At 63.5% G+C, this 56,682-nt stretch carries 55 protein-coding genes and 2 tRNA genes (2 of these 57 only partly in view); 36 read left to right on the top strand and 21 right to left on the bottom strand.

Annotation, left to right across the window (positions count from 1 at the left end):
- The 3 genes in view from prpB to QMG25_RS08655 are tightly spaced (at most 1 nt apart) and all read right to left on the bottom strand, a layout consistent with a single transcriptional unit that may run on beyond the window.
- On the bottom strand, positions 1–902 hold the 5' portion of the coding sequence (gene prpB, locus QMG25_RS08665) for a methylisocitrate lyase (RefSeq protein WP_283459295.1). The gene continues 28 nt to the left of window position 1, outside the view; the window shows 902 of its 930 coding nt (coding positions 1–902); it begins with the start codon at positions 900–902; the stop codon falls past the left edge of the window.
- A 1-nt stretch (position 903) separates the two neighbouring features.
- Complete coding sequence (locus QMG25_RS08660) at positions 904–2,424, bottom strand: MmgE/PrpD family protein (protein WP_283459293.1); 1,521 nt, start codon at positions 2,422–2,424, stop codon at positions 904–906.
- Complete coding sequence (locus QMG25_RS08655; RefSeq protein WP_283459291.1) at positions 2,421–3,101, bottom strand: GntR family transcriptional regulator; 681 nt, start codon at positions 3,099–3,101, stop codon at positions 2,421–2,423. The genes QMG25_RS08660 and QMG25_RS08655 overlap by 4 nt, the downstream gene beginning before the upstream one ends.
- A gap of 201 nt (positions 3,102–3,302) precedes the next feature.
- Between QMG25_RS08655 and QMG25_RS08650 the strand changes: the two genes are divergently transcribed.
- Positions 3,303–5,201, top strand: a complete 1,899-nt coding sequence (locus tag QMG25_RS08650; RefSeq protein ID WP_283459288.1) for an AMP-binding protein — start codon at positions 3,303–3,305, stop codon at positions 5,199–5,201.
- 141 nt (positions 5,202–5,342) lie between these two features.
- Here QMG25_RS08650 and QMG25_RS08645 read toward each other — a convergent pair whose 3' ends face one another.
- The 3 genes from QMG25_RS08645 to QMG25_RS08635 all read right to left on the bottom strand — a co-directional run bounded on the left by QMG25_RS08645 (position 5,343) and on the right by QMG25_RS08635 (position 9,376).
- The gene (locus QMG25_RS08645) at positions 5,343–6,626 is read right to left on the bottom strand and encodes a dicarboxylate/amino acid:cation symporter (RefSeq protein ID WP_283459286.1); all 1,284 of its coding nucleotides are present in this window, start codon (positions 6,624–6,626) and stop codon (positions 5,343–5,345) included.
- A 334-nt stretch (positions 6,627–6,960) separates the two neighbouring features.
- Positions 6,961–8,634, bottom strand: a complete 1,674-nt coding sequence (locus QMG25_RS08640) for a DUF6297 family protein (RefSeq protein WP_283459284.1) — start codon at positions 8,632–8,634, stop codon at positions 6,961–6,963.
- A 7-nt stretch (positions 8,635–8,641) separates the two neighbouring features.
- Positions 8,642–9,376 (bottom strand): ABC transporter ATP-binding protein, encoded by a 735-nt coding sequence (locus tag QMG25_RS08635; RefSeq protein ID WP_283459282.1) that lies wholly within the window; start codon positions 9,374–9,376, stop codon positions 8,642–8,644.
- Between the two features lie 177 nt (positions 9,377–9,553).
- Between QMG25_RS08635 and QMG25_RS08630 the strand changes: the two genes are divergently transcribed.
- The 10 genes from QMG25_RS08630 to QMG25_RS08585 all read left to right on the top strand — a co-directional run bounded on the left by QMG25_RS08630 (position 9,554) and on the right by QMG25_RS08585 (position 18,910).
- On the top strand, positions 9,554–10,435 hold the full coding sequence (locus QMG25_RS08630; protein ID WP_283459280.1) for a ParA family protein: 882 nt from the start codon (positions 9,554–9,556) through the stop codon (positions 10,433–10,435).
- A gap of 28 nt (positions 10,436–10,463) precedes the next feature.
- On the top strand, positions 10,464–11,420 hold the full coding sequence (locus QMG25_RS08625) for a segregation and condensation protein A (protein WP_283459355.1): 957 nt from the start codon (positions 10,464–10,466) through the stop codon (positions 11,418–11,420).
- A complete protein-coding gene (scpB, locus tag QMG25_RS08620; RefSeq protein WP_283459278.1) occupies positions 11,413–12,015 on the top strand; it encodes an SMC-Scp complex subunit ScpB in 603 nt (200 codons plus the stop codon). The genes QMG25_RS08625 and scpB overlap by 8 nt, the downstream gene beginning before the upstream one ends.
- A gap of 36 nt (positions 12,016–12,051) precedes the next feature.
- A complete protein-coding gene (locus tag QMG25_RS08615; RefSeq protein ID WP_283459276.1) occupies positions 12,052–13,143 on the top strand; it encodes a pseudouridine synthase in 1,092 nt (363 codons plus the stop codon).
- Positions 13,144–13,150: 7 nt separating this feature from the next.
- Positions 13,151–14,269, top strand: a complete 1,119-nt coding sequence (locus tag QMG25_RS08610) for a prephenate dehydrogenase (RefSeq protein ID WP_283459274.1) — start codon at positions 13,151–13,153, stop codon at positions 14,267–14,269.
- Positions 14,270–14,280: 11 nt separating this feature from the next.
- Positions 14,281–15,039, top strand: coding sequence for a (d)CMP kinase (cmk, locus tag QMG25_RS08605; RefSeq protein WP_283459271.1), 759 nt, complete (start codon positions 14,281–14,283; stop codon positions 15,037–15,039).
- On the top strand, positions 15,036–15,758 hold the full coding sequence (locus QMG25_RS08600) for a lysophospholipid acyltransferase family protein (RefSeq protein WP_283459269.1): 723 nt from the start codon (positions 15,036–15,038) through the stop codon (positions 15,756–15,758). Before cmk ends, QMG25_RS08600 begins: the two co-directional genes overlap by 4 nt.
- Positions 15,755–17,311 carry a ribosome biogenesis GTPase Der gene (der, locus tag QMG25_RS08595; RefSeq protein WP_283459267.1) on the top strand — a complete coding sequence of 519 codons (1,557 nt, stop codon included), beginning with the start codon at positions 15,755–15,757 and terminating at the stop codon, positions 17,309–17,311. The genes QMG25_RS08600 and der overlap by 4 nt, the downstream gene beginning before the upstream one ends.
- Before the next feature lie 98 nt (positions 17,312–17,409).
- A tRNA-Pro gene (locus QMG25_RS08590) sits at positions 17,410–17,483 on the top strand.
- Positions 17,484–17,860: 377 nt separating this feature from the next.
- A complete protein-coding gene (locus QMG25_RS08585) occupies positions 17,861–18,910 on the top strand; it encodes a hypothetical protein (protein WP_283459265.1) in 1,050 nt (349 codons plus the stop codon).
- Positions 18,911–18,938: 28 nt separating this feature from the next.
- Here the strand turns inward: QMG25_RS08585 and QMG25_RS08580 are convergent, their stop codons facing one another.
- On the bottom strand, positions 18,939–19,655 hold the full coding sequence (locus tag QMG25_RS08580) for a lysoplasmalogenase family protein (protein ID WP_283459263.1): 717 nt from the start codon (positions 19,653–19,655) through the stop codon (positions 18,939–18,941).
- Positions 19,656–19,856: 201 nt separating this feature from the next.
- Between QMG25_RS08580 and QMG25_RS08575 the strand changes: the two genes are divergently transcribed.
- Positions 19,857–21,008: a D-alanyl-D-alanine carboxypeptidase family protein gene (locus QMG25_RS08575; protein WP_283459262.1), complete on the top strand. Its 1,152-nt coding sequence runs from the start codon at positions 19,857–19,859 to the stop codon at positions 21,006–21,008.
- 161 nt (positions 21,009–21,169) lie between these two features.
- Positions 21,170–22,423, top strand: a complete 1,254-nt coding sequence (locus tag QMG25_RS08570; protein ID WP_283459260.1) for an APC family permease — start codon at positions 21,170–21,172, stop codon at positions 22,421–22,423.
- Between the two features lie 108 nt (positions 22,424–22,531).
- On the opposite strand, the gene QMG25_RS08565 is transcribed toward QMG25_RS08570, so the two are convergent.
- The gene (locus QMG25_RS08565; protein ID WP_283459259.1) at positions 22,532–22,774 is read right to left on the bottom strand and encodes a hypothetical protein; all 243 of its coding nucleotides are present in this window, start codon (positions 22,772–22,774) and stop codon (positions 22,532–22,534) included.
- 30 nt (positions 22,775–22,804) lie between these two features.
- Here QMG25_RS08565 and QMG25_RS08560 point away from each other — a divergent pair, with 30 nt between their 5' ends.
- The 3 genes from QMG25_RS08560 to QMG25_RS08550 all read left to right on the top strand — a co-directional run bounded on the left by QMG25_RS08560 (position 22,805) and on the right by QMG25_RS08550 (position 23,846).
- On the top strand, positions 22,805–22,951 hold the full coding sequence (locus QMG25_RS08560; RefSeq protein ID WP_283459257.1) for a hypothetical protein: 147 nt from the start codon (positions 22,805–22,807) through the stop codon (positions 22,949–22,951).
- 258 nt (positions 22,952–23,209) lie between these two features.
- The gene (locus tag QMG25_RS08555; RefSeq protein WP_283459255.1) at positions 23,210–23,392 is read left to right on the top strand and encodes a hypothetical protein; all 183 of its coding nucleotides are present in this window, start codon (positions 23,210–23,212) and stop codon (positions 23,390–23,392) included.
- A 37-nt stretch (positions 23,393–23,429) separates the two neighbouring features.
- Entirely contained in the window at positions 23,430–23,846 is a 417-nt protein-coding gene (locus QMG25_RS08550; protein WP_283459253.1) for a response regulator, read from the top strand.
- A gap of 187 nt (positions 23,847–24,033) precedes the next feature.
- On the opposite strand, the gene QMG25_RS08545 is transcribed toward QMG25_RS08550, so the two are convergent.
- Positions 24,034–25,830 (bottom strand): acyl-CoA dehydrogenase, encoded by a 1,797-nt coding sequence (locus QMG25_RS08545; RefSeq protein WP_283459251.1) that lies wholly within the window; start codon positions 25,828–25,830, stop codon positions 24,034–24,036.
- A 510-nt stretch (positions 25,831–26,340) separates the two neighbouring features.
- Between QMG25_RS08545 and QMG25_RS08540 the strand changes: the two genes are divergently transcribed.
- From QMG25_RS08540 to QMG25_RS08510, 7 genes are all read left to right on the top strand, one after another.
- Positions 26,341–26,694: a PadR family transcriptional regulator gene (locus QMG25_RS08540; protein ID WP_283459249.1), complete on the top strand. Its 354-nt coding sequence runs from the start codon at positions 26,341–26,343 to the stop codon at positions 26,692–26,694.
- Entirely contained in the window at positions 26,684–27,229 is a 546-nt protein-coding gene (locus tag QMG25_RS08535) for a hypothetical protein (protein ID WP_283459247.1), read from the top strand. The genes QMG25_RS08540 and QMG25_RS08535 overlap by 11 nt, the downstream gene beginning before the upstream one ends.
- Before the next feature lie 349 nt (positions 27,230–27,578).
- Positions 27,579–28,136: a GNAT family N-acetyltransferase gene (locus tag QMG25_RS08530; RefSeq protein WP_283459245.1), complete on the top strand. Its 558-nt coding sequence runs from the start codon at positions 27,579–27,581 to the stop codon at positions 28,134–28,136.
- Positions 28,137–28,418: 282 nt separating this feature from the next.
- Positions 28,419–28,901, top strand: a complete 483-nt coding sequence (locus QMG25_RS08525) for a hypothetical protein (RefSeq protein WP_283459244.1) — start codon at positions 28,419–28,421, stop codon at positions 28,899–28,901.
- 580 nt (positions 28,902–29,481) lie between these two features.
- Positions 29,482–30,231: a sulfite exporter TauE/SafE family protein gene (locus QMG25_RS08520; RefSeq protein ID WP_283459242.1), complete on the top strand. Its 750-nt coding sequence runs from the start codon at positions 29,482–29,484 to the stop codon at positions 30,229–30,231.
- Between the two features lie 518 nt (positions 30,232–30,749).
- Positions 30,750–31,562, top strand: coding sequence for an SMP-30/gluconolactonase/LRE family protein (locus QMG25_RS08515; protein ID WP_283459240.1), 813 nt, complete (start codon positions 30,750–30,752; stop codon positions 31,560–31,562).
- 143 nt (positions 31,563–31,705) lie between these two features.
- Positions 31,706–31,781, top strand: a tRNA-Lys gene (locus QMG25_RS08510).
- Positions 31,782–31,860: 79 nt separating this feature from the next.
- Here QMG25_RS08510 and QMG25_RS08505 read toward each other — a convergent pair.
- Positions 31,861–32,052, bottom strand: coding sequence for a hypothetical protein (locus QMG25_RS08505; RefSeq protein ID WP_283459237.1), 192 nt, complete (start codon positions 32,050–32,052; stop codon positions 31,861–31,863).
- A gap of 66 nt (positions 32,053–32,118) precedes the next feature.
- Positions 32,119–32,586: a hypothetical protein gene (locus QMG25_RS08500; protein ID WP_283459236.1), complete on the bottom strand. Its 468-nt coding sequence runs from the start codon at positions 32,584–32,586 to the stop codon at positions 32,119–32,121.
- Positions 32,587–32,700: 114 nt separating this feature from the next.
- On the opposite strand from QMG25_RS08500, the gene QMG25_RS08495 reads away from it, so the two are divergent.
- The 3 genes from QMG25_RS08495 to QMG25_RS08485 all read left to right on the top strand — a co-directional run bounded on the left by QMG25_RS08495 (position 32,701) and on the right by QMG25_RS08485 (position 33,876).
- A complete protein-coding gene (locus QMG25_RS08495; RefSeq protein WP_283459234.1) occupies positions 32,701–32,889 on the top strand; it encodes a hypothetical protein in 189 nt (62 codons plus the stop codon).
- Complete coding sequence (locus QMG25_RS08490; RefSeq protein WP_283459232.1) at positions 32,877–33,131, top strand: LuxR C-terminal-related transcriptional regulator; 255 nt, start codon at positions 32,877–32,879, stop codon at positions 33,129–33,131. The genes QMG25_RS08495 and QMG25_RS08490 overlap by 13 nt, the downstream gene beginning before the upstream one ends.
- Before the next feature lie 115 nt (positions 33,132–33,246).
- Positions 33,247–33,876, top strand: coding sequence for a GNAT family N-acetyltransferase (locus tag QMG25_RS08485; protein WP_283459230.1), 630 nt, complete (start codon positions 33,247–33,249; stop codon positions 33,874–33,876).
- Here the strand turns inward: QMG25_RS08485 and crcB are convergent.
- Genes crcB through QMG25_RS08465 form a run of 4 tightly spaced genes read right to left on the bottom strand, consistent with a single transcriptional unit; the run spans position 33,796 to position 35,860 of the window.
- Positions 33,796–34,173 (bottom strand): fluoride efflux transporter CrcB, encoded by a 378-nt coding sequence (gene crcB / locus QMG25_RS08480; protein WP_283459228.1) that lies wholly within the window; start codon positions 34,171–34,173, stop codon positions 33,796–33,798. The genes QMG25_RS08485 and crcB overlap by 81 nt on opposite strands.
- Positions 34,170–34,697 carry a fluoride efflux transporter FluC gene (locus QMG25_RS08475; protein WP_283459226.1) on the bottom strand — a complete coding sequence of 176 codons (528 nt, stop codon included), beginning with the start codon at positions 34,695–34,697 and terminating at the stop codon, positions 34,170–34,172. Before QMG25_RS08475 ends, crcB begins: the two co-directional genes overlap by 4 nt.
- The gene (locus QMG25_RS08470; protein ID WP_283459224.1) at positions 34,694–35,185 is read right to left on the bottom strand and encodes a universal stress protein; all 492 of its coding nucleotides are present in this window, start codon (positions 35,183–35,185) and stop codon (positions 34,694–34,696) included. The genes QMG25_RS08475 and QMG25_RS08470 overlap by 4 nt, the downstream gene beginning before the upstream one ends.
- Positions 35,186–35,860: a hypothetical protein gene (locus QMG25_RS08465; RefSeq protein WP_283459222.1), complete on the bottom strand. Its 675-nt coding sequence runs from the start codon at positions 35,858–35,860 to the stop codon at positions 35,186–35,188.
- A gap of 200 nt (positions 35,861–36,060) precedes the next feature.
- On the opposite strand from QMG25_RS08465, the gene gcvH reads away from it, so the two are divergent.
- The 5 genes from gcvH to QMG25_RS08440 all read left to right on the top strand — a co-directional run bounded on the left by gcvH (position 36,061) and on the right by QMG25_RS08440 (position 39,182).
- Positions 36,061–36,447 carry a glycine cleavage system protein GcvH gene (gcvH, locus tag QMG25_RS08460; RefSeq protein WP_283459220.1) on the top strand — a complete coding sequence of 129 codons (387 nt, stop codon included), beginning with the start codon at positions 36,061–36,063 and terminating at the stop codon, positions 36,445–36,447.
- 112 nt (positions 36,448–36,559) lie between these two features.
- Positions 36,560–37,042: an FHA domain-containing protein gene (locus QMG25_RS08455; protein WP_283459218.1), complete on the top strand. Its 483-nt coding sequence runs from the start codon at positions 36,560–36,562 to the stop codon at positions 37,040–37,042.
- A 48-nt stretch (positions 37,043–37,090) separates the two neighbouring features.
- Positions 37,091–37,816, top strand: coding sequence for a transcriptional regulator FtsR (gene ftsR / locus QMG25_RS08450; protein WP_283459352.1), 726 nt, complete (start codon positions 37,091–37,093; stop codon positions 37,814–37,816).
- The gene (locus tag QMG25_RS08445) at positions 37,813–38,325 is read left to right on the top strand and encodes a bifunctional nuclease family protein (protein ID WP_283459216.1); all 513 of its coding nucleotides are present in this window, start codon (positions 37,813–37,815) and stop codon (positions 38,323–38,325) included. The genes ftsR and QMG25_RS08445 overlap by 4 nt, the downstream gene beginning before the upstream one ends.
- 263 nt (positions 38,326–38,588) lie before the next feature.
- A complete protein-coding gene (locus QMG25_RS08440; protein ID WP_283459213.1) occupies positions 38,589–39,182 on the top strand; it encodes a MerR family transcriptional regulator in 594 nt (197 codons plus the stop codon).
- A gap of 132 nt (positions 39,183–39,314) precedes the next feature.
- On the opposite strand, the gene QMG25_RS08435 is transcribed toward QMG25_RS08440, so the two are convergent.
- Positions 39,315–40,151: a ParA family protein gene (locus tag QMG25_RS08435; RefSeq protein WP_283459211.1), complete on the bottom strand. Its 837-nt coding sequence runs from the start codon at positions 40,149–40,151 to the stop codon at positions 39,315–39,317.
- A gap of 153 nt (positions 40,152–40,304) precedes the next feature.
- Between QMG25_RS08435 and gcvP the strand changes: the two genes are divergently transcribed.
- Positions 40,305–43,196, top strand: a complete 2,892-nt coding sequence (gene gcvP, locus QMG25_RS08430) for an aminomethyl-transferring glycine dehydrogenase (RefSeq protein ID WP_283459350.1) — start codon at positions 40,305–40,307, stop codon at positions 43,194–43,196.
- A 241-nt stretch (positions 43,197–43,437) separates the two neighbouring features.
- Complete coding sequence (locus tag QMG25_RS08425) at positions 43,438–46,833, top strand: pyruvate carboxylase (protein WP_283459209.1); 3,396 nt, start codon at positions 43,438–43,440, stop codon at positions 46,831–46,833.
- A 182-nt stretch (positions 46,834–47,015) separates the two neighbouring features.
- Here QMG25_RS08425 and QMG25_RS08420 read toward each other — a convergent pair whose 3' ends face one another.
- Positions 47,016–48,830 carry an AMP-dependent synthetase/ligase gene (locus QMG25_RS08420; RefSeq protein ID WP_283459207.1) on the bottom strand — a complete coding sequence of 605 codons (1,815 nt, stop codon included), beginning with the start codon at positions 48,828–48,830 and terminating at the stop codon, positions 47,016–47,018.
- A gap of 185 nt (positions 48,831–49,015) precedes the next feature.
- Between QMG25_RS08420 and QMG25_RS08415 the strand changes: the two genes are divergently transcribed.
- Positions 49,016–50,038, top strand: coding sequence for an ROK family glucokinase (locus QMG25_RS08415; protein ID WP_283459205.1), 1,023 nt, complete (start codon positions 49,016–49,018; stop codon positions 50,036–50,038).
- A 50-nt stretch (positions 50,039–50,088) separates the two neighbouring features.
- On the opposite strand, the gene QMG25_RS08410 is transcribed toward QMG25_RS08415, so the two are convergent.
- Together QMG25_RS08410 and QMG25_RS08405 are read right to left on the bottom strand one after the other, a co-directional pair.
- A complete protein-coding gene (locus QMG25_RS08410) occupies positions 50,089–50,661 on the bottom strand; it encodes a hypothetical protein (protein ID WP_283459203.1) in 573 nt (190 codons plus the stop codon).
- Positions 50,651–51,394: an alpha/beta hydrolase gene (locus QMG25_RS08405; protein ID WP_283459201.1), complete on the bottom strand. Its 744-nt coding sequence runs from the start codon at positions 51,392–51,394 to the stop codon at positions 50,651–50,653. Before QMG25_RS08405 ends, QMG25_RS08410 begins: the two co-directional genes overlap by 11 nt.
- 180 nt (positions 51,395–51,574) lie before the next feature.
- Between QMG25_RS08405 and QMG25_RS08400 the strand changes: the two genes are divergently transcribed.
- Together QMG25_RS08400 and QMG25_RS08395 are read left to right on the top strand one after the other, a co-directional pair.
- On the top strand, positions 51,575–52,492 hold the full coding sequence (locus tag QMG25_RS08400) for a lysophospholipid acyltransferase family protein (protein WP_283459199.1): 918 nt from the start codon (positions 51,575–51,577) through the stop codon (positions 52,490–52,492).
- An 85-nt stretch (positions 52,493–52,577) separates the two neighbouring features.
- Complete coding sequence (locus QMG25_RS08395; protein ID WP_283459197.1) at positions 52,578–53,975, top strand: class II 3-deoxy-7-phosphoheptulonate synthase; 1,398 nt, start codon at positions 52,578–52,580, stop codon at positions 53,973–53,975.
- 119 nt (positions 53,976–54,094) lie between these two features.
- Here QMG25_RS08395 and pknB read toward each other — a convergent pair whose 3' ends face one another.
- The gene (pknB, locus tag QMG25_RS08390) at positions 54,095–56,197 is read right to left on the bottom strand and encodes a Stk1 family PASTA domain-containing Ser/Thr kinase (RefSeq protein ID WP_283459195.1); all 2,103 of its coding nucleotides are present in this window, start codon (positions 56,195–56,197) and stop codon (positions 54,095–54,097) included.
- A gap of 97 nt (positions 56,198–56,294) precedes the next feature.
- On the bottom strand, positions 56,295–56,682 hold the 3' end of the coding sequence (locus QMG25_RS08385) for a LysM peptidoglycan-binding domain-containing protein (protein ID WP_283459193.1). 1,052 nt of this gene lie beyond the right edge of the window; only the last 388 of its 1,440 coding nucleotides appear in the window; its start codon lies off the right edge, out of view; it ends in the stop codon at positions 56,295–56,297.

Raw genomic sequence — 56,682 nt, 5'->3', positions numbered from 1 at the left:
TCCAAGCTGGGGACCTGAAAATTGAAGATACCTGTATCAAATTGGTTGTACGCCTCATAGTCAACCAGATCGTAGAGGCGCGCACGTGTGAGCATGTCCGGCACGGCAGCTTTCTGGGTGCCGTGGGCGTTGATCGCTTCAAGAACCCGCTCGGCGGCACCCATGGCGCTGCGCAGCAAGGTGACGGGGTAAATCACCATGGCGACCCCCGCCGCAGCGAGCTCGTCGCGGGTGAACAGCTCACTTTTGCCAAACTCCGTCATATTTGCCAACACCGGGACATCGACGGCCTTGCACACGGCCTCAAACTCGGCCACGTTCTTCATGGCTTCCGGGAAGATGGCGTCTGCCCCGGCGTCGACCAGGGCCTTCGCCCGCTCTATCGCGGCATCCAGACCCTCCACCGCTCGGATGTCGGTGCGGGCCATGATGAGGAAGTTCGCATCCCGCCGGGCATCGGCGGCAGCGGCAACGCGCTTGACTGCCGTGTCGAGGTCCACCATGTTCTTGCCGTCCAGGTGGCCGCAGCGCTTGGGGTTGAACTGGTCTTCGATGTGGCAGCCGGCCAGCCCTGCATTCTCCAGCTCGGCGATGGTGCGGGCCACGTTCATTGGCTCCCCAAACCCGGTGTCGGCGTCGATCAGGCACGGTAGATCCGTCATGCGCGCAATCTGTGCGCCACGGGCGGCCACCTCGGTCAGCGTGGTCATGCCTATGTCCGGCAGGCCCAGTTCGTTGGCGAGCACGGCACCGGAGATGTACACGCCGTCGAACTTCTTTTCCTCGATGAGGCGCGCCGAGAGCGGGTTGAAGGCACCCGGGAACTGCACGGCAGCCCCGGGAACCAGCATCCCGCGCAGGTCCAAGCGCTTTTGCTCGGGGGTTTTCTTGGAGTACAGCATCCTAGAACAGTCCCTTGGGTGCTGCCGCCAGATCGACGACGCCGGGCGCCGCCTGAATGTTCAACTGGTCCAGTTCCCCGGCGGCCAGGTTGGGCAGGTTCTCCGCTGCCGCGAGGAAGCGGTTGATCTCTGCTTCCTCCACGAGCCCGGCAGCCAAGGTGCGGAACTTGTTGATGTACTGGGCGCGGGCGAAGGGCCGGGCACCGAGCGGGTGCGCATCGGCGAGGGCGATCGATTCCTCGATGACGGTGCCATCCTTGAGCGTGATGACCACGGTGCCGCCAAAAGCCTTCTCGGCAATGTCGAGGGAGTGGTAGCGGCGCGTCCATTCGGCATCCTCCGCCGTGGTGACCTTGTGCCACAGCTCCACCGTGTCGGGGCGGCCGGCACGCTCGGGGGAGTACGAGTCCACGTGGTGCCAGGAACCGTCCTGCAATGCCACCGTGAAGATGTACGGGATGGAGTGGTCAAGGGTCTCGCGCGAGGCGGTGGGATCGTACTTCTGCGGGTCGTTGGCGCCGGAGCCGATCACGTAGTGGGTGTGGTGGCTGGACTTGATCAGCACGCTCTCCACGTTCGCCGGATCGGTGGCTTCCGGGTGCTCCTTGTGCAGTTTGCGGGCCAAATCGATCCACGCCTGCGCCTGGTATTCGGCCGAGTGTTCCTTGGTGTAGGTGTCGAGGATGGCGCGCTTGGCTTCTCCCTCGGCAGGCAGCGGCACGGTGTATTTGGCGTCGGGACCGTCAAGCATCCAGGCGATGACTCCGTCTTCGCCTTCGTAGATCGGCACGGGGGACGTCTGTCCTCGCATGGCCCTGTCCGCTGCCTCGACGGCCATCTTGCCGGCGAACGCGGGGGCGTGCGCCTTCCAGGTGGAAATCTCGCCCTTGCGCGACTGGCGGGTGGCGGTGGTGGTGTGCAGGCCCTGGCCGACGGCCTGGAAGATGGTCTCCACGTCAAGGCCCAGCAGGGTGCCGATGCCGGCGGCGGCGGACGGGCCGAGGTGGGCCACATGGTCAATCTTGTGCTCGTGCAGGCAGATGGACTTCACCAGGTCCACCTGGATTTCGTAGCCGGTGGCAATGCCGCGCAAAAGGTCCGCGCCGGAGGCCCCGGTGTGCTGGGCAACGGCGAGGATCGGCGGGATGTTGTCGCCCGGGTGGGAGTACTCGGCGGAGAGGAAAGTGTCATGGTAGTCCAGCTCGCGCACGGCCACGCCATTGGCCCAGGCCGCCCACTCGGGGGAAACCTTTTCCGTGATGCCAAAGACGTTGGCGCCGCTGCCGCCGGTGGAGGGCGCGTGTGCCAGGGCCTGGGCACGAGCTGCCACGATGGGGCCGCGGTTCAGGGAGGCGACGGCCACCGAGGCGTTGTCGATGACGCGGTTGATGATCATGTCCGTCGCCTCGGCGTTGACGGCGACGGGGTCGGTGGCAACCTTGGCGATCTTGTAGGCGAGCTGGTCCTCGTGGGCCAGGTTTTCCTCGCTCTTGTAGACGCGAACTGTGTGGTCGATGGTCATGATGATCCTTTCGCAGGGGGAAAACGGAGTTGTGGAAGTTCTTTGGCAGCGGTGCCCAGCAGGTGGCGCAGGCTGTAGTCCAGGTGGACGGTGGTCGCGGCGCTGGCCACGGCGGAGTTTCCGTTGGCGATGGCCAGCGCAATTGCCGCATGTTCGCGGGCCGCGTCGCGCAGTCGGGCGGGATTGTCCTGGGACAGCCGGCGCACCCGGACAAGATGGACGCGCAGGTTCTTCAGCGCTTGGTTCAGGTAGTGATTTCCGACGGCGGCGTCAACGGCCGTATCCAGCTCGGCCACCAGTTGGTAGTAGTCGTGGCGGGTGGGGTCTTCGCTGGTGAGCAGCTCCCCGGCGTTGGCCAGTTGTTCGTGCAGGACCCTGAAGACGGCGGGGTCCCCACGCTGGGCGGCCAGTTCGGCGGCCCTGCATTCCAACGCGGAGCGCAGTTCGAAAAGCTCGTCCAGGTGGTCAAGGGAAATTTCGCTGACCACCACCCCGCGCCCGCTTTGTGGTTGTGCCAGGCCTTCGGCGCTAAGCTTGGCCAACGCCTCACGAATGGGTGTCCGCGAAACTCCCAGTCGCTCGGAGAGTTCCACCTCGCCCAGCACGGTTCCGGGAGTCAGTCGCCATTCGATAATGTCGCTGCGCAAGGCCGCATAGGCGCGTTCGCTGGCTCGCATGGATCCTTTCCGCTGCTCTGGTGCCCCGTTGCGATGCGTGGAATGCAACGTGCCATCAGTGTATACAAAGAACGCAGGCATTGGGCAATAATTCGAGAAATATGGATAGATATTTGATTTATGTATACATGGACCCTTGTTGAGGTTCGGTAGTCACGGCTAGTATGGCACTCATCACATCACCGTGGATGGAGAACCGGAATGCCCCTGCACAACAGCAGTTTCAGCGAGGAATACCAACGCAGCCTCAGTGATCCGGAAGGGTTCTGGCTTGAGGCCGCCAACGCGGTTGACTGGGCGGCCAAGCCAAGCCGCGCCCACAGCGACGAAGATGCGCCGTTGAGCCGCTGGTTCCCGGACGGTGAAATGAACACCTGCCACAACGCCCTTGACAGGCATGTTGCCGCCGGGAGGGGGGACCAGACGGCGCTGATCCACGACTCGGCCATGCGCGGGGAAGTCACCACGTACACGTACAGCGAACTCACCGCCGCAGTGGCCACATTCGCCGGTGTGCTGCGCAGTCTAGGCGTGGGCAGGGGCGACCGCGTCGTCATCTACCTGCCCATGATCCCCGAGGCCGCCATCGCCATGCTCGCCACCGCCCGCCTGGGTGCCATCCACTCGGTGGTGTTTGGCGGGTTTGCGGCCAGCGAGTTGTCCGTCAGGATCCTCGACGCCGCACCCAAGGCCATTGTCACGACCTCGGGCGGGCTCGAACCCAACAAGCAGATCAACTACCTGCCCACCGTCCATGAGGCACTTGCCAAGGCAGGCGTCCCGGAGCTGCCCGTCATCATCAAGCGGCGGGAAGGCTTCGCCGAGAGCGCCGTCGAACATGAGCTCACGGCGGTGGACTGGGACGCGGCCATGGCCGGCGCGCAGCCCGCCGACCCCGTCATGGTGAAGTCAACCGACCCGCTCTACGTGCTCTACACCTCCGGCACCACCGGCGTGCCCAAGGGGGTGGTGCGCGACAACGGGGGACACGCCGTCGCACTTCTGTGGACCATGGACAAGCTGTACAACGTCCAGGCCGGCGACGTGTGGTGGACGGCGTCGGACGTGGGCTGGGTGGTGGGGCACTCGTACATTGTTTACGGGCCGCTGCTGGCCGGCGCCACCACGCTGATGTACGAGGGCAAGCCGGTGGGCACGCCCGACGCCGGCGCATTTTGGCGTGTCATTGCCCAGCATGGGGTCAAGGCGCTGTTCACCGCTCCGACGGCTCTGCGCGCCATTAGGAAGATGGATCCGGAGGCGGAGCTGCTGAAGAAGTACGACGTCGGCACCCTCCAAACGCTGTTCACTGCCGGTGAGCGGCTGGACACCGACACGTTCCACTGGGCCTCGAAGGTGCTCGGCGTGCCCGTGGTGGACCACTGGTGGCAGACCGAGACAGGCTGGGGAATTGTGGGCAATCCGCAGGGGATGGGCGGGCTGCCGATCAAGGCAGGGTCGCCGTCGCTGCCGCTGCCCGGCTACGACCTGCGCGTTGTGGATGCCGTCGGGGCCGAGGTGGCGCCGGGGGAGGAGGGCAACATTGTGCTTGCCCTGCCGCTGCCCCCTGGCACGCTGACCACCTTGTGGAACAACGACCAGCGCTATGTGGATTCATACTTGTCCGTGTTTGAGGGTTACTACACGACGGGGGATTCCGGCTACCGCGACCAGGACGGCTACGTGTTTGTCATGGGCCGCACCGATGACATCATCAACGTCGCCGGGCACCGGCTCTCCACCGGAAGCATGGAGCAGGTGCTGGGCACCCACCCGGCCGTGGCTGAATGCGCCGTCATTGGTGTTGCCGATGCGCTCAAGGGCCAAAAGGCCGTGGGTTTTGTGGTGCTCAAGGCCGGGGTGTCGATCCAAGCCGCGGACTTGGAGCGTGAATTGGTGGCCCTGGTGCGGAAGGAGATCGGGCCCGTGGCCGACTTCAAGAGCGCCGTGGTGGTCGAGGCACTGCCGAAGACCCGCTCGGGGAAGATTCTGCGCAAGACCATGCGCCAAATTGCCGACGGCGACGATTGCAAGGTGCCCTCCACCATCGAGGACAGCTCCGTCATCGAGTACCTGCGTCCAATCCTGCGCCCCAGCTAGGCTGGGCTGGTTTTTGCGGCCGTGCCCTGTTCATGTTGCAGCTGATGCGGGTGTTCAGCGCGCGGACTCGTTCATGTTGCAGCTGATGCGGGTGTTTGTCCCCGGAACCCGCATCAGCTGCTGAACGGATGCTGTGACTGCCTATTGGGCCAGAGCGTGCGATTCGGTCTCGCTGCCCGTTGCCGCTTCCATATTTTCGTCGTCCGGATCCTGTGCCTGCGTGCCGAGGTGTCCGCGCGTGAGCTTGTTCATGATCAGGGCGATGGCACCATCGCCTGTCACGTTCGCGGCCGTGCCGAAGCTGTCGAGTGCAATGTACGCTGCAAACATGAGGCCAACTTCGACTTCGCCGAACCCGAGCATCTGCGCGAGCAGGCCCGCGGCGGCGGCGATTGCGCCGCCGGGAACGCCCGGGGCGGCGATCATCATGATGCCCAGCATCAGGATGAACGGCAGGTACGCCGCGAACGCAACGTCACCGCCGGTCAGCAGCAGCACAGCGATCGAGAAGCAAACGATCTTCACCATCGAGCCGGACAAGTGGATCGTGGCACACAACGGCACGACGAATCCTGCCACCGAGCCGGAGACGCGGTTTTTCTTTGTTGAGGCAAGTGTTACCGGAATTGTTGCGGCCGAGGATGAGGTGCCGAGTGCCGTGAAGTACGCATCGCGCATGTTCCACAGTGCCTTCAGCGGGTTCAGCCCCGTCATAGTTCCCGCCACCGAGTATTGTGCCAGCAGCACCACAAACGTCAACGCGAGGGACACGACGGCAACGAGCAAGAACTTCGTGACGACCAACATGGCCGAACCGCTCGCCGAGAGGTCCATGAAGATACCGAAGATGAACAGCGGCAGTGCGGGCACGATGATGCGTCGGATCACGGCCTCGATGATTGTACGGAACTCGATGGCACCGCGAAAGAGCACCTTGCTGTGGAACGTGGTGAGGCCGATGCCGATCACGAAGGCGAGCACAAGCGCACTCATGACACCAATCACCGGAGGAAGCACGATCTCAGTCGCGGATTCGCCTGCGCTGCTCACGATCGTCAGGAAGGGGGTAAAGCCCGATCCGGATTCTGCTCCGAACGCTTCGAGGCCACCGCCCTCCAGTGCCGGGGTGAACAGCCACCGGCTCACGAAGTAGGCGAGCAATCCCGCGAGGATCGTGGAGCCGTATGAGATCACGGCAGTGATCCCGAGCCACTTTCCGGCACCCTTGCCGAGCTCGGCAACTGCAGGCATGATGAGCCCCAGGATGATCAGCGGCACAACAAAGCCGAGGAATCCCGAGAAGATTGAGTTGTAGGTCAGAAACACGCTGCCAAGCCACACGGGCATGATGGGGCCGGTCAAAATGCCTAGGATGATGGCCAGGACTATCCACCCGAGCAGGGGGATCGATTTCAGCTTCTTCAAGGGGTGTCCTCGGGTCTACGGGGTCGGCACGCGCGGGTTGCGCGACGTGGTTGTGGCGCGAGACACGCCTCAGCAATAGTAAACGGTGTGGGCCCTGCCACGTAATCCTGGGTTGTGTCCGCCCCGACCCTGAGCCGACGACGGGCCGGTCGCATCCGTACTGCAGCTCCTGCGGGTTGCCAAGATTTAAACTGCAGCTGATGTGGGTTGCCAAGATTTATACTGCAGCTCCTGCGGGTGTCCGGCGCTGGGACCCACATCAGCTGCAGTATTGATTGCTGGCTATTGATTGCCCGGTGCCGGGCCGTGGGTGTTGTTGGCTACTTCCGCGCTGCTACTTCTGCACGGGTGCGGCCGGTATTCCGAACAGGCCGCCGTCCTTGGCGGACTTGGGCTTGCGCACGTGCGTGCCCCACTTGTACGCCAGGAACGTCAGGGTCAGCTGGATCGGAAAGGCAATGGCCGGGACGCCTCCGGCAATCAGCGCGATCAGCACCGGCAGCAGCACAATCAGCGTCAGGTCGGGGCCAATCAGGAAGGCCTTGATGGCACCCATGGGGATGGGGCCCGTGGGCGAGGCAACCGCCGGCATGTTCCAGTCCGGGGTTGGCCTGAACGCAGCCCGCAACGTGGCGGCTCCCAGTCCCGGCCCGGCCAAGACGGCAAGAACCAGCAGGGACGGGGAGCCCACTCCCAGCGCCAGCAGCAACCCAAAGCACACGGGCGCCCACAAAGTCATCACGGCAGCCGGCACCGCGTAGTGCACCAGCCGAACGGTCTTGGCCGGCAGCGGCATGAGCATGTCCACGGCAGGGTTGCCTGCCGAAAACCGGGCCGTTGCCCCCAGCGTGGTGGCGGCAAAATGTGCGCACAGGTACAACGCCACGGCGATCAGGATCGCGTTGCCCAGGAACTCCACCGACGCCAGCGAGGCGGGAATGGCGGCCAGTACCAGCACGCGCAACAAGGTCGCAGGGGAGCGCAGGGCCATGGTGGCGTGGGTGCTGATCAAGGTCTTGACGCTGCGGGAGAAGGCCGTGCCGCGTTTGAAGATCAGCGGCAGGCGGATTCTGCTGGTGCCGGCCGATGTCTCGCCGCCCAGCGAACGGGACAGCTCCGTGGCGTCCATCGAAAGCAGTGAGCTGGCGGCGTAGGCGCCTGCCGCGGCACTGGATTTCAGCTGCCCCGTGGAGATGCGTTCAAGGTTCAGGAACACCAGGACCAGCAGTCCCAGCGCAAGGGCCACCAGCAGCAGCGGCCAGGTGGCGCCGTCGGCCACCAGCAGCGGCCAGCTCGTGGGCAGGTACTCCATCCAAGCCGTGTTGGCGGCCGTGATGGCGCCACCGCCGGCAACGTTGTTGAACAGTGCCGTGGCCACGAGTGTCAGCGGGGCAATCAACGTGATGGCGCCCATCGTTTTCTTCAGCCATGCGCCCGAATCGGTGATCTGGCACCAGCTGGCAATGCCGTACAGCAGCCAGGCCAAGCCCAGTCCGCACAAGACCGAGAGTGCCAGCCGTCCCGGCGTGGGGTTCACTTCCATGCCCAGTGCCATGGGGAGCACCACCGCCAATGCCGCTGCCGATGGCCAGATGAGCGACTTCAAAAAGCCTGGTTGAATGAAACCGCGACGGCGGACGGGAAGTCCCAGCCACCAAGCAGTTTGCGGCAGCGTCATGGCCACGGGGCCCATGGTCATCTCCACCGACAGCAGGGCGGCCGCCAGGGTCAGCAGCACGGTGGCACTGGCCTGGAGAAGGGTGACGGAGTGGAAGCCGGGAGAGATGGCCGATGCCAGCAGCGCCGACTCGTCTCCCACGCCCAAGCTGTGGCGCAGGGCCACAATGAGGGCCCCTGCCATGGTGAGCAGGGTCAGGGCGCCCAAAATGGAGGTGTAGACCTCCGAGACGAGCTCCATGAGCCCGCCCTCGGTGCGGCTGAGCCCGGCACGGAAAGTGTATTGGCGAATGTCCTTGGCGCTGAAGCGCTCGCTGATTTTCATGCTCATGGGGCGCCTAGTCCGCGTGCGGGTTTTCGGAGGCGATGGCGGTTGCCGCCTGCGTCGGGGTCATGGTGTGGATGGTGTCGGCAATGAACAATGCCTTGGTCGCCACCGTGGCGAGAAAATCGGGGTCGTGCGTGACAAGCAGCAACGCGAGCCCGGCGTCGACTTCGGCGCGCAGGCGTGTGGCGAGCCTGTGCCGCATGGCCGTGTCCAGGCGCTGCTCCGGTTCGTCGAGGACCAGCAGGGAGCGCGGGCGCACAAACGCCGAAGCCAACAGCATCCTGCGCCGCTGGCCCGAGGACAGGTTGTAGGGCCGCGACTTGCCCAGTGCCGAAAGCCCGAAGAACTCCAGCTCGGCGGCGATGGTTTCCTCCACGTCCTCCACGCCGTGCCCGGCCGAGACAATGGCCAAGTGCTCCTCCACCGTCAACGCCGGGAAGAAGGCGTCGTCGTCAAAAACCACGGCCACTTCGCGGCGGAAGTCAAGGGTGCGGTCGTCAACCTTGGCGCCGTTGATCAATGTGCTCCCGGAAACCGCCTCGAGCTGGCCCACCACGGTTTTTACAACAGTTGACTTGCCGGCACCGTTGGGCCCCACCAGGGCCAGCGCTTGGGCCGCATGCAGGCTGAAACTCACGACACCGCACACGCCTTGGCCGCCATAGCCGGCCTGGAGCTTCTCGGCACGCACCACATCTTGGCGCGGAGGGGCACTCTTTCGGGAGGGACTGGTAGCTTTGCTCATCACTTGGAAGTATAGGCGCGAGACCTGCTTTGGCCCCTCCCGGAAACATTCAGCTTCAACTTGAAGTTCAAGGCTCAAAACCCGTCCGCGGCAAATGTCCAAAAGTTCTCCGCTGCAACCGGTAACCTAGGTGATGGCAGTGGTGAATAAATTAGCAGCGAAAGTGTGGACTGACAGGTGAGCAACGAGCAGGGTGCAACGGCACTTGCCGGCGAGGACGTACTAGGCCCCACAGGGCGTCCGCTGACGGAATTCCCAGAACCACCGGTCCTTTCTTCCCACGGCCCGGCCCGCGTCATCGCGATGGTGAATCAAAAAGGCGGCGTGGGAAAAACGACGTCGACCATCAACTTGGGTGCCGCGCTCGCCGAAGCGGGGCGCAAGGTGCTGCTCGTCGACTTTGATCCACAGGGCGCCCTTTCTGCCGGTTTGGGCACCAATCCGCATGAACTCGACATCACGGTCTACAACGTTTTGATGGACCGGAAGGTGGACATCCGCGATGCCATCATCCACACCGACATCGAGAACATCGACATCCTGCCGGCCAACATCGACCTGTCCGCCGCGGAGGTTCAGCTCGTCAACGAGGTGGCCCGCGAGCAGGTCCTGGCCAGCGCCCTGCGCAAGGTTGAGGACGACTACGACGTGGTCCTCATTGACTGCCAGCCCTCGCTTGGCCTGCTGACCGTCAACGCGCTCACGGCCGCCCACGGCGTCATCATCCCGCTGATCTGCGAATTCTTTTCGCTGCGTGCAGTGGCCCTGTTGGTGGAAACCATTGACAAGGTCCAGGACCGGCTGAACCCGCGGCTGCAGGTCGACGGTGTGCTGGCCACCATGTACGACGCACGCACGCTCCATGCCCGCGAGGTCCTGGCCCGCTTGATGGAAGCCTTCGGCGACAAGGTTTTCGAAACCGTCATCAAGCGCACCATCAAGTTTGCCGACGCATCCGTCGCGGCCGAACCCATCACCTCCTATGCGGCAAACCACCAGGGCGCCGAGTCCTACCGTCGCCTGGCGAAAGAACTGATCGCCCGCGGAGGCGCTCCGTAAGTTGGCGCAAACACCACAAGTCGCGGGGATCGCGGCAGGCACGCAGGCACGGACCGCCACGCGTTTTGAAGTCCGGCTGGACAACTTCACGGGCCCCTTTGACCTGCTTTTGGGCTTGATTTCCAAGCATGAGATGGACATCACCGACGTGGCAATTGCCACAGTCACCGATGAATTCATCAGCTACCTCAAGGCACTGCAGGAGCTGGGCCAGGAATGGGCGTTGGATGAAGCCAGCGAATTTCTGGTGCTGGCGGCAACCCTTTTGGACCTGAAGGCCGCCCGCCTCCTGCCCGCCGGGGAAGTGGAGAGCGATGAGGACCTGGCCCTTCTGGAAGCCCGCGACCTCTTGTTCGCCCGGCTCCTGCAATACAAGGCCTTCAAGGAAGTCGCCACCCTCATGGGCGCCGAGCTTGTTCGTGAAGCGCAGCGTTTCCCCCGGCAGGTGGGACTGGAAGCGCACTTTGCCGCCCTATTGCCCGAACTTGTGTGGCGGCACACGCCGGAACAATTCGCCGCCCTGGCCGCCAAGGCCATGGAGGCCAAGGAAGCACCAAGCACCGAAGTGGGTGTGGCGCACCTGCACGTGCAGCCTGTCAGCGTCAGCGACCAGGCCGCCATCATTGCGGCACTGCTGACAGCTGGCATGCCCGACGGCGGGCCCGCCCTTGCCAGCTGGAACTCACCCTCGCTGTCCTTTGCCACCTTGACTGCGGACGCAACATCGTCCATGGTGGTCATTGCCCGCTTTCTTGCCCTGCTTGAACTGTTCAGTGACCAAATGGTGGCCTTTGACCAACCGAACCCGCTGGGCACATTGCTGGTGCGCTGGGGAGCCGGCGTCGCCCACCCGGTGCGGACGGACAGCGACTTTGACCATCAGGCCGTTGATCACAGCGAAGGTGAGCCCAGCGGCCTTGAACCCGGTGACGGTGAGCCCCATGACCGTGACCTTGATCAGGAGGTGGCAGGCAGTCATGCTTGACAACCCTGAACTGCTGGAAAGCAGAAACAGCGTCAAAGCCGCCATGGAAGCCGTCTTGATGGTCGTCGATGAACCCGTTTCCGAGGAGCAATTGGCCGACGTGGTGGGATTGCCCACAGCCACGGTACGTGAGCTATTGCACGAACTGGCGCGGGAATACGACGGTTATACTGGAGAAGGTGACACCATACCGGTTCGCGGGTTTGAACTTCGGCAATTGGCCGGGGGATGGCGTGTTTATTCACGTCCTGCTTACGCCGAGATAGTGTCCCAGTTTGTTGTGGACGGCCAAACGGCCCGGCTCACGCAGGCAGCCTTGGAGACTTTGGCGGTGATTGCCTACCGCCAGCCAGTTTCACGGGCCCGCGTTTCCGCGATTCGCGGAGTCAACGTGGACTCGGTGGTGAGGACGCTAGCGCAGCGCGGGCTGATTGAGGAAGTGGGCACCGATCCAGTGTCCGGGGCATTCTTGTACCGCACCACGGCGTATTTTTTGGAACGGTTGGGGTTGGGCAGCGTGGAAGAACTTCCGCAGATTGCGCCACACCTGCCCGGTCTGGAAAACCTCCAGGATTTCGATGATTCACACTTTTAGCACGAGAACAACTTTTAACACCCTAAGGATTTTCTAATGACACCGTCACCCCGTTCCGGAAGCTCGTCCGGACAGAACCAACCCCGTGGCGGCAAGCCCGGCTCGGGCGCACCGCGGTCGGGAGCGCCCCGGTCGGGTGCACCCCGCTCGGGAGCCCCCAAATCGGGCGGGTTCAAGTCCGGTGGACCCAAAACGGGAGCGCCCAAGTCGGGTGCCCCGAAGTCGGGCGGCTACAAGGGAGCCGGTTCAAAGCCCGGCGCCCGCAAGCCGAGCCAAACAGGTGCCCGTCCGTTCAAGAATGAACAGTACGGGCGCACTGTTGCCTCCAGCAAGGCCCGCCCCACCGAGCAAAACCGCCGCCCGGAACGCACCACCGACGACATTGACATTCACAATGCCGAAGGCGTGCGCCTGCAAAAGGTCATGGCCATGGCGGGGGTCGCATCGCGCCGCCTGTGCGAAGACATGATTATTGAAGGCCGCGTCCAGGTCGACGGCGTCACGGTGAACCAGCTGGGCCTGCGCGTGGATCCGGAAACCGTCGAAATTGCTGTTGACGGCATGACCATCCAGACGAATGACTCCCTGGTGTACATGGTGTTCAACAAGCCCAAGGGCGTTGTTTCCACCATGGACGACCCCGAAGGCCGCCCATGCATCAGCGACTTCCTGAAGAAGCGCCAGACCAGTGAGCGTCTCTTCCATGTGGGACGTCTGGACACAAGCACCGAGGGCTTGTTGCTGTTGACCAACGACGGCGAACTCTCCAACCGTCTCAGCCACCCCAAATACGGCATCCCCAAGACCTACCTTGTCCAGGTGCGCGGGCCGATGGCCCACGGCATTGGCGCCAAGCTCAAGGACGGTGTGGAGCTTGAAGACGGCTGGCAAAAGGTGGACTCTTTCCGCCTCGTCGATTCCACGCCCGGCCACGTGCTGGCGGAAGTGGTGCTCCACTCCGGCAAGAACCGCATTGTACGGCGCATGTTCGACGCGGTGGGCTACCCCGTCGAGCGCCTGGTCAGGGTCAAGTTCGGCCCCATTGCCTTGGGCGACCAGCGCCAGGGAAGCGTGCGAGTTTTGGGTCGCCACGAAGTAGGCTTCCTGCTCGCAGACGTGGGGATGTAAACAGCGGATGAATCCTTCGCACTTGTTGGGCCCGGTGCTGGTTGTCGGCACCGGGCTGCTGGGAGCCAGCATTGGTTTGGGCCTGCGTGCGCACGGCCTTGAGGTTGTCCTGAGCGACCCCTCGCCCTCGGCCCAGGCCGTGGCGGTGGACATCGGCGCCGGGCGGGCCTTTGACGCGGCCCAGCAGCTGAACCCCGAGCTGGTTGTCGTGGCGGCCCCGCCGGACGTCACGGCCAACGTGGTGGCGTCCTCGCTCATCCGGTACCCGTCCGCCGTCGTGGTTGACATTGCCAGCGTCAAGGGATCGGTATTGGCTGAACTCCAGGCCACTGCGGCGCTGGAATCAACTGCATTGGATGCGGCTGCGCTGGAACGCTACGTGGGCACGCACCCCATGGCCGGGCGGGAACGTTCGGGTCCGGTTGCCGCCCGCGGGGAGCTTTTCAACTCCATGCCATGGGTGCTGTGCCCATCAGAGGCAAGCTCGGCGCACGCCGTCAGGTTGGCGCATTCACTGGCGATCGACCTTGACGCCGTCGTGTTCCGCTTCACGCCCGACGAGCACGACGGAGCCGTGGCACTTGTCTCGCACCTGCCCCAGATTATGGCATCGCTGGTGGCAAGTCGGTTGCAGGAAACACCGTCGCACGCGCTCTCGCTCTCCGGCAACGGCCTGCGCGATGTGACCCGCATTGCCGCCAGCGACCCTTCGCTGTGGGTGCAGATCCTGGGCGCCAACGCCCCGAAGCTGCTGGAGATCATGGAAGGTGTCCGCACCGACCTGGACCGGCTGATCAACACGCTGAGTGCGCCCACGGCACCCGGGGCGCGTCTGGACATGGCGCAGCTCATGGCCGAAGGAAATGCAGGGCAGAGCCGCATCCCGGGCAAACACGGCGGGCCGGCGCAACAATACTCGTGGCTGACAGTGCTGGTGGACGACAAGCCGGGACAGATCGCCCAGCTGCTCACCGAAATTGGTGAGATTGGCGTCAACGTTGAAGACCTGCGCCTGGATCACTCCGCGGGCCAACAGGTGGGCATGGTGGAACTTTCAGTGCTGCCGTCGCGACGTGCGGCGCTGGTGGAGGAATTGACGGAACGCAGTTGGAAGGTCATTCAATGAACAATTCAGCAATGAACAACGCAGAACCAAATAATGCTGAACTAAAAAGTACTGAACTAAAAAGTACTGAAGTGCAGCAGCTGCGCGTCGGCAAGCCCCTTGTCATTGCCGTGGACGGCCCCTCCGGCTCGGGCAAGTCAAGTGTCAGCAAGGCCGTGGCCAAGCGGCTCGGCCTGGCGTTCCTGGACACCGGGGCCATGTACCGCAGCGTGACGTGGCACTGCCTCAACGCCGCCCTGGACCTGAACAATGCCGCCGCCGTTGAGGCCGCAGCCAAGACCATCAAGATCGAACAAAGCCTGGACCCGGACTCCGAGCGGGTGGTGGTCAACGGCATCAACGTCACCGCCGCCATCCGCGACCCCAAAATTTCCGCTTCCGTCAGCACCATCGCCACGAACCTGGGCGCACGCGCCGCCTTGGTGCGCCGCCAACAAGACATCATTGCCCAGTGCAGGAACCGCATAGTGGTTGAAGGCAGGGACATCACCACGGTGGTGGCTCCCGAGGCCGAAGCCCGGCTGATCCTGACCGCCAGCGAGGAGGCCCGCCTCCGGCGCCGGGGCCTGCAGCTCGGTGGCACCCAGAGCGCTGCGCAGCTGGCGGAACAGGTGCTGGTCCGCGACGCGAAGGACTCCACGGTGGTTGACTTCCAACGCGCTGCCGACGGCGTCTACACCGTGGACTCCTCGGACCTTGATTTCGAACAGACCGTGAGCGCCGTCATCAACGTGGTGCGCCAAAGCGTGAATGCAGGCCCGACTGAATGAAAACGAGGCAAAAGCCGCTGCGCACGCTGACATCGGCGCCGCCGCGGTGGAAGACCCGCTGGAGCCGGCCGCTGGGCCGGGTGCTTGACCACGTCATCTACAGAACAACTGTCACGGGGAAGGAAAACATCCCCCACGACGGGCCCGTGGTGTTCGCTGCCAACCACTTGAGCTACCTCGACGGCCCCGTCATGGTGGGCGCCAGCAGCCGGTACATGCACGTCATGGTCCGCCACGACATGTTCAAGGGCTTCCTTGGCCGGGTGCTGCACGCCTCGGGACAAATCCCCGTCAACCGTGCCGGCGACCGGGCCGCCCTGCAATACGCCAAAGCCGTCCTGGACCGCGGCGACTGCATCGGGATACTGCCGGAAGGCACCCGGGGGAGCGGGGACGCCTCCGCCATGAACAGCGGGGTGGCGTGGCTGGCACTGAACTCGGGGGCCGCCGTCGTGCCCGTTGCCATCCTGGGCACCAGGCTCCCCGGGGAACATCGCGACAAGATTCCAGCACCGCGGCGCAAACTGCACGTGGTGTTGGGCGAACCCCTTTCCATCACGCGCGATCCGGGAGTTTCCGGCCGTGTTTCAATGGACAGGGCAACTGAACTAATCCGCCAGCGGCTGGCGGCCCATATTTCCGCATCCCAAGCCGCAACAGGGCAGGCATTGCCTGCGGATGACCACCTTTCTTCAATGCACAAAGGACAGCAACCATGAGCGACTCCAAGTCAGCCACCCCCGTCGGCGACGGTGAGGTTGGTCACCAGGACTATCTGCCCACAGGCGCCGACCAAGTGGCGGAGCGGGTGGCGGCCATTTCCGACGAGGACGCCGACGCCCGCGCAGCCGGCCTGCTGGCCGGACTTTCCAACTACGAGCTCGAGGACGAGGACGCTGCCCTGCTGTCCGGCGAGTTCGACGACGGCACCAGCTTCGACGCGATGCGCCAGGACCCGGTGCTGGCCATTGTGGGACGACCGAACGTGGGCAAGTCCACGCTGGTAAACCGCATCCTGGGTCGCCGCGAAGCCGTGGTGGAGGACACCCCCGGGGTGACTCGCGACCGCGTGCAGTACTCGGCTGACTGGAGCGGGCGCCCCTTCACCCTGGTGGACACCGGCGGCTGGGAACGCGATGCTCGCGGGCTTAACCTGCGCGTGGCCGAACAGGCCGAGATTGCCGTGGAAATGGCCGACGCCGTGCTGCTGGTGGTTGACGCCATGGTGGGCATCACAGCGTCCGACGAAGCCATTGTGCGGATGCTGCGCAAGTCCAAGAAGCCCGTCATCCTGGTGGGCAACAAGATCGACGACCTGGTCCAGGAAGCCGAAGTGGCCACCCTGTGGGGCCTGGGACTGGGCGAGCCGTACCCGGTCTCGGCCGTGCACGGTCGCGGCGTTGCCGACATGCTCGACAAGGTCATTGACGTGCTGCCGGAATTCTCCGCCGTCGCTGGTTTGGAGCGCACCGGTGGGCCTCGCCGCATCGCGCTGCTGGGACGGCCCAACGTGGGCAAGTCCTCGCTGCTGAACAAGCTGGCAGGTACCGAGCGCGTGGTCGTGGACAACGTTGCCGGCACCACCCGCGACCCCGTGGACGAGCTCATTGAGCTGGGCGACCGCACCTGGCGCTTTGTGGACACGGCAGGCATCCGCCGCCGCGTGCACATGCAGCAAGGCGCCGACTTCTACGCCTCGCTGCGCACACAGTCAGCGTTGGAGAAGGCCGAAGTGGCCGTGGTGCTGATGGCCGTGGACGAGGTGCTCAGCGAGCAGGATGTGCGCATTCTGCAACTGGCCATCGAATCCGGCCGTGCCCTGGTGCTGGCATTCAACAAGTGGGACTTGATGGACGACGAGCGCCGCAAGTACCTGGAACGCGAAATCGACCAGGACCTGGCCCACGTGGAGTGGGCACCGCGCGTGAACATTTCAGCCAAGACCGGCTGGCACAAGGACAAGTTGGTCCCGGCGCTGGACCTGGCCCTGGAAAACTGGGACCGCCGCATCCCCACAGGACGCCTGAACGCGTTCCTGGGCGAGCTGGTCTCGGAACACCCGCACCCCGTGCGCGGCGGCAAGCAGCCCCGTATCCTGTTCGGCACGCAGGCCTCCAGCCGCCCACCGAAGTTTGTCTTGTTCACCACCGGGTTCCTGGACCCGGGCTACCGCCGCTTCATCACCCGCCGCCTGCGTGAGACATTTGGCTTCGAGGGCACGCCCATCGAGGTCAGCATGCGCGTGCGTGAGAAGCGCAGCCGCAAGAAGTAACGCGGGTCACATCTGGTTTGGTCACTGCCACCACGAAAATGGGGTAGGCTTCTTCAGGTGGTTCAGCCACGGAAGGTTCCTTCCGCACGTTGAACTTTCGGGCTGTAGCGCAGCTTGGTAGCGCACCTGACTGGGGGTCAGGGGGTCGCAAGTTCAAATCTTGTCAGCCCGACCGACACAAACCCGCTGTTCCTTGGCTTGATGCCGAGGGGCTGCGGGTTTTTTGGTGTCCGGGTGAAGCAGCACGTCGGTGAAGCCGTCTCCCGTGGACGGCAACCCCCACGTCCGGGCCCATGGCAGCGAGAACGGGGTCTTTCTGCGTTCTCGATGTGCCCTGTTTGCCGACGACGGGGCCAACTTGCCACGACGGCGTATCTTTTCGGCCAGCTCGCCAGCTGCCCCCGTCGTTAGGGAGAATGGGCTTATGGGAGATCAAGAGGAGCCGGATCTGGGCGAACAGGTCCTGCCGATGTTTCGAAGCAGGGCCCAGCTTCATCGTTGGGAGGCAGTAACCCGCTGCTGCTGCACGCAGATGACTCCGGTGGAAGCATGGGAGACATTTTCAACCACCTGCTGAAACTCCATGCCCGTCTGTGCCGGGAGGCGCCGCCGGCTGTTGGGGCACTCGTGAAATGGATGATCCGTTTCCAGTTCGGCGACGGGCAGGACTTCTTCCTCATCGACCCCGTCGACTATGCACCGGCACTTGGCGCGAAGGGACTCGCAAAATACCAGGACGAACTCGAGCAGATCGCCGCAACAATTCCCGCTGAGCCCGGGGAAGCGCAGAAGCGGGCTGCGTGGAAGCTGCGCATGGAGCATCCGGGCGCCGGCGAACTCCCCAGCCAACATGCACACGCAAGGTTTGTGCTGCAGTACAACGCAGAACGCTTGTCCGTGGCCCACCGGGACGCCGCTGGAATCATCGAAACCCATGCGGGCGACCAAAGTCGCGCCTACAAACTGCACAACACGGCAAAAGCCCTGTTCGAGATCGGCGCAACGGAACTGGCGATCGACTGGGCGAAGCGTGCCGCGTTCCTTGAGGACGGACACCAGGCGGAGCAAGCCGGGAAATACTGGTGCGAGCTGCTGCACGAGCACCGCGCCGGGGAGGAACTGGCTGCCCGCCACACGCAATTTTCCCGGTGGCCCAGCTCGGCCAATGCGGCCCGTCTTCACCTCGCCGCAGGAGAGGCCTCGCCCTCGCTTCAAGCGGAGGTTCTGGAAAAACTGGCCGAGCGACCGAACGACTACATCGAGTTCCTGTTGCAGACACTTCAAGACGTCCCGTTGGCTTGGGCCGAGGCACATCGGCTTGACCTCGACAGCGCTGCCCAATGGGAAGATCTCGTGGAGGCCTATCAGCTGTACGACCCGTTGGCTGTTCTGCCCGTGCTGGAGCGAATCATCGAAGCGTCGCTGACCGTTGCCGATGCGCGCAACTACAGGATGGTGGTCAGGCAGCTGCGAAAACACCATGCCATTGCCACTGCGGCCAACCGCGCCGCTGATACTGCCGTCCTGCTCTCCTCGATTCGTGCCCGCAACCGCAACCGGCCCAGGCTGTTGCGGGAGCTGGCGGTGTTGAAGTATTGAGCCTCCACTCCGCAGGGCTGTCCGTGTCCTACTGCATGGAAGCCTTGACAACGGCCGCGTGCGGCCTGCGCAGCGTCAGGAGGGCACCGGCAACGATCAGGCCCTGCCCCAGCGTGTAGGTGAGCATGACCAGCGGGCTGGTCCAGGCGGGCATGAGGTCGGGGGCAAAGATGCGAAAGGCCAAGACGGTGTCGGAGGCCAGGAAAAACACGCCACCGCACAGCAGTGTCCGGTGGCAGCGTGTTGCCAGGGCCGCCGTTCCGCCCAGCACGACGCCGTAGGCCGTCACGGCGGGTGCCAAGGGGCCGGCCGGCGCCCACAGTGCAATCACCAGTACCAGCCACCACAGGGCAAAAATCCAGACCCAAGGCGGCGCCCCGCGAAGGGCCAGGTGTCGCCAAAACGTCCACATGTAGAGAAGGTGCGCCAGACCAAAGAACGCGAGCATGAGCGGCACCGTCGGCGCGTATGGAAAGAGCGTCCCGGCGCCGTCGCCCAACCAGGCGAAGAACAGCGCTGCCAGCAGCAGGCCCACTACGCTGCTCCGCCCACGCCCGGAGCGGCTCCAGCCCCACAACAGCGCCAAGGCCAAGGCTGGCATCAAGGCCAGCTTGCTCACCTCGGCGAAGCCGGCGGCTCCGCATGCCAGGACGCCCACATGAAAGATTGAGACAGCCAGGTAGGGGGCAAACGCCGGCCACAGCGGCCGGACTTCAGGACGGGTGTCTCCCACTTTGCTTCGCACTGTGCTCCTGTATTCTGCGCTCCCTGCCTCATGGGCAGTTGACATCATCCTAAACGGGGGACTGCCCGTGGCGGTTGCCAGCTGCTTCGTCAGGCTCTCATTGCCTCATGGCAATGCTGCAGGAAAACCATTGACTACGTTCGCGCCGGCACTTACGCTCAACGCAATGGTTATGGCCACACCCGACGCTCGAGGTCTTCGATGAAGCGTGTCCGATTTCTACAGGTGGCCCTGACAGCCGTTGCCGCGCTGTCGCTTTTCTTAAGCGGAACCGTTGTGGCCACGGCCGCAACGCCCGACCAAGGGGCGGTAGCGACGAAGTATGCTTCCGTGGGCGGCGCCCGCGGGTATCTGGGCCGGCCGGTGACACCGCTTCGTTGTGGGTTGGCGGCGGGCGGCTGCTACCGGCAATACAGTGGCGGAAGCATCTATTGGTCCTCCGCTTCCGGTGCGCATGTCGCCCTGGGCGGCATTCGTGCGCGGTGGGGGACTTTCGGCTGGGAGAGCGGCTTTCTGGGTTATCCGCTCACGGACGAGAACTGCACGCTTGTGAGCAGGGGGTGTGTACAAAAGTTCCAGGGTGGCCTTATCTATTGGCAATCCTCAGTTGGCGCGCATGCGGCGCATGGGGGAATACTCTCCAAGTACGCTCAGATGGGGTATGAGAACAGTCCGCTCGGATACCCTCGAAGCGATGAAGCGTGCACGGGAACAACGTCCAAGACCTGCACCCAGCAGTTCCTCGGTGGAACCATCGTCTGGCGGACAGGCAAGGGGACCAGCGTCACCCCAAGCAGCGGCAGCATCGGTTATGTGGTGAACAAGCGCAGGCCCAATTCCCCCATCGGCAGGGCCCCCTCCGACCTGGTGGTGGTGGGCAACCAGTACCTGCGCCGGGAGGCCGCGAACCAGCTGCTGGCCATGGTCAGGGGAGCCGCAGGCAGCGGCGTTGGCATCACCACCGTCAGCGGGTTCAGGTCCTACTGGACCCAACTTGCCGTCTACAACCAGTATGTTGCCCAATACGGCAGGGCCTACGCCGACACGATTTCGGCCCGAGCCGGATACAGCGAGCACCAAACAGGGCTGGTAATGGACATTGGGAATCCCAACGGAGCCTGCGGACTGAGTGCGTGCTTTGCCACAACACCCGCCGGTGCCTTTGCCGCAAACAACGCCTGGCGGTACGGCTTCATCGTCAGGTACCCCAATGGCTATACAGCGATCACCGGCTACGCGTTCGAGCCCTGGCACTTGCGCTATGTTGGGGTGCGCGTCTCCACCGCCATGCACAACCTCGGATATCGAACACTGGAGCAATACTTTGGATTGCCGGCCGCACCCAACTATTAGCGTGCCCGTCCACAGCCAAGACCACGCACCCTGGTGGAGAGAATCACCCTAGACTGGTGATGCCACGGCCGTGCAGGAAGCCAGCCAAGCCATCTGGGACAGGCCCAACACCTGTGTAGCTCCGCGCGGCACCCTCATAATTTTTTAGATAGGACGGTTGCATGAGCAACGCACCGGAGCTGTCCCGGCGTCTGGGCACCTTTGACGCCTCCGTGATTGGCGTTGGATCGATGCTGGGTGCCGGGGTTTTTGCCGCGTTCACACCGGCTGCAGCAGCTGCAGGCAGTGGACTGTTGATAGGACTGCTCATTGCCGGGGTTGTGGCGTTCTGCAATGCCACGTCCTCCGCGCAGCTAGCCGCGGTGTACCCGAGCTCGGGCGGCACGTATGTGTATGGGCGGGAGCGCCTGGGCCCGTGGGCCGGGTATCTGGCCGGGTGGGGGTTTGTCATTGGCAAGACGGCCAGTGCCGCGGCCATGGCCATGACGTTTGCCGCTTACGCAGCCCCTGCCGGTTGGGAACGCCCGGTGGCCATCGGCGCCGTCGTGGTCTTGGCTGCCGTGAACTACCACGGGGTCACCCGCACGGCAGGGCTGATCAGGATTTTGGTGGTTCTGGTGCTGCTGGCCCTGGGCGCGGCCGTTGCCGTGGTGTGGGGCGGTCAGGGTGCGGAGCCTTCACGGATACTGGGCGACGGGTTGTTCGCGCACGGCTGGTACGGCATCCTGCAGTCGGCGGGCCTGCTGTTCTTTGCGTTCGCCGGCTATGCCAGGATTGCCACCCTGGGCGGGGAGGTCAGGAACCCCAAACGCACCATTCCCCGTGCCATTATTCTGGCGTTGTCGGTTGCGGTGGTGGTGTACGTGGTCATTGCCATCACCCTCTTGGCCGCTTTGGGCCCGGAAGCGGTGGCCCGCACCGCTACGCCGCTGGCTGATGCTGCCTCCAGCGTTGCGGCTTGGGCCGGTCCGGTGGTCAAGGTTGGTGCGGCCGTGGCTGCGCTGGGGGCGTTGCTGGGGCTGCTGGCCGGCTTGGGACGCACCACCTTGGCCATGGCCCGCGGCGGTGACCTCCCGCAATGGCTCGACGCCGTCCACCCCCGCTACCATGTGCCGCACCGGGCCGAGCTTGCCTTTGCCGCCGTCATTTGTGTGGTGATCCTGGTGGCAGACCTACGCGGAGCCATCGGCTTCTCTTCCTTCGGGGTGCTGCTGTACTACCTGGTTGCCAACCTGGCCGCGTTCACCCAGCCGCCGGCGGACCGCCGCTACCCCAAGGGCTTCCAGGTGTTGGGGGCGCTGGCCTGTGTGGGGCTCGTGGTCACGCTGCCCCCGCTCTCGGTGGTGCTGGGCGTGCTCGTCTTTGCCGCCGGCATAGCCTTGCGCCTGATCCGCACCGGCAGACGCCGCCCGTAGACCCCCTGCACAGTACGCCTTACGCCCTGCTCCCTATGCCAGCGCGATACTGCCCCCGGCCACGACGGCGTCGCCTGCCATGGCGGGCAGGATCCAGGCCAGCGTGACTCAGCCTGTCCGGCGTCGTAGGCACAGCAGGGCACCCAGCACAAAGGAGAGGCCCAGTGCTGCCAGTCCGGCGACGTCGTCCTCGCGCGGGCTCTGGAATATACATTCGGATATTCGCCACAGGACGACGCCGGTCGCCAGGGCCAGGACTGCAGCGCCCCCGGCTGCAGCTCCAAGCTTGCCTTGGGCGGGCGCCGCCTGGGCACCCTTGAAGTGGACGGGCGAACCGCGGGGGAGCGCCACCCGGGCCGGGACCAGCGGATGCTATGGGCCATGGCTGCGCAACTGGCCGCCGTCGTCCACGTCATGGCGCTGCCTGATCAGCTGCAGGAACAGCGCGACGCCGTCGTGGACGCCACCGCCAAGGAACACGAAAGCCTGCGCGCAGGGACCTGCATGATGGCCGGGGCCCGTCGCTGACCGGGATGGGGCTGGGACGGCAGACGCTCGGGGACTTGCTGGCACCGGCGCAGTGGGGGAGGTGCGCCGCATCTCGGATGACCTCGTCCCGGCAGCGCTCGCAGGCGCCGAGCTTGCCGCCGTCCTTCCTCGGCGTGTTGCCGCAGTGGCCGGTGGTTGTCGCCGAAGCCCGCCGCAACCTTACAACCGAGGCCGTTGCCAACGCGGCCAAACATGCCGGCGCCCACCCTGTTGAGGTGTGTGTGGACCTGCGCGCGGATGGGCGCGGCCCGGTGCCTTGCGGTGAACGTGGCCGACGACGGCACAGGCCTGGGCGCCACCGCCGCACTGGGCATGGGGGTGTCTCCCATGCGGGAACGGGCAGCGGCCCTGGGTGGAAGCTACATCATCGACTCCGGACCCACCGACCGGCCGTCGTACCGACCCTGCCGCTGGCCTTGATGCCTGCAGCAGCCACACTTCGGGAGGCCACACAGTAGTGAACAGCGCCGTGAACACCCGCATCAACACACCGGTGCGCATTGTCATCGCCGACGACCATCCCCTGTTCCTGTACGGGCTTCGTGCTGCGCTCGCAGCCGCGAGCGAGCTGGTGGTGAAGCCTGCGATGGTGCCGGGAGGTCCCGGACGGGTTGCCATTACGGGCATCCGCGCAGCATTCCCGGAGATTGGCTTGCCGGTGTTGACAATGCACGCCGACGACGATGCCGTGCGCGGAGCCATCCGCGTCGGGGCAGGCGACTACCTGCCCAAGGGAGTGGACGGGGACGAGACTGTACGGGTCGTGCTGACGGTGGTCTCTGGCGGCACGGTCTTTGGCAGTGGGGTGGGCCGCCGGACGGCAGGGTATCTGGCAGATGGCACGGGACCGGCGGCCAGCCGGTGCTTTGCCTAACTCACGGCGCGGGAAAACCAGATCCTGTCCCACGTTGCTGCCGGGCGCAGCACCGTGGGACATTGCCCGGAGGCTGCTGTTGTCGGAAAAGACGGCCAGGAACAGCGTGGCCACGGTTTTGGCCAAGCTGGCCTTGCGCGATCGTGCCGCGGCCGTGGCGGCTGCCCTGGCCGGGAGCCGGGATGCCCTAGTTCAGGACCCTGCGGGCAGGTCCGGCCAGCTGTTGGGCATCGAGTGCAAACAAGTCTGTGGAACCGGCAGTTGCCGCACCCAGCAGGCCGGCGGATTGCGGCAGGATCTGCTCGGCGTAGAAGCGTGCCAGCACCAGTTGACTCTCGGCCAGTTCGGCGTCGTCGGTGCCGGCGGCTGCCACGGCGGCACGCGCCAACATCCAGGCGCTCGTGCACAAACCCCACATGCGCAGGTACGGGCTTGAACCCGACAGCACGGAGTTGGGGTCGGACAGGCCGGTGCGCAGCATCCATGCGGTGGCTTCTTGGAGGGCGTCGAACTGGCGCACCAGCTCCTGCCGGATGCTGGCGAAGCGTTCGCCGGCGTTATCAAGTTCAGCTTCAACTTCGCGCATGGTGGCAATGAATTCCAGTACGGAGGCGCCGCTGCGAATGCCGAGCTTGCGGCCCACCAAGTCCGCAGCCTGGATGCCGTTGGTTCCTTCGTAGATGGCGGCGATTCGCACGTCGCGCACGTGTTGTGCGGCTCCGGTTTCCTCGACGAAGCCCATTCCGCCGTGGATCTGCAGCGCCAGGGAGGTCAGCTCGTTGCCCATGTCCGTGCCGAAGGACTTGCAAATGGGGGTCAGGATGCCCACGATCTCATCGGCCCGGGTCCGCACCGCCGGGTCGGGGTGGTTGGTGCTGAGGTCCACGTAGCTGGCGTCGAGAAGCATGAGGTAGCGCAGCGCGGAAATGCCGGTCCGTTGCGTCATGAGCATGCGCCGGACATCGGGGAATTCGATCAGTGCAGAAGTTGGCCCCTCGGCGCCAACGGCACGCCCCTGCTGCCGCTCCTTGGCGTAGGCCAGCGACTGCTGGTAAGCGCGTTCAGCTACGGCCAGACCTTGCACACCCACGCCCAAGCGGGCACTGTTCATCATGACAAACATGCTGCGCATGCCCTTGTTTTCCTCCCCAACGAGGTAGCCGGACGCGCCTTCGAAGGACAGCACGCAGGTGGGGGAGGCATGGATCCCCATCTTGTGTTCGAGCGAGATGGTCTCCACGGAGTTGCGCGCGCCCACGGATCCGTCGTCGTTGACAAGGAACTTGGGCACAATGAAGCAGGAGATGCCGCGGGTGCCTTCGGGAGCTCCGGGCGTGCGGGCCAAAACCAAGTGCACAATTTGCTCGGCCATGTCGTGGTCGCCGTAGGTGATGAAGATCTTTTGCCCGGTGATGGCGTAGCTGCCGTCGTCGTTCTTCACGGCACGGGTGGTCAGAGCACCCACATCCGAGCCTGCCTGGGGCTCGGTGAGGTTCATGGTTCCTGTCCACTCGCCACTGACCATCTTGGGCAGGTAGCGGTTCTTCATGTCCTCGTCGCCATAGTGCAGCACGGCTTCAATGGCACCCTGCGTCAGGAGCGGGCACAGCGAGAATGCCATGTTGGCCGACGTCATCAGTTCCTGGATGACAAGGCCCACGGTGCGGGGGAAGCCGCCGCCGCCGAATTCCTCCGGCAGCGGCACCGAACCCCAGCCTGCCTCCACGTATTGGTGGTACGCCTGCTTGAAGCCGTTGGGGGTCACCACCGTGGCATCCGAAGCCAGCGTTGAACCCTGCGTGTCGCCCTGCCGGTTGGTCGGTGCCACCACCTCCGCCATGAATTCCCCGCACTGTTCAAGGAGCTCGACAACTGTGCCAAGGTCGGCGTGTTCGAAACCCGGCAGCCGGGCGATGTCCGGGTAGCCCACAACATGCTCAAGGGCGAAGGCAATGTCTGCTAGAGGAGGCTGGTATTGGCTCATATTCGCCAGCGTACCTTGGCTCGGGACGTTTGTGGAGGACTTTTGTTACTTGTGGGTAATATAACGTGGATCACCTGCGGAGCTGGTGGGCAAGCCTGCCTTGAATCCGTCCACCAATCAGCGCCCGACCCGGGAAAGATGGGGTCTCCAACGGGTTGCCATCATTGGAAAGCACCTGGGCTGTAGGCCGGCTCAGCGGTCTGGAGGCAGAATTCCCGCCTGCATGTCACTTTCTGCGCATGCCCACATGCATCGCAGGAGCGGTGCTCCAGTGTTCGTGGTGCGTCAAAAAATTATCTGCCATGGGACAGGCCAGCGTGCGGCGTAAACGGGACGGTCTAAAACTCCAAAGCCAACCCTGAGTCCAATCCACGGGCCGTTTATGTGCCGGGTTGCGGGCATTCCGGCCCGTCTATGAGTGATGCTTGAACTGGTGACCTTTGTCGATGGCTTGCAGGAACGCAAATAGTGTCACTTGTGCTCCAACACTATTCATGTTCTATTACTACCATGACAAGAATACGAAGCCAGCAAGATGCACAGCTGGTTCGGGCGGTTCTGCCGCTGCTTATACTCACGCTGATCAGGGAACGCGAGTCCTACGGGTACGAGCTCGTCGAACGCCTGGAAGCTCTCGGCGTGAGCGTGAGCACGGGTCTTGTTTATCCGGTGCTCAACAGGCTCGAAAGAGATCACCTGATCACGGCACGCATGGGTGCATCCAACAATGGACCGCCTCGCAAGTACTTCACGCTCACCACTGCTGGTGAGGACGCGCGAACTGCAGCGATCCACCAGTGGCAGGGCGTCTCTCTCGCCGTGCAGAACGCCAGCAATTCAGAAGGAGCAAGTGATGCCGAATAAATCCCCGGTTGAGTATGTCGCTCGACGCTCAGTGACTGACCGACTTCGCATCGACACCTATCTCATGCGCGTTGATTGGCACCTTGAAGGAGTCACGCGGAGCGCTGAGCGCAAAGCTGCGATTCGATCTCTCCGCGAAGAACTCGCAGGGGATCCGAGACATATACGCACTGCACTCCGCGATCTCGGGCCACCCAACGCCCTCGCAGCACGCTATGCCGAAGAGGGGCAGCGAAGCCCCACATGGTCAATCGGGATCATCACCGCCGGGGTGGCCCTCCTTGTCTACTGGATCGTCTTTCTGTCCTACACCGGCGGAATGCTCGCTGCCGTTGACAGCATCGCGCCGGGCGAAGCGCACTCCACGTTTCTCTTCATTGACGTCATGGCCTTCTCCAACGCTGAGGGGATAGGCATCGGCTGGACTAGTGGATGGGCCTGGCTCGTCGTGCCAGCCGTGATCGTCACGATCGCCCTCTTGCTTGGAGCGCGTTCCTGGCGTCGCGCGAGGTCAGCATCGCAGCCACAGTACTAAACACCTGCGCGGATGCGTGCCTCTGAGGCGTTTACTTGGAGGGAACGCTGGGCTCCGCGAGTGCTGTTGCTGGGTAGGCGCCATTTGCCGCTGCAACAAGTGAACCATTTGGCATTGCGGACCGCAGCGTTGGTGCCTGCACGGCAACTGCTGCACAGTGGCCTGGTATTCATTGGCCTGGACGAGAACTCAAATAGTGTGTTGCGAACGATCCTTACAGGATTCCGCACAGGCCCGGCGTCGGATGTTTCACGAATTACCGAGACTCCGAGTGTACAAGTGACAGCGGGTGGGGATATTAGGATTGAAGCTCGGCAATCGACTGAAGAGGTGAATAATGGGTCTTTCAATGTCCTATCCATGCGGGCCCCGGCTCAGCTTCCGTGACTTTGCAACAGCTGACATCTCAGCTGTTCACGAATACGCGTCGGATCCCGAGGTCACCCGTTGGTCCACATGGGGACCGAATACTCTTGAGCAGACAATCGCCTTCGTTGAAGATGCCGCGCACGCACAGCTAAAAGCGGATCGAACGGCATTTTCGCTGGCCGCTGTTTTGGATGAAAAGGTCATTGGATCCGTGGGTATTTGGACCACCGATCCCCACGACAGCAACGGAGAGATTGGCTACACGTTCCACCCTGCCTACTGGGGAAACTCTTACGCCACCGAGGCTGTGAGCACTCTACTCAGAATCGGCTTCGACACGCTTCAGTTTGCGCGCATTGGCGCCACCTGTCATCCAGGAAATATCGGTTCAATTCGCGTCCTGGAAAAAAGTGGGTTCACCTTGGAAGGGCGGCTCCGTTCGCATCGGCTGGTCCGGGGAGATCGCCGCGACTCCCTGGTCTATTCCATTTTGCGTGAAGAACACGCGGGCACACTTGCCGAAACAACAGCTGGTTAGGAAAACGAGGACTTCCGTTCAGGGTTCCCGGACGGCCACAGAATCGTTGGGCAGTCGGTTTCGGATATTTCGTGCAGCTGCTTTCGGCACGTTGCACCACGGTGGTGGAGAATCTGCGCGGGGGACCACAATGCACTCGCGCGGCCCCGACCAAGAGACGCATCGAAATGCTGACACTTCAGAGCCCAACACCCGGGGCGAAACCTTGGAGGAGAATCGCAACGAACCTCTCACCCTGACCACTGCTTGACAGCACCGAAGCGACCTCGCTAGGTTCGCAGTATGGAACGAATTTGGGCATTTGAAGCATCGGCAATCACGGCGGTCCTAGTGGATTTTCTTGATCCAGCACTCGCAGGCCAGCCTGATATCCGAGAGCGCGGTGTACGTCTGGAGATCCGCCCGATGACGGTGGGCAGCCTAAACACGATTTACTCCTCGCCCACGGTCTCCTTGAAACCCGCCGTCGTTCGGATCGATTTGCTTGAATCAGCACCCCACAAAGCCGACCGCATGCATCTTCATCCCGACATGGTTGACGGGTATCCGGACGACCGAACGTACGACGAGACCATGGCGGAAAACCCGATGGTCTGGCTGCGCTCGTACTTGACACAGCTGCATCAGTGGGTTGGGCAGGCTGACGGGGATGCAATGGCTGACGCATCGGAAGCCATCACCGCGGAAGCTGCGAGCCTGCTTGAAGACGCGCGGCAGCCATGGCCTGAGGTTGTCCACGATGAGCGCGGCCTTGTGGCTGGCTAGGGGAACTGTCCCGCAAAGTCACCCCCCCCATCGAACGCAGTCGTTTCTGGTGACGCTGGAGCGATCAGGTTGCGGATGCACTAGTGGCTTCCGATTCTGCGGGTCGACCTCCACTCGCCTGTTCCCCCGGCCGGTGACGATAGCAGTGTGCAGCGCAGTGCCGATGCCGCGACCCTGTGCGTCTCCGCTGCAGCGCTGCTACAAATTGCGAGCAGAGGAGGGCGGTCGGTGGCGCTGGCTGGGCGGATTGAGACCAACGCACCGTTGTGCCATTCCACGGAAGCTGCGAGTTGGCTCAGCCATCAGCGCCGCATTGGACCTTAATGTAGTCCGCGGTCCCGATCATGCTTCGATGGAGATGCGCCTCTCGTGGGAAGTGCCGCAATGAGTTGCCGCCCACTTGCATGAACTCGAGAGAACTGACGTGCGACAGTATTCGAGTTTGAGAACGCTGCCAGCCAGCAGGCGTGCCTGCCCGCAAACTCGTCCTTACCCAACCGCTGTGGAACAATCGGGCCGGTAAAGGGGGAACAATGGGAATAGAATATTTGATGGCAATCGGCGCCTTGGACCGGCGCCCATGATCGTCGAGGTGGCAGTGCTTCTGGCTCTTGCCGTCTTCGTTGGGGCAGCCATGCAACGCTTGACGGGCATGGGGTTCGCCTTGGTGTCGGCTCCCTTCGTCGTGCTGATCATGGGACCAGTCACCGGGATTGTTCTGGTGAATGTTTGCGGGGCACTGTCTTCGCTGTTGATCCTGTTCAGGGTCCTAGGACACATTGACTGGAAAAAATACATCATCCTTGCGTCCGCCGCGCTGGTGGGTGTTGTTCCCGGGGCCTTCATTGTCAGGTACATTCCCGGTGCCTGGCTTCAAGTTGGCGTGGGTGTTGTTGTGCTCGTCAGCCTCACGGTGTCCCTGCGGATGAAGCCGCTCAAGCCTGAATCCGGGGTGAAGCCGATGCTCGTTGCTGGTGCCACCAGCGGGATTATGAACACCACAGCCGGTGTTGGCGGGCCGGCCATGAGTGTGTACGCCGTCGCCTCAAAGTGGGGACAGCAGTCATTTGCAGGGACCATGCAACCGTATTTCCTCACCGTGGGGCTTGCCTCCATTCTGGCGAAGTATGTGGCGAGTCCCGAGTCCATGCCCCGGTTGGAGCCGTGGGCTTGGGCCGCAGTTGCAGCGGCGATTGTTGGCGGACTGGTGGCGGGAGAGGTGCTCTCCAAATGGATATCTCCACGCCGTGCGCGCGTTTTGGTGGTTCTGCTCGCCTACCTGGGAGCGGCGGCAGCAACCATTAGAGGGATTTTCGAGGTAGTGGCGTAGTCAACCTGGCGGTGTGATACCGGTCCGCACGGATGAAATTGCGGAAATCAGCGTCCTTGGCCAAGCTGCGCAGTCTCAGCGGCACCACTGCCGCAGCAAATGGCGCCAAGGCTGCGCCGCCGAAGCCCGCAACAACCCGAAAAGCCGACCGGCCGTTGGGCGCCCCTGCCATGATGGCGCGTGTATCCACCGTGGACGGTCGCGAAGTTGTGCCTGTACGCAACTATGCGCACACTTTGGCAGTAGTGCCCCGCACACGGACAAATACTAGAACGTTCTGGATCAGAAGCACGAATGCAGACACTGCCGGAGACATGGCAAGCGTCGCCACCACCGCAGGCTGGCCACCAAGGGGCGTTCAAAATACTCGCACTCATATTCGCAGTCCATGGCTGGTGCCAAAGCGACAGCCGCCACGTGCCTTCCCACGCGCCTCCCAACACAGACTTTCCATGCCGCCGACCCTGCGATTAAACTGGCGGTGACCCGCATCCGAGCGCACGGTGAAGGAGAGAAACATGGAAAACCAGCAGCTTATTGCCGACGGGATTGGCATGGGGGAGTCGGCCCGCTGGCATGGCGGACGTTTCTGGTTCGCCGATTGGATCAAGCGGACCATCCACGCGGTCGACCCCGACGGCACTGAACATCAGAGCTTCGATGTGCCTTCCTTTCCCATCACTTTTGACTGGCTGCCCGACGGCGAACTGCTGGTGGTTTCCGGATCCGACGGCGAACTGCTCACGCTCACACCCGCTGGCGAGTTCGCGCACGTCGCCACCCTCGCCGAGCTCTCCGCCACGCCGTGGAACGAGGTGGTTGTCCACGGCGAGCTCACCTACGTCAACTGCATCGGCTACCCCTACCCGGGGCCCGCGCAGGTCTCAGGCATCATTGCGCTGGTGAAGCCCGACGGCGGGGCTGCAGTTGTTGCCGACAAGCTCGCCTTCCCCAATGGGATGGCTGTTATTGACAACGGCCACACTCTGGTGGTTGCCGAGTCAAACGCCGGGTGCTTGACCGGTTATGACATCCTCCCGGATGGTTCCTTGGCCAATCGTCATGTGTGGGCGGCAGTGTCCGGAAGCGCGCCCGACGGCATCTGCAGCGGCGATGGTGGTATTTGGTATGCCGATGTTCCCAATCAATGCTGCGTTCAGGTGGCCCGCGGCGGGGAAGTGTTGCGCAAAGTGCAGCTGGAGCAGGGCTGCTTTTCCTGCGCCGTCGGCGGGGAGAACGCCGACACGCTGGTGGTCATGACGGCCGACTGGCCGGGGGCCATGAAACCCGGCACCCCGGCAACCGGTCGAGCCCTTGCCGTCGCCGTGTGACGTGAAGCTCAGACGGAGTTGTCAATGCGACACTTTGGACTGCTGGCAGGTATTGTTCTTGATAGCCAAGGCGCTTTTCTCAAAGTTAGCGGCGGTTAGGCCCGTACGAGTATCTCGCCGATGCTCTGCGGGTCGCCTAAAATGCACCTCTAGCTCAATTGGCAGAGCAATTGACTCTTAATCAATGGGTTTCCGGTTCAAGTCCGGAGGGGTGCACCAAGAATAAACGCTCCGGCACGCATGAAACTGCGTGCCGGAGCGTTTATTGTTTGTGCCTGGCTCTGAGTGTTGCGAGGTCCTAGAACGGCTGTTTGGCCAGTGCTTTGACAGCGTCGGGGGTCTGCCGCCCCAGACGATCATCAAGGGTTACTCTCAACCGAGCTGCGGCAACCTGTACCCGGCGTTCTTGGGGGCTCATTGTCTTGATGTTTTCTTTGAACACGTGCTGCGGAGCGTGTTTGCCTGCCGATACAGATGCGTTCATGCTCATTGCATCTCCTCCCTCGTTGCTTCTTTCTACCATTGTCTCCCAGCTGTCAACTATTGCCGCCACGGATTACTCGCCCCCACTGATCGTTGGCTGCTCGGACATGATTTCTTCCGTGCCTGAGCTGGTTCCGGTTGTGCTGTCGTTGTCCGCTGCGCCATTTTTAGGGTCGCTGACGGCTTCCCAAGCGATATCAAACAATTCCAATTCTTCGGCGTGCGCCAGCTTGCTTCGAGCCAACACTTCCAGAGTCACCAGGCCAAGGGCCTTGTTGGTGGCGCTGTCGTCAAGGGCTCGGTCCAGTGCCCACTGGGCACGTTTCCACCACTCACTGCGGTCATCCGCCTCCCGTCTCTGCGTCAGGGCCAAAGCGTCTGACTCTGTGCGCTGTCTTAGAGTAAATGCGCCGATGGCTGCGGCTGCGATGGCACCAATTAAAATGGCCAGGGGTCCCAGCGCAGCGAGCACTTCCCACCACTGCGCATGGCTGGATTCCAGAGCCATGTTGAGTGGTGTGGGTGTTGGTGCTGTCCTCATTGAGCCAGTCTAAACGGGCACCCACGGCCGGCGTGGCAACAACTTAGCTTTGCAGCTTGGATGGAGAGCTCCTGTACGGCTCGAATATCGACGGAGTCAATGAGATTATGGGGCATGGACAGCCCCGGTGTATCTATGTTGGAACTGTTCTTTTTCGCTCGGTACTCCATGGAGGATTCGGTACCTGTTTCCGCACTCTTCGTCATGCTGATCACAGACGCACCCAAGGAGACGTCCTGGTTTTCGGTTTTGCTCCGTGCGGGCGAGGACTTCTTGACGGGGACCCGGGAGTGGTCATTGTAGCGGTGGCCGGCCTGAACCAAGTGCGCATCTGGCTGCCCTCGCCGTTGACGCATGTTGAGCAGGCAGCACGGCAACGCAAGATCGCCGCGCTCGTCGCGGCCGGGATGTCGAACAAGTCCATCGCGCAGAAACCGAACATTTCGGTGCGGACGATGGACACCCGCATCGGCCATACTTTCCAGCGGTTGGGCGTTGCCAGGCCCTCCGAACCGGCAGTTGTGCTCAGCGCTGTGTGGGAATAACGTTTGGGACACGCGCCGCTGGTTTCCCAAGGGCACGCAGTATGCTGGGATGCTCAACCACGCCCGTGCAGGGCACTGTCCTTTTAGGCCGTCTTGGGGGAGAAGTTGGGGAGTCATGAAAACTGCTGCGCCGGCGGTCCTTCCGCGTGAAGGCCGCGCCCCCGAAGATCTTGAAGAGCTGACAAATGCGTGGCGGGATTCGGTCGAAGCCACCCACCACTTCCTGCCCCTGAAAACCATTGACAGGCTGGAGCCGCTGGTCAGGGATGAGTACCTGCCCGGCCTCAGGCTCAAGGTTGCCGAGCAAAGGGGGTGCATTCTAGGTTTCATTGGCATGGACAAACACCGGGTGGACATGCTCTTTGTGGCCGACAAGGCACGTTCCCTGGGTATCGGGAGCACCCTGCTGGAATGGGCCAAAAGCCAGTCTTCGCAGATTTCCCTTGACGTCAACGAGCAGAATCCGCGTGCCGCCGTCTTTTACATCAAGCGCGGCTTCACCGTGGCGGGCCGCTCGGAAGTCGATGCCCGGGGTTGCCCTTTTCCGCTGTTGCACATGAGCTGGAAGGCCGTGCGCGAGAACGCGCCTAGGTGCTTGCCTCGTCCTTGTTCCCGTCCTTGGACCGGTCGCTGGGCCAGTTGTCGGGCCGTGGTGGCAGACCTGCTAGAAAAAAGAGCCGACCCAGTAGCCAAGCCCTGCGGCAACGACAGCGGCAAGCAACGTCCCCACGGCATTGGCAAGTGAGGCGACGTATCGTTTTTCACCCAGCAGCCGCACAGTTTCATAACTATTGGTGCTGAAGGTGGTGTAGCCGCCCAAAAATCCTGCGCCTGCCACCAGCGACCAAACAGGCGGCAGCAGGTGCCCGGCGACCAGCGCGGTGAGCAGGCCAAGAGCCAGTGAACCGGAGACATTGATGGCGAACGTCGCCCACGGAAAGATGCTCCGCACGCGGGTGCCAATGACACCGTCCACCGCAAAGCGGGCAGCGGCGCCCAAACCACCGGCCACGGCCAGTGCAACAAATGCCAACAGTGTCACTGGTGCTTCCCCCCGTAATCCGGGGTATCCGGGAGGTCTCGGAACTCAGCCTGCGGCTCCCGGGCGTCAGGCAATGTGGTCCCCACGGCGATGCCTGCCCATGTGGCCAGGGCGCCGGCCAGGACAACGCCCAGGCCCCACGCCGCCGCCGAGACCGGGCCCGGGGAGCCTGCGCCCAAGAGCACAACCCCCACGGCAAGGGTGCTGTACGTGGTGAATCCGCCACAAAAGCCCGTCCCGAGCAGCAACCGCAGCTGTCTGCCCCGTGGCAGCCGGCTTTTCGAAGTGTGCCGCCGTTGCTTCGCGCGCGCAGGAGGAACGGCAGCTGCCGCAGCCCGGCGATCAAGGCTGACGTAAAGCAGGCCGAGCGCGAAGGCACCGACGACGTTCGCAACGACCACTGCCAAGGGGAGTGGACCCGAGCCGGGCATGGCAAGGATGAGACCTTCGCGTGCGGCGACCCCCAACGTGCCGCCGGCTGCCACCCACGCCAGGGATGGCAGGTGCAGGAACGGATGTGTCACTGCTCAGCCTGGCCCAGGGGTGCATGGTGGACCGGGACCACCAGAACGGGGCAGCGCTGTGCCCGGCCAAGCTTCACGGCCACTGAACGGCTCAGAATCTTGTGCAGCGGTGAATGGTGGTCGGTGCTGGTGCCGACCACGATCATGGACGCGTGAAGTATTTCAGCGCACCGAGCGAGGGCCGCGGCGGCGTCGCCGGCAAGCAGGAGGGGGCGCCACTGGACGTGGCCGGGATCCAACTGCCTGCCCAGCCTGGTGGCGAGCTGCACCGGGAAGGTCTCGCCGTCGTCGTCCATGAAATCCGGGTCCAGGGGGGCGGACTTTACCGAGCCGTCGATAGACTCGCTGACGGGGTAGCGGGCAGGGTTGGCGTAGGCGCAAACGAGCGGGCAGCTCATCGATGCAGCGAGCCGGGCAGCCTCGGCGACTACTGCGGGGGGCTGGCCGGGGTACACCGCAACGAGCAAGAGCGGCTGATTCCGGTCCATCTACGCCTCCGGTGTATTGCTGGAGTTGTTGCGGGGATTGCGGCGCGAGTCGCGGGCAGCCGTCTTCGCTGCCTTTTCAGCGTCGCGGGCGGCGCCCTTGGCAGCACGAACCTTCGCCGCTTCGTTCTCGCGGACACGCTTCTGGGCGGCCTTGATTTCACGAACCTTCCTGCCACGACGGAGCCACATGCGGCCCAGCACAATCAGTGCCACGGCGCAGACCACGCCCACCACCATGAAGACCTGGCTCCAAGTGCCAAACCAATTGGCGCTGTTGGCCCAGATGGTGCGGGCGTCGATGGCCGACTGGCTGCTGCCGTGGAGCACTCCCAACGTCAACAGGTTGGGGATGGTCAGCAACAGGCCCAGTACAACAAAAGAGACTCTGACCCACTTGTTGAACTTTTTGCGGCGCGCCTGCCAAACGATGAGGATTGGCACAAAGACGAAAACAAACCCGTAGAACATGCCCAGTGGAATGCTGTTGCCCAGTTGTCCGCCGATCTGGTCGCGGATGCTGTTGGCCCACATCAGCGGCACCGTCACGGAGGCGATCAAGTATCCCGCCACCAGTACGACGACGGCGCTCGCACCAAAGATGGTGCGCACAAGCCATGGCGGCAGTTTGCCCCTGGGCTCCGCGACCGGGCCCGCGGCCGCTGCTGAATCGTTCATGGTTCAATCATGTCAGAGCCATGGGTGGCGGAGCATGTCATGAAGGCAAAAGTTGCTAGAAACTACCTTCGACTTGTCAAGAACGGCTGCACGCTAAAGACTGGAAGCGGTGCAAGGGGATTTTCAGTCCCTGACCGTGTTTTACTTTAGACTTCACTCTATTTTTCGCGCGGCAGCGATGAACCCGAAAGGTGCGCACAATGAGCAGCATTCCCGCAGACTTGTCCTACACGGCGGAACACGAATGGGTTCTGGCCCCCACAGCAGAGGGTGTGGTCAGGGTGGGCATCACCGATTTCGCGCAGGATGCGCTCGGTGACGTGGTCTATGTCCAGGTGCCCGAGGCCGGTACCGAAGTTTCCGCCGACACCGTTGTGGGCGAAGTGGAATCTACCAAGAGCGTCAGCGACATCTATGCGCCGCTGAGCGGAACGATCACCGCCCGCAATGAAGCCTTGGATGCAGACCCCTCGCTTATCAACTCAGATCCGTACGGCGCCGGTTGGTTGGTGGAGATCACGCTGGCCGATGCTGCCAGCTACAGCGGCCTGCTCAGTGCGGTCGAGTATCAAGAAAAGGTAGGCTAGGGGTTCGGGGAAGGTTTGTCCAGAACTTTCCCAGCGATGGGACTTATGTTTGTAACACTTGGGGCGCACCAGCGCTCTCGAGCACTTTTTTCAGCAGCAAGGAGGAGTACCAATGGTTGACAGGGCCAACGACGCCGGGGTTAATGCTCAGGCGAGCTCCCAGGATCAGCCGGGCGTAACAGATACCACCTCGATTCATCTGACTCCGGTACATGCAAGTCCGTCTTCAGTGCCGGTACTGGCCCCCGATGAGCTCAATGCCGTGAACTCGCTTCCTGCCGGGTCGGCGCTGCTCATCGCCCATGTGGGCCCCAATGCGGGTGCGCGGTTCTTGCTTGACAGCCAAGTCACCACTGCGGGGCGCCATCCCGACGCGGACATTTTCCTCGACGACGTAACGGTCTCGCGCAGGCATGTTAATTTCATGAAATGCGAGGGGGGTTTCGAAGTCATTGATGCCGGCAGCCTCAACGGCACCTACGTCAACGGGGATCGCGTGGACTCGGTGCGCTTGAATACCGGAAACGAAGTGCAGATCGGCAAGTTCCGGCTGACGTACTACTTCAGCTCCAACGACGCCGTTGCGGATTCCTAGGGCGACGTGGCAAGCGTGAACCCCAGTGCCGGACGCCGGCTGGTGGATGTGCAATCCAGCAGCCGGCGCTCCGGCGCTGCCGCCGTCCTGAACATAGGTGAGGTGCTGGCCCAACTTAACGCCGATTTCCCTTCGGTAACAGCCTCCAAGATCCGCTTCTACGAAGAAAAGGGTTTGATCTCCCCGCAGCGCACGCCCGCAGGGTATCGCCAGTTCCGGGAGTCCGACGTCGAACGCCTGCGCTTTGTGCTGGCCTTGCAACGCGACCACTACCTGCCGCTGAAAGTGATCCGTGAATACCTTGAGGCCATTGATCAGGGCCAGACTCCGGAAAATCTCCCTCCGGGAGTGTCCATCGCCCCGCGGATGGTCTCCGAGGGCTTGGCCCGTGAACTGGAGAGCCGTTCGCGGCGGCTGAGTCCCGAACAGTTGCGCACCGAATCAGGGGCCGGGCTGGAACTGTATGAGACCATGCTCAGCTACGGGCTTTTGGAAATTCAAGACGGCAGCTTCGACGACCACGCCCTCAAGGTGGCGCGGGCCTGCACTTCGCTGGCAGCCCACGGTCTGGAACCGCGGCATTTGCGGCCCTTCCAGGCGGCAGCGGAGCGGGAATTTGGTCTGGTGGAACGAGCCGTTGGTCCCCGCTCCGCCAAGCGTGACGGCACCTCCTCCGTCCGTGCCGCAGAGACTGCGAGGGAAATCGCCGAACTGTGCCTGAGCCTGCACAGCGCCTTGGTCCATGCTCGCATTGCTGAAATGGAGACTCCATGATTGAGGTCACGATTGTTGGCGTCAGAATTGAGATGCCCTCCAACCAGCCTCTCGTACTGCTGCGCGAGGCGGTGGGTGAGCGTCACATCCCCATTTGGATCGGTGCCGCGGAAGCCACCGCCATTGCGCTGGCCGAGCAAGGCGTGGTTCCGCCCCGGCCGTTGACCCACGACCTGCTGTGCGGAGTGGTTCTGGCGCTGGGCCACAGCATTGCACGCGTCAACCTGACAAAGGTGGAGGAAGGCGTGTTTTACGCTGAAATCATTTTTGACAATGGCACCACCATTGGCTCGCGGGCCTCCGACGCGATCGCCATCGCCCAGCGCGCCGGGTGCCCCATCTGGGCTGCGGAAAGCCTGGTGGAGGAAGCTGGGGTGCTTATTGCCGGCCACGAGGAGGACGGTAGTGAACACGTCTCCCAAGAGGTCGACGACGAAGCCAAGGAACGTGAGGTTCGTCAATTTCGGGAATTCCTCGATGACGTGGAACCCGAGGATTTTGAGAAATAGTCCGCAGGTTCCGGGCAGTTTCGCGTCATGGCTAACCCTAAACCTGAGGCTGAAAGTTTCGACACGCCAAAATTGTTGTACGGACGTCTTTGACCTTGCTCCCGCACCGCTCTAACGTCGAGGTATTGAGTTCCCCATTGCAAGCTTCGGCTGGTGCGGGCACACTGGAGGCTAGCGTCCCAACAGCTCGCCCCAAGTGTTTGGCCCCTGTCGAATGCAGGCACACCAACCCTATTGGGGGGACTGCGAACAGGAGGATCCAAGTGAGTGCCAAGAGTGACGCCGGCGAGCCGACGGCAGCCGTTGTCCCCAGCACCGCCCTCGGGGCAGGATCGCAGGGCTTGCTATTCACCGAGGATCTGCCCGTTCTGGACGAGCACGCCGGCTACCGCGGACCCACCGCGTGCAAGGCTGCCGGCATCACCTACCGCCAATTGGACTACTGGGCGCGCACAGGACTGGTTGAACCCGCCGTGCGCGGCGCCGCCGGATCCGGCTCACAACGTCTCTACGGTTTCCGCGACATTCTCGTCTTGAAGGTCGTCAAGCGACTCTTGGACTCGGGCGTGTCCCTGCAGCAAATTCGTACGGCCGTTGAACACCTGCGGGAGCGCGGAGTTGAAGATCTGGCGCAAATCACCTTGATGAGCGACGGGGCTTCCGTCTACGAATGCACCTCTGCCGACGAAGTCATTGACTTGGTCCAAGGTGGACAAGGGGTGTTTGGCATTGCCGTGGGGCGTGTCTGGCGTGAAGTTGAAGGAAGCTTGGCCGCACTGCCCAGCGAGCATGCAGCCGTGCAGACATTTCGGGACGATGAGCTCAGCAAACGCCGCGAAGCGCGCAAAATCTCCTAAACCCGGCTCCCATGAGCCCCAACTGCCTGTTGTGAATTCGAAACGGGAGCAGTTGCGGGTGTCGCGCGAAAACATCCACAACTACTGCGCACTCGAAAACTACTGCGCACTCGAATGGGTGGGCAGCGTCTGCTAGCCGCGGTAGAGGCGGCTGCGGGTGGCGCTTTGGGTCAACACCGAGTCAAGCAGCCGGTCAAAGAGCGCCGAGGCGTTCTTTGCTGAATCCCCGGGCCACTGGTGCACCGGATGGGCAGCACCCTGGATCTGTTGCCAGTTGGCCTGCTCCGGAATGGTGGGGGAGAGCAGCAGCTCGCCAAACATGGTCTTCATCTCGGACAAGCGGTAGGCGTGTTCATTGGAACCGGTGCGCACCCTGTTCGCCACAATGCCGGCCGGTACCAGGGCAGGGGCAAATTCAGCGCGGAACAGCTCAATGGCCCGCAGGGTGCGCTGTGTGCCAGCTACGGAGAACAGGCCGGGTTCAGCGACCAACAGCACACGGCTGCTGGCTGTCCACGCCATGCGCGTCAGGCCGTTCAGCGACGGTGGGCAGTCGATCAAGACCAGCTGGTAGGGAGCCGTGCCGTCGCGGTCTGCATTGGCCAGCAGCGTGGCCAGGCGGCGAAGGTCGCGTTTGCCCAGATCGGGCCTGTCGTAGATGCCGCTGAACGCCGAGCCCATGGCGACGTCGAGCACGGGTGCAGTGCCGCCGTCGGACTTGTGCGCGGCCAGCCAACCACTTGGAACCACATTGGCGCCAAGATCTGCCTTGCGGGAATTCTTGATCAGTTGGCCAATGTCGAGCTGACCGCCCGCCGCCACGCCCAAGCCGGTGGTGGCGTCTGCATGGGGGTCGAGGTCGATCACCAAAGTGGGGATGCCGGCGGCCAAGGCTGCCGAGGCGAGCCCAAGCGTGACCGAGGTCTTGCCGACGCCGCCCTTGAGGCTGCTGATACTCACTACTTGCACAGAAAAACCATTACCCTTTGCGTTGCTTGCCCAATCATGTGCTGCTGCGAAAAGCCCTGACACATACAATAGCTGTGGAACATTAGCGACTTGGAGAACCCCTTGACAAACACTGCTGATAATTTGCCCGGACGCCGGAACACGAACAACCTTGTGTCGGCCCTTTTTAGCGATCGACATATTGGGGTTGCCGCGCAGCCACATGTTCATCATATGTTGAGCACCTTGGGATTCGCTTCTTTGGAGGAGCTTTCAACGGCGGCGTTGCCAAAATCGATCTACACCACCGAGCCGCTGCACTTGCAGGCAGCCGTGTCGGAGGAGGCCATGCTGGCCGAATTGAAGGAGTTGGCGGGCAAGAACACCGTCAACAAATCCTTCATTGGCCAGGGCTACTATGGCACCCACACCCCCGGGGTCATCCAGCGCAACGTGTTTGAAAGCCCCGCCTGGTACACGGCGTACACCCCCTACCAGCCGGAGATTTCCCAAGGCCGCCTCGAAGCGCTGCTGAATTTCCAAACGGTGGTGTCAGATCTCACGGGGATGGTCACGGCCAACGCCTCCATGCTCGACGAGGGCACGGCGGCCGCCGAGGCGGTGGCTTTGATGCGCCGCAGCAACCGCACCGCAAAGAACGACGCCGTGCTGCTGATCGACGCCGATGTCTTCCCGCAGACCATGGCAGTTGTCAACACCCGGGCCAAGGCCATGGGACTCCCCGTCCTGACCCACAATTTTGACGAAGAACTCCCCGACGTTGAGATCTTCGGCGTGCTGTTGCAGTACCCGGGAGATTCCGGAAAGATCCGTGACATTGCCCCCGTCATTGCCGCGGCCAAGGAACGCAAGGCCGTGGTGGCAGTGGCTGCCGACCTCCTGGCCCTGGCCTTGCTGGAATCCCCGGGGAAACTCGGCGCCGACCTGGCGGTGGGATCCTCCCAGCGCTTTGGCGTCCCCATGGGCTTTGGCGGACCGCACGCCGGTTACTTGGCTGTCCGCCAGGGTCTGGAGCGAGCCCTTCCCGGCCGCCTTGTCGGGGTGTCCAAGGACGCGGCAGGCAACCAGGCGTACCGGCTGGCCCTGCAGACCCGCGAGCAGCACATTCGCCGCGAGAAGGCCACGTCCAACATCTGCACCGCCCAGGTGCTGTTGGCTGTCATGGCCGGCATGTACGCCGTTTACCACGGCCCCGGCGGGCTGTTGCGGATTGCCACCCGCGTCCATGCCTTGGCGGTGGCCGTCGCCGACGCCGCAACGGCAGCCGGCCACACTGTGGTCCACGCCAACTACTTCGACACCGTCAAGGTGAAAATCACCTCGCAGAGCGGGCATGCGGCAGCCGAACTGGTGGCTGCAGCCCACCGTGCCGGCTACCTGCTGCGCCAGATCGACCACGACCACCTCCAGATCGCCGTGGATGAAACCACCACGGAAGCGGACCTGGCCGCCTTGGCCGGGTTGCTGGGCATGGGTGCGCAGCCTGCGGAAGCAGCCTCAGCGATGGCACCCGCCGCAACAGCCCCGGCAGCGGCAGTCGACGCGGCCGACGTTGAACTTCCAACGCCGGCCCGTGCCACCGGGTATCTGGAAAACCCCGTGTTCCACGCGCACAACTCCGAGACCCAGATGCTGCGTTACCTGCGCAAGCTCGCCGATGCCGACTACGCGCTGGACCGGGGCATGATCCCGCTGGGTTCGTGCACCATGAAGCTCAACGCCACTGCCGAAATGTTGGCTGTGAGCTGGCCCGAGTTCTCCAATCTGCATCCCTTCGCCCCTGCCTCGGACACCGTGGGTATCGTGGAAATGGCCAAGCAGCTGGAGGCCTGGTTGGCGGAAATCACCGGCTATGACGCCGTCTCCGTCCAGCCCAACGCCGGCTCGCAGGGCGAATTCGCCGGCCTCATGGCCATCCGCGCCTACCATGTGGAAAACGGCAACCCGGACCGCGACATCGTGCTCATACCCACCTCCGCGCACGGCACCAACGCCGCATCGGCAGTCATGGCCGGGATGAAAGTTGTCCCTGTCGGCACCGACGGCTTCGGCAACGTCGACATTGACGACCTCAAGCGCCAGATCAGCATCCACGAGAAGGATCTGGCCGCCATCATGGTCACCTACCCCTCCACCCACGGCGTGTTTGAGACCGAGATCAGCACTATTTGCGCCATGATCCACGACGCCGGAGGCCAGGTTTACGTTGACGGCGCGAACCTCAATGCGCTGGTGGGGTTGGCACAGCCGGGCAAGTTTGGTGCCGACGTTTCACACCTGAACCTGCACAAGACCTTCTGCATCCCGCACGGCGGGGGCGGACCCGGCGTGGGCCCGGTTGCCGTGGGTGCACACCTGGCCAAGCACCTGCCGGCCCGCGAACTCGGGGTTGAGTCCTCCGTGGGCTTGGTGTCCAGCGCGCCCTACGGTTCGGCCTCGATCCTGCCGATCTCCTGGGCCTACATCCGCATGATGGGCCCGGACGGATTGCGCCAGGCCACGCAAACGGCCATCTTGTCGGCCAACTACATTGCCCGGCGGCTCGGGGAGCACTACCCGGTGCTGTACACCGGGGCCAGCGACCTGGTGGCACATGAGTGCATCCTTGACCTGCGCGGCATCAGCGCGGATTCCGGGGTGAGCGTGGACGACGTGGCCAAGCGCCTCATCGACTATGGTTTCCACGCACCCACCATGTCCTTCCCCGTGGCCGGGACCCTGATGGTGGAGCCCACGGAGTCGGAGGACCTGGGAGAGATTGACAGGTTCATCGATGCCATGATCTGCATCCGCAAGGAGATTGCCGCCGTGCAGGACGGGCTGTGGCCGGTGGGTGACAATCCGCTCTCCAATGCTCCGCACACGGCACAGAGCCTGACCCGGGAGTGGGATCACCCGTACACGCGAGAGGAAGCGGTTTTCCCGTCGGGGGTGGACCCGCGTGCCAAGTACTGGCCCGTGGTGCGTCGCGTCGACCAAGCCTATGGAGACCGCAACCTGATGTGTTCCTGCCCGTCCCTTGAGGAACTTGCCGAGAGTTTCTGAACACCCGAAGCTGCGACCCCCGCACATCGTATGTATGAGGTGTCGCAGCAGGGGTGGCTCCGGAATTTGCTACGCTGGCAGCGGTGAGGTGTGGCACAGCCTGCAATGCTTGCATCACTGAAACAGCACCATCAACACGGGGCACCCGCCTGGATTCACACGGGGCGGGTTCCCTCGGATTTGTCGCTGCACCGCCACCGCGGTGGGGCGGCCACGACATGATCGTCAACACAGGAGTGAAATGTTTTCCAAGATTCTGGTAGCCAACCGCGGCGAAATTGCCATCCGTGCCTTTCGTGCCAGCTACGAGCTCGGCGCCAAGACGGTAGCCGTTTTCCCGTACGAGGACCGCACCTCAACACACCGCCAGAAGGCGGACGAGGCCTACCTGATCGGGGAGGAAGGGCACCCCGTCCGTGCCTACCTGGACGTGGCGGAAGTGATTCGCGTGGCCAAGGAATCCGGGGCCGACGCAATTTACCCCGGCTACGGTTTCCTCTCGGAAAACCCGGAACTGGCAGCAGCAGCCAGGGATGCCGGGATCACGTTTGTGGGCCCGCCGGCCGAAGTACTTGAACTGACGGGCAACAAGGTTCACGCCATTGACGCCGCCCGCAAGGCAGGCATCCCCGTGCTGGAATCCAGCGCACCCAGTGCCGATCTTGACGAGTTGCTGGCAGCGGCAAAAGACATTGGCTTCCCCATTTTTGCCAAGGCCGTGGCAGGCGGTGGCGGTCGTGGCATGCGCCGGGTGGAAAAGCCGGAGGACCTCGAAGACGCCCTGCGGGCAGCCATGCGCGAAGCCGACGCAGCATTCGGCGACGCCACGATGTTCCTGGAGCAGGCCGTGCTGCGCCCGCGCCACATTGAAGTGCAGATCCTCGCCGACGGCGAAGGCAATGTCATCCACCTCTTTGAGCGCGATTGCTCGCTGCAGCGCCGCCATCAAAAAGTCATTGAAATCGCTCCGGCGCCCAACCTTGACGAGAACATCCGCAAGGCCCTGCACAGCGATGCCGTCAAGTTTGCCAAGGCCATGGGCTATGTCAACGCCGGCACCGTGGAGTTCCTCGTGGACACGGTCGGTGAGCGCGCCGGCCAGCACGTGTTCATTGAAATGAACCCGCGCATCCAGGTCGAGCACACCGTCACCGAGGAAATCACCGACGTCGACTTGGTCCAGGCCCAGCTGCGCATCGCCGCCGGCGAAACCTTGGCAGATCTTGGCCTGAGCCAGGACAGCGTCCACGTCAAGGGCGCCGCCCTGCAGTGCCGCATCACCACCGAGGACCCCGCCAACGGCTTCCGTCCCGACGTCGGAACCATCACCACCTACCGTTCAGCCGGCGGTGCAGGCATCAGGCTCGACGGCGGCACCATTTACACGGGTGCTGAAATCAGCCCGCACTTCGATTCGATGCTCGTCAAGCTCACCTGTCGCGGCCGCGACTATAAAACCGCCGTGGGCCGCGCCCGGCGCGCCCTGGCGGAGTTCCGCATCCGCGGCGTCTCCACCAATATTTCCTTCCTGCAGGCCGTGCTGGACGACCCCGCCTTCAACGCCGGTGATGTGGCAACTTCCTTCATTGACGAGCGGCCCGAACTGCTTGAATACCGCGGGTCCTCCGACCGCGGCACCAAGCTGCTGACGTGGATGGCCGATGTCACCGTCAACAAGCCGCACGGCGAACTGCAGGTGTTGGAGGACCCGGCCAGCAAGCTGCCCGACGTTGACCTCGAGTCGGCCCCTGCCGGCACGCGACAGCAGTTGGCCGAGCTGGGACCGGTTGGGTTCGCCGCCGCCCTGCGCAGCCAAACAGCCGTGGCCGTCACCGACACCACGTTCCGCGACGCACACCAGTCGCTGCTGGCCACCCGCGTACGCACCAAGGACCTCGCCGCTGCCGGCCCGGCCGTGTCCGTGCTGACCCCGCAGCTGCTCTCCGTTGAGGCTTGGGGCGGGGCCACCTATGATGTGTCGCTGCGCTTCCTGGGCGAAGACCCGTGGCAGCGCCTGGCGACACTGCGCGAAGCCCTGCCGAACGTTTGCCTGCAGATGTTGCTGCGCGGGCGCAATACCGTTGGCTACACGCCCTACCCGGCCGAAGTGACGGACGCGTTCGTGCAGGAAGCCGCCGCGAGCGGCATCGACATCTTCCGCATCTTCGACGCCCTCAACGACGTGGACCAGATGGTCCCCGCCATCAAGGCAGTGCGCGCCACGGGCACAGCAGTTGCCGAAGTAGCGCTGTGCTACACCGGGGACCTCCTTGACCCGGCGGAAACCATTTACACCCTCGACTACTACATGGCATTGGCCCAGCGCATTGTGGACGCCGGCGCGCACATCCTGGCCATCAAGGACATGGCCGGCGTGTTGCGCCCGGCCGCCGCGGCGAAGCTTGTCACGGCTTTGCGCGCACGCTTTGAACTGCCGGTCCACCTGCACACCCATGACACGGCCGGCGGCCAGCTGGCCACCCTCATGGCCGCAGTTGATGCAGGGGTCGACGCCGTGGACGTCGCCTCGGCAGCCCTGGCCGGGACCACCAGCCAGCCCTCGGCCTCCGCACTGGTTGCCGCCTTGGCGCACACCGAGCGCGACACCGGCATCGACTTGACCGCCATCAGCTCCCTCGAGCCGTATTGGGAAGCGGTGCGCCGGCTGTACTCGCCGTTTGAATCCGGCCTGGCGGCACCCACCGGCCGCGTCTACCTGCACGAAATCCCCGGCGGCCAGCTCTCCAACCTGCGCCAGCAGGCCATTGCCCTCGGCCTGGGCGAGCGCTTCGAGGAAATCGAGGACATGTACACGGCGGCGGACAGGATCCTGGGGCACCTGGTGAAGGTCACGCCGTCGTCCAAGGTGGTGGGGGACCTGGCCCTGCACCTGGTGGGCATCAAGGCCGACCCGGCCGACTTCGAGGAAAACCCGCAAAACTACGACATCCCCGACTCCGTGGTGGGCTTCCTGGGCGGCGAGCTGGGCACTCCACCCGGCGGCTGGCCCGAGCCGTTCCGGACAAAGGCACTCCAGGGCCGCACGGTCGTTGAACGCATGGGCACGCTCAGCACGGAGGACAGCGCGGAACTGGCAGCGGACAGCGAAACCCGTCGCGCAGCCCTGAACCGATTGCTGTTTGCCGGACCCACGAAGGAGTTCCAGGCTGTGCGCGAGGCGTACGGCGACGTCTCCGTGCTGGATACCCGCGACTACCTGTTCGGACTGCGCCGCGGCGTGGAGCACGTGATTGCCCTCGAGCCGGGAGTGCGCCTGATCGCCGCCCTGGAAACCGTTTCCGAGGCCGATGAAAAAGGCATGCGCACCGTCATGTGCAAGATGAATGGTCAAATCCGCCCCGTCACGGTGCGCGATCGCAGCATTGAAAGCACCGCCGTCAGCGCCGAAAAGGCCGACGAGGGCGTGCCCGGCCAGGTGGCGGCGCCCTTCGCCGGTGCCGTGAGCGTGAAGGTGGAGGTGGGCGACGTCGTTGAGGCGGGCTCCACCCTTGCCACCATCGAGGCCATGAAGATGGAAGCGTCAATTACGACGCCGGTGGGCGGCACAGTCTCCCGCCTCGCCGTGTCCGGAGTTGCCCAGGTCCAAGGCGGGGACCTGCTGGTGGTCATCTCTTAAGCGCAGTTAAGCACGCCAGCGCTGCCGGATCCCTCACGGGCAGTAAGATTTTCTCGGTCGCTGGGCGACCTTGGCAAGTGATTTCCGAGGGTTCCCCGGTGAGCTTGCGAAGCGAGGGAAGGAAATCACGCCATCCCCGCTCCGGGATCCGGCAGCGCCGCTTTTTGCTGCCAACTGTGCCCTTAGGAGGGCTTCTTGCTCAGGTAGATCTCTTCAACGACCGCGTCAAAGTCCTTCATGACCTGGGCGCGCTTGACCTTCAACGAGGGTGTCAGGTGTCCGGAGGTCTCGGTGAAGTCGCTGTCCACGATCCTGAACTGCTTGATGGCTTCGGCGGAGGACACCGAGGAGTTGGCGCGGTTGACGGCGCCCTGCACGGCGGCAATGACGTTCTGGTGCGCGGCGGCTTCAGCCACCGTGATGCCTGCCGGCAGGCCGTGCTGTTTGCCCCACAGTGGCAGCGCCTCCTCGTCGATGGTGACAATGGCTGCGATGAACGGGCGCTGTTCGCCGATGACCACGCACTGGGAGACGATGCTATCGGCGCGGATCTGGTCCTCCAGGAGGGCTGGAACCACATTCTTGCCGCTGGAGGTGACGATGATTTCCTTCTTGCGTCCGGTGATGGTCAAGAAGCCTTGGTCGTCGAGCTGGCCGATGTCCCCGGTGCGGAACCAGCCGTCCACAAAGTTCTCCGCCGTCAGGTCGTCGCGGCCGAAGTAGCCCTTCATGACGCACACGCCTTTGGCGAGGATTTCGCCGTCGTCCGCGATCTTCACGGCATTGCCGGGAAGCGGTGCGCCCACTGTGCCGATCTTGATCCGCTCCGGGCGGTTGACGGTGATGGGCGCGGTGGTTTCCGTCAGGCCGTAGCCCTCGAGGATTTGCAGCCCGATGCCCTGGTAAAAGTGGCCCAGCCGCTCGCCAAGCGGACCGCCGCCGGAGACTGCGTGGCGAACGTTGCCGCCCATGGCTGCGCGCAACTTCGTGTAGACAAGCTTGTCGAATACCGAGTGCTTGAGTTTGAGCACAAGCCCGGCGCCGCCTTCCTGCTGGGCCCGGGAGTAGTCGATGGCGGTCTTGGCAGCTGCGGCAAAGATCTTGCCCTTGCCGTCGCCTTCGGCCTTCAGGGAGGCGGAGTTGTAAACCTTTTCAAAGACGCGCGGCACGGCCAGGATAAACGTCGGCTTGAAGCTTTGCAGGTCCTCCAGCAAGTGCTTGATGTCCGGAGTATGCCCCACCTTGGCGCCGCCTGCCACAGCGAGCACGGAGATATACCGGGCAAACACGTGGGCCAGCGGAAGGAACATGATGGTTTGCGAGCCCGGCGTCACCACGGTGGAGGCCAGCACCGCCAAGGCATTTTCGCTGAGTTCAACAAAGTTCTTGTGCGTCAGCATGCAGCCCTTGGGCCGTCCGGTGGTGCCGGAGGTGTAAATGATGGTGGCAGTGTCCTCCAAGCCGTTGGCAGCGCGTGCGGCTTCCAGCGCCTCGTCGCTGACATCCCGGCCGGCATCGCGCAAGGCATCGAGTCCGTCGCCTTCCAACTGCCACACGTGGGCCAGCGCACTCAAGTCCTCATTGTGGGCTGCCTGGCGTATGACATTCTCATGCGCGGCTGTCTCGGCGAAGACGGCGACGGCGGCCGAGTCGCCCAGGTTCCAGGCAACCTGCGACGGGGAGGACGTTTCATAGATCGGCACTGAGACAGCTCCGGCAAACCAAATGGCGAAGTCCACCAGCGACCATTCATAGCGTGTACGGGCCATGATGCCGACTCTCTCGCCGACCTCGATGCCGGAGGCTATTAGTCCCTTGGCAAGCGCACAGACATCGGCATGAAACTCTTTGGCCGAGATGTCGACCCATACATTGTCTTCATTGCGTCGGGAGAAGAGTGCAGGATTGCTGGCCAGCTTGGCCTGCCGCAGCACAAAATCCGTCGTGTTCATGGTGCCGGGGCTGACTACCTGGGCCGGAACGGAAATCTCTTGCACAATAGCTCCTTTGATATGTGGGACTGCGATCGTGTTGCTTCACTCTATCCGCCAAGCTCGCGATCCGCTCGGACCCTATGTTACTCATGAGTAACATTATGTTGTCCAGCTCACACAATCAATCTGGGTTTGGGTCGGGTCGGGTTGGCGGCAACGGCCTCGAAGGCCGGGGCTAGAATCAAAGGATGCCTTCGCCGTCCTTTGGATCCGTGCCCGCCCACCGAGAGCCAGGTGCGGCCGAAGATGTTCAGCTCCCGCTGGCGTTGGGGATCGACATTGGCGGCACCAAGGTGGCCGCCGGCGTGGTGGACGGTCATGGCGCCATCCTTGAAGTGATCAGGCGGGCCACGCCGGGACGCGACGCGCGCGCCGTTGAAAATGTCATTGCCGAATTGGTCCGTGAGCTGGGCGAGCGGCATGAGATTGCCTCCGTTGGCATTGGCGCTGCAGGGTGGATGGACTTGACGGGGGCGCGGGTGGTCTTCAGCCCCCACCTCGCCTGGCGCGATGAACCCTTGCAGGACAATCTGGAAGAGATGCTCCAGCGTCCAGTGCTTGTCACGAACGACGCCGACGCCGCCGCCTGGGCGGAATCCCGCTTTGGCGCCGGGCGCGGCCACGACAGGCTGATCATGCTGACCTTGGGCACCGGTATCGGAGGGGCGCTTGTCATCGACGGGCGGGTGGAGCGCGGCAGTTTTGGAATGGCCGGCGAATTTGGCCACCAAATCATCATGCCCGGCGGCCATCGCTGCGAATGCGGCAATCGAGGATGCTGGGAGCAGTACGCTTCCGGGAATGCGCTGGGGCGGGAAGGGCGGGAATTGGCCAAGAAGCATTCGCCCATGGCAGCGGGCCTGCTGGCGGCGGTCAACGGAAAGCCCAAGGACATTACCGGAAGCGTCGTAACCGAGTTGGCTTTGCAGGGCGAGGCGACGGCGCGAGAACTTGTAACCGAGGTGGGGGACTGGTTGGGGTTGGGGATTGCCAACTTGGCGGCGGCCCTTGACCCGGCACTTTTTATCATTGGCGGCGGGCTCAGTGCCGCGGGGGAACTTATGCTTGATCCCGCGCGTCGTGCGTATTCGCGCAACCTGACTGGACGCGGATACCGCCAGGAAGCCGTCATTACGGTGGCCCAGTTGGGCCCCATGGCCGGGCTGATTGGTGCCGGGGACTTGTCCCGCGTGCGCGCCTTGAAGGGCTAGGCGGGCCGGAAAGCTCGGATGGTCCGGACAGCTTGGACCGGCTGGAGGAGCTAGACGACGGCGCCGTCGCCACTGTCGTGGTCGCGGTTTTTGGGCAACCGGTACAACAGGTAGCCGGTGCCGGCCAGGAACCCCACCACCACGGCAACTACGAGCATCAGTGGAATCTGCCGCCAAAAAATTGAGCAGAACACCAGGAACAGCGGGCCGCCAGCCGCGGCAATCCACGACAGCATGAACACTGGCTCGGCATCGCGCAGGCTGGGCAGGTCTTCCGGGACATAGGTGCCCTCCTCGTCATCGTCTTCCGCGGCATAGTCGCGGGGCCCGAATGCAGCGGCAGCAGCGGAGTCGAACCCGTCGCGGCGATGCTCCCCGGCGGCAGGTTCTTCCGGTGCCGGTTCAGATTGCTGCGCCCACACTCCCAGCGGGTCGAAATCGGCCACGCTCTTGGCAGCACCACCAGTCCCGCCACCATCAATACCGCCACTGCCGCTGGTGGCGCCGTCTGTGAAACTCTCGTCCATGAAGGCGTCCTCGTCTTGTTCCAGCCGGGCCACAAGGTCCCGCCAGACGTCGTCGTCGCCGGTATGCGGCGTGTCCGCGCCGGGGTCAGAGTGCATGGTGGTTCCTTCGAAAGAAGTCGGCGGACTGGGAAAAGATCAAGGGTGCATCGTTGTCCATGGTGGCTACATGGTAGCTGTTTTCCAGCGACACCACTTGGACGTCGTTGCTGCCAATGCCCGCTTTCAGCACTTCCAGGCTGGAGTCGGGAACCACGTGGTCGGTAGTGGAGCGAAACACCAAGGTGGGGGCAGTGACTCGCGGCAGCAGCGAGATGGTGTCATCGAACAGCTGCGACAGCTGGTAGACGGCAGCGACCGGTGTGCGGGCATAGGCGCCTTCACTGACACCGGGGAGCAAGATGTCATTGCCAATCGCCGGGACACTTTTCACAACATGCCGCAAAATTTTCGAATATTTCGCCCGTTTGTCATCAAATGTCAGGCCGGGATTCACCACCGCTACACCGGCCACGGGGTGCAGGGCCGCCACGCGCAGCGCCAACGCCCCTCCCATGGACAAACCTGCCACGAACACCGTCTCGCAGCGCGCGGCAAGTTCCAGATACGCCGCCTCGAAATCGCGGTACCAATGCTCCCAAGGGGTACGGGCGAGCTCTTGCCAAGTGCTGCCGTGACCGGCAAGCAGCGGCATGTTGACGGCAAATCCGGCGTCGGCCAAGGACTCGCTCCAGGCCTGCATGCTGATGGGGGAGCCGGTGAAGCCGTGGCACACTGCCACCCCAATGTCTCCCAGCTCTCCGTGACCCGGGGAACGGAACGATTGCGCCATGGTGCTGGCCCCTTTCCTGCCCGGCTGCGACGGCCGGAAAACTAGTGAACGATGGTACGCGCCTGTGCTGCCGCGATTTTGTACCACCTTCACTAGACTACTGTTGATACGTCCATAGCGGGGGTACCGCAATGCACTCGGTTCGCTTGCAACCGGCAGCGCCAGAGGAGGAACGCCACCGTGATCTATTGGGTATTGAAGAAGATTTTTCTGGGCCCCGTATTGAAGGTGCTTTTTCGTCCCTGGACCAAGGGCTTGGACAATCTGCCCGTGGAGGGACCTGCCGTACTGGCCAGCAACCACTTGTCCTTTTCGGACTCCATTTTCATGCCCCTGATGGTGCCCCGGCCCGTGGTGTTCCTGGCCAAAAGCGACTATTTCACCGGGCGCGGCCTCAAGGGCCGCCTGACGGCAGCCTTCTTCAAGCTCACCAACCAGCTGCCCATGGACCGTTCCGGCGGGGCGGCCTCGGCCGGCTCGCTCCAGACCGGTGTGGAGGTTCTGAACGGTGGCGGACTGCTGGGAATCTACCCCGAAGGCACCCGCAGCCCCGACGGACGGCTCTATCGCGGCAAAGTGGGGGTGGCCAAGCTGATCCTGACCGCCAATGTGCCCGTCATCCCCGTGGCCATGATCGGCACGGACAAGGTTCAGCCCATCGGCCGGCGCATTCCCACCATCCGCCGCCTCGGGGTGATCTTCGGCGAACCCATGGACTTCAGCCGCTACCAGGGCATGGCCGACGACCGCTTCGTCCAGCGCTCGGTGACGGATGAGATCATGTATGAACTCATGCGCCTCTCCGGCCAGGAATATGTCGACTCCTACGCGTCAACTGTCAAGGACAAGCTGGCCGCCGAGAAGGCCGCCAAGCCCTCAGCCGCCAAGCCTGCAGCAAGCAAAGAGGCCATTTCCGCAAATCCCAGGAATGCCGGCGACGCGGTCCGGCTCGAGCCGGCCCCCGGTGTTCTGCCCGGAACTGTCACTGTGGTTGGCGCCGGGAAAGACGAGCCGAAGGCCGCTTCCGGTCCTGCCGCCGCTCCAGTACCCGACCCGGCCACTGCCAGTAAAATGGACGACGGCGGCGCCACGCAGTAGCTTCATCGGTACCGAGCAGCACCGCGGCCATCTCAAGAAACGGACCGTTTAGTGGGGGAGCGCATTTGCGAGATAGGGTTGTAGGGTGACTGATCTAACTTCAACTGCTCCTTTTGCACCCGCGACCGGTAGTCCCGTCCCCGGTGCCGCAGCCTATCCAGGCCTTGATGATTGGCGTGAGCTGCCCATCGCCCAACAGCCCACCTGGGCCGCATCCCCGGCGTTTGCGCCTGCTGTGAAGGAGCTTTCCGCACTGCCGCCGCTCGTCTTCGCCGGCGAGGTCGATGTGCTGCGTTCACGCCTGGCACAGGCAGCCCAAGGCAAGGCGTTCCTGCTGCAGGGCGGCGACTGTGCCGAGACCTTTGAAGCTGCCACAGCAGATCGGATCAGTGCCCGTGTAAAGACAATTTTGCAGATGGCCGTGGTCCTCACTTATGGCGCCCAGCTCCCTGTCATCAAGATGGGGCGCATGGCAGGCCAGTTCGCCAAGCCACGCTCCTCCAACGATGAAACTCGCGATGGGGTGACTTTGCCCGCCTACCGCGGCGACATCGTCAACGGCTTTGACTTCACCCCGGAGTCCCGCCTGCACGACCCCAACCGCATGCTCAAGGCCTACCACACGTCCGCCTCGACGCTGAACTTGATTCGCGCTTTCACGCAGGGCGGCTTTGCCGATCTGCGCAGCGTGCACGAGTGGAACCGCGGCTTCACCTCCAATCCCGCCCACAGCCGCTACGAGCAGTTGGCCAAGGAAATAGACAGCGCCATCAAGTTCATGGCCTCTTGCGGAGCGGACTTTGAAGCACTCAAGACCGTGGAGTTCTTCGCCAGCCACGAAGCGCTGCTGCTTGACTATGAGCGCGCCCTGACACGCATCGATTCGCGCACCGGCCTGCCCTACGACACGTCGGCACACTTCCTGTGGATCGGAGAGCGCACCCGCGACCTCGAGCAGGCGCATGTGGACTTCCTGTCCCGTGTCCGCAACCCGATCGGCGTCAAGCTCGGGCCGACCACGAACCCCGACGACGCACTGCGCCTCATCGAGAAGCTCGACCCCAACCGCGAGCCCGGCCGCCTGACGTTCATCACCCGCATGGGCGCCGAGAACATCCGCGAGAAGCTGCCGAACCTGGTGGAGAAGGTCACGGCCTCCGGCGCCCAGGTCCTGTGGGTCACCGACCCCATGCACGGCAACACCGTCACCTCGCCCAACGGCTACAAGACCCGCAACTTTGACGACGTCATCGACGAGGTCCGCGGCTTCTTCGAGGTCCACCAGGGACAGGGCACCTTCCCGGGCGGCCTGCACGTGGAAATGACCGGCGACGACGTGGCCGAGTGCCTGGGCGGCGCGGACCCCATCGACCAGGAAGCGTTCCTCACCGGCTACGAGTCGGTGTGCGATCCGCGGTTGAACCACAAGCAGTCGCTGGAAATGGCGTTCCTGGTCTCCGAGGCCTTGCGCAAATCCAAGTAGCGTTGGTCCGGCGGATTCGGTATTTTCTCGCCGACTATCCGACACGTCGGCCGCGGGCGGCCTTCGGTGCCTCCTTTGCGACGGCTCGGAAAACACCGGATTCGCCGCCTTGGCGAGGGCTAGACGACCTTCAGGACGATGGTGGATCCTTCCGGGGCCTGGCCGCCGTCGGGCGTCTGGATGCGCACAGTGCCGAAGAAGCCGCCCAGGAAGTTTTCCACCTTCACCGTGAAGCCGAGGTCCTCGAGCTCCTTGGTGGCCACTTCGACCTGCTTGCCCACCAAGTCGGGCACGTCGATCATGCGCGGGCCCTTGGAGAGCGTCAAGGTGACAGTCTCCCCGGCCTTCAAGGTGCCTGAATCGGGGGACTGCGACACGACGGAACCGACAGGCACCGTGGTGCTGTTGACACGCTCCGGTGCCGCAGCAGCCAGCAGGCCCACGGCTTTCAGGGCAGCGTCGGCATCCGCCCCGGTCTTGCCCGCCACGGCAGGGACGGGGATCGGCTTGGGTCCCTTGGAGACCGTCAGGTTCACTTTGGTTTCTCCGCGGAATTCCTTGCCTGCTGCCGGGTCCTGGCCAAGCACGACGCCGGACGGCACCTTTTCGTCGTATTTCTCAACGACGTTTCCCACCACCAGGTGGGCGTCGACAAGGCGCTTTTTCGCGTCGTCAAGCTGTTTGCCGGCGACGTCGGGCACGGGGTACAGGACCGGACCGCGGGAGACCTGCAAAGTGATGCCGTTGAATTTGCGCACGGAGGCACCTGCACCGGGATCGGTGGCGACGATGAAGCCGGCCGCCACTTTCTCGTCGAAGACATCCGCTTCGGGGATGTTCTCAAACCCTGCTGTGACAAGCATTTCCTGGGCTTGGACCACCGACTTGTTGTGCACGTCGGGTACCGTTGCCAAGGCGCCGGGCCCGAGCGCCAAGTACCAGCCGGCCGTGCCGGCCATGGCGAGCAGGAGCCCAACCAGCAGAATCCACAGTACGGCGCGACGCCGCGGCTTGGCCGGGCCCAGCGTCTTGCGCGGGGTGGCAGCGGCCTTTGCGCGCGACTTCGCCTCGGCCGCGGACTGGCGCTTGGTTGGTGCCGGTTTGGCAGCTGCCTGGCCGGTGTCGGACGGCTCCTCGAAAGGGTCCTCGGCATAGAGCTTGCGGGAAGGCGGCAGCACGGTGGTGGGAAAACTGGTGGCCTGCACCACAGTGGTGGCATCCTGCGGTTGACCTGAAATGGTTGGAACAACTTCGGTGGCGCCCTGGCCTGGAGTATCTTGGCGTGCGGCGTCTTGGCGTGCGGCGTTTCGTCTTGCCGGGGCGGTTGCGCCGGTGCCGGCCATCCCGGCTCCAGGCGCCGCGCCAAAGTCCAGTTCGGCGGCGGTCAAGGTTTGGCGGATGTGGCGAAGGTCCTCCAGCAGCGCGGCGCCGTCGGCGTGACGATGGTCGGGGTCCTTTTCCGTCATGCAGCGGACAAGCTCGTCCATGACGGGAGGGAGCCCGGGCACGGCGAGCGAGGGGGCAGGCACCTCGTCCTGAACATGGGACATGACCACGGCCACGGCGTTGGAGTTGCGGAAGGGCTGAACCCCGGTGAGCAGCTCGTACAGCATGATCCCGGCGGAATAGATGTCGCTGCGGGCATCGCCCCCCTGGCCGCGGGCCAGCTCGGGGGCAATGTAGCCCACAGTGCCGAGCAGGTTTCTGGTGTTGGTTGAAGTGGTGACGGCACGGGAAAGGCCGAAGTCGCCGATCTTTACCCACCCTTGGCGGGAGATCAGCACGTTTTCCGGTTTTACGTCGCGGTGCACCAATCCTGCGCTGTGGGCTGCGGCCAACCCCTCCACCACGGGATCGAGGAGGTCAAGGGCCTGACGGGGGCTCAAGGGCCCGTTCTGGTTGATGACATCGCGCAGTGTGTACCCGTCGATGAATTCAAAAACCAGGTAAGCGTGCTGCGGGCCAACGCCGTGGTCGTGGATCTGTACCACGTGCGGGTGGGAAAGGCTTGCGGCGCTTTGGGCTTCGCGTCGGAGCCGTTCTATGAATTCGCTGTCCGTGGCAAGGTGCGGGGGTAGGATCTTCAGGGCGATGTTTCGGTCGAGGCGCAGGTCCTTGGCCAAATACACTGTGGACATGCCACCGTGCGCCACTTGGGACAGTACCAAGTAGCGCCCGTCGATCGTGGAGCCGATCAGTGGATCGGCGGATTCATCGTGCACCGTCCCAGTTTATGAGCAGAAACGAAAAGGAGCCGCCAGCAACACTGTGCCGGGGCCCCTTTTCGTTGAGAGCGTACTTTCGTGCCCCTGCCGCCGATTAGCGGAAAAGCTCGCGGTTCGCCTTGATTCCCGCGACATAGATTTCAGTGTCACCGAACAAGCCGTGGACGCTGACGGAGGACTGGCCCTGGTAGTAACCGGCGATGGCAACGTCCTCGCTCGGTGCGCCGCGGTGCAATGCCTGAATGATGGCAACTCCGGCCGTGACGTTGTCCTGCGGGTCAAGCAGGTTCAGCTGGCGTCCCACGAGTCCCGAGGCCCACTCGCCGGCATCGGGGATGACCTGCATGATGCCAATGGCGTTGGCCGGGGACACGGACTGGTGGTTGAATCCGGATTCCTGTTGCGCGAAGGCCATGGCCAGCGCCGGGTCGACGCCCATGGCTGCGGCGGTGCTGGCGACGAGTTCGCGCATTTGGGCGCGC

The sequence above is a fragment of the Arthrobacter sp. H35-D1 genome (genome assembly GCF_030063185.1).
Taxonomy (GTDB): domain Bacteria; phylum Actinomycetota; class Actinomycetes; order Actinomycetales; family Micrococcaceae; genus Specibacter.
This window is presented reverse-complemented; position numbering and strand designations above follow the sequence as displayed.

Bases quoted from the DNA above. Each gene is read 5' to 3' on its own strand.
- QMG25_RS08660 (WP_283459293.1), bottom strand. From the start codon at position 2,424: ATGACCATCGACCACACAGTTCGCGTCTACAAGAGCGAGGAAAACCTG.
- QMG25_RS08655 (WP_283459291.1), bottom strand. From the start codon at position 3,101: ATGCGAGCCAGCGAACGCGCCTATGCGGCCTTGCGCAGCGACATTATC.
- QMG25_RS08650 (WP_283459288.1), top strand. From the start codon at position 3,303: ATGCCCCTGCACAACAGCAGTTTCAGCGAGGAATACCAACGCAGCCTC.
- QMG25_RS08640 (WP_283459284.1), bottom strand. From the start codon at position 8,634: ATGAGCATGAAAATCAGCGAGCGCTTCAGCGCCAAGGACATTCGCCAA.
- QMG25_RS08635 (WP_283459282.1), bottom strand. From the start codon at position 9,376: ATGAGCAAAGCTACCAGTCCCTCCCGAAAGAGTGCCCCTCCGCGCCAA.
- scpB (WP_283459278.1), top strand. From the start codon at position 11,413: ATGCTTGACAACCCTGAACTGCTGGAAAGCAGAAACAGCGTCAAAGCC.
- QMG25_RS08615 (WP_283459276.1), top strand. From the start codon at position 12,052: ATGACACCGTCACCCCGTTCCGGAAGCTCGTCCGGACAGAACCAACCC.
- QMG25_RS08610 (WP_283459274.1), top strand. From the start codon at position 13,151: ATGAATCCTTCGCACTTGTTGGGCCCGGTGCTGGTTGTCGGCACCGGG.
- cmk (WP_283459271.1), top strand. From the start codon at position 14,281: ATGAACAACGCAGAACCAAATAATGCTGAACTAAAAAGTACTGAACTA.
- QMG25_RS08600 (WP_283459269.1), top strand. From the start codon at position 15,036: ATGAAAACGAGGCAAAAGCCGCTGCGCACGCTGACATCGGCGCCGCCG.
- der (WP_283459267.1), top strand. From the start codon at position 15,755: ATGAGCGACTCCAAGTCAGCCACCCCCGTCGGCGACGGTGAGGTTGGT.
- QMG25_RS08585 (WP_283459265.1), top strand. From the start codon at position 17,861: ATGGGAGACATTTTCAACCACCTGCTGAAACTCCATGCCCGTCTGTGC.
- QMG25_RS08575 (WP_283459262.1), top strand. From the start codon at position 19,857: ATGAAGCGTGTCCGATTTCTACAGGTGGCCCTGACAGCCGTTGCCGCG.
- QMG25_RS08570 (WP_283459260.1), top strand. From the start codon at position 21,170: ATGAGCAACGCACCGGAGCTGTCCCGGCGTCTGGGCACCTTTGACGCC.
- QMG25_RS08560 (WP_283459257.1), top strand. From the start codon at position 22,805: ATGGCTGCGCAACTGGCCGCCGTCGTCCACGTCATGGCGCTGCCTGAT.
- QMG25_RS08555 (WP_283459255.1), top strand. From the start codon at position 23,210: ATGGGCGCGGCCCGGTGCCTTGCGGTGAACGTGGCCGACGACGGCACA.
- QMG25_RS08545 (WP_283459251.1), bottom strand. From the start codon at position 25,830: ATGAGCCAATACCAGCCTCCTCTAGCAGACATTGCCTTCGCCCTTGAG.
- QMG25_RS08540 (WP_283459249.1), top strand. From the start codon at position 26,341: ATGACAAGAATACGAAGCCAGCAAGATGCACAGCTGGTTCGGGCGGTT.
- QMG25_RS08535 (WP_283459247.1), top strand. From the start codon at position 26,684: ATGCCGAATAAATCCCCGGTTGAGTATGTCGCTCGACGCTCAGTGACT.
- QMG25_RS08530 (WP_283459245.1), top strand. From the start codon at position 27,579: ATGTCCTATCCATGCGGGCCCCGGCTCAGCTTCCGTGACTTTGCAACA.
- QMG25_RS08525 (WP_283459244.1), top strand. From the start codon at position 28,419: ATGGAACGAATTTGGGCATTTGAAGCATCGGCAATCACGGCGGTCCTA.
- QMG25_RS08520 (WP_283459242.1), top strand. From the start codon at position 29,482: ATGATCGTCGAGGTGGCAGTGCTTCTGGCTCTTGCCGTCTTCGTTGGG.
- QMG25_RS08515 (WP_283459240.1), top strand. From the start codon at position 30,750: ATGGAAAACCAGCAGCTTATTGCCGACGGGATTGGCATGGGGGAGTCG.
- QMG25_RS08505 (WP_283459237.1), bottom strand. From the start codon at position 32,052: ATGAGCATGAACGCATCTGTATCGGCAGGCAAACACGCTCCGCAGCAC.
- QMG25_RS08500 (WP_283459236.1), bottom strand. From the start codon at position 32,586: ATGAGGACAGCACCAACACCCACACCACTCAACATGGCTCTGGAATCC.
- QMG25_RS08495 (WP_283459234.1), top strand. From the start codon at position 32,701: ATGGACAGCCCCGGTGTATCTATGTTGGAACTGTTCTTTTTCGCTCGG.
- QMG25_RS08485 (WP_283459230.1), top strand. From the start codon at position 33,247: ATGAAAACTGCTGCGCCGGCGGTCCTTCCGCGTGAAGGCCGCGCCCCC.
- QMG25_RS08470 (WP_283459224.1), bottom strand. From the start codon at position 35,185: ATGGACCGGAATCAGCCGCTCTTGCTCGTTGCGGTGTACCCCGGCCAG.
- QMG25_RS08465 (WP_283459222.1), bottom strand. From the start codon at position 35,860: ATGAACGATTCAGCAGCGGCCGCGGGCCCGGTCGCGGAGCCCAGGGGC.
- gcvH (WP_283459220.1), top strand. From the start codon at position 36,061: ATGAGCAGCATTCCCGCAGACTTGTCCTACACGGCGGAACACGAATGG.
- QMG25_RS08455 (WP_283459218.1), top strand. From the start codon at position 36,560: ATGGTTGACAGGGCCAACGACGCCGGGGTTAATGCTCAGGCGAGCTCC.
- QMG25_RS08445 (WP_283459216.1), top strand. From the start codon at position 37,813: ATGATTGAGGTCACGATTGTTGGCGTCAGAATTGAGATGCCCTCCAAC.
- QMG25_RS08425 (WP_283459209.1), top strand. From the start codon at position 43,438: ATGTTTTCCAAGATTCTGGTAGCCAACCGCGGCGAAATTGCCATCCGT.
- QMG25_RS08415 (WP_283459205.1), top strand. From the start codon at position 49,016: ATGCCTTCGCCGTCCTTTGGATCCGTGCCCGCCCACCGAGAGCCAGGT.
- QMG25_RS08410 (WP_283459203.1), bottom strand. From the start codon at position 50,661: ATGCACTCTGACCCCGGCGCGGACACGCCGCATACCGGCGACGACGAC.
- QMG25_RS08405 (WP_283459201.1), bottom strand. From the start codon at position 51,394: ATGGCGCAATCGTTCCGTTCCCCGGGTCACGGAGAGCTGGGAGACATT.